We start from the raw sequence: 57,671 nt of genomic DNA on the forward strand, positions 1-57,671 counted from the left end.
AAAAACAATAGGTTATTCCAAATCCGAAGAGATGCATGACAAAGTGGTCGGGACGTTCATTGAGCGTGAATACTATATTTCATAAGAGATCTAACTATTGGAAGCATGACCGTAAATGTTGTCCTGAATGCCAATGTGGCCCTGTCCAATACCGACACATGTACCTGCTACCAACTGTCTCGAGCGCGCATAGAACTCGTCAAAGTTAACCCGCTCTCCCGACAAAGCATCCTGCATATCCCGCGATATCTTAGCTAACGCTTTGACTCGGCGCGCCTCATCAGGTCTGACACCATATTCCCTACATAGCTTGGAAAGCAGAAATTCTTTTGCTTCAGAGACCTTAGCTCCTGCATCCAAGCTAATACCGTACTCTGTGCTCAGCTTGGAACGGATTGAAAGATCGAGTTCTACTGAAATCTCTTTCAGTTCCTTTATGTCTTTTTTATCGCTTAAATCATTGATTTTATATAGCAATGTCTCAAGGTGGTCAATTTGTTTGAACAGCTTAAGCTCTGCCAACACAACACTAGAAATGAACTCTGGCTCCAAGCCAATGGCTTCACTCAAGGCTTCAACGCGATACTTACTTTCAGCGTTGAACAGTTCACGCTTCTCAGTAGTGATTGCGTTCGAATAGACATCTTTCAGCCCTGAAGAAACAGCCCCTTCGCGGTTACTAAATCTAACAACTTCCAGATCTGTATTCAGACGAGCACAATGCTTCCTGATCCGCTCAGCCGCTGTATTCACAGCCTCATGTGACTGGCTAACCAGCAAGATGCGTTGGGTGTTCTGCTTCTCAACCAAATAATGCACAAAGGCCGCAATAAACTCAGTTTTACCCGTCCCTGGAGGCCCCTGTAGCAAGGACAGAGGGCCATTGTTGACTAACTTGGCAAACGCCTCTCTTTGCTGGTCATTTAGGCTGATCTTGTTTCCGTGCTGATCTTCACGGTCATACCTGGCAAAGTCAGCATCACTTAACGAGATGCCGTAGTTGTGGGCAATTTTTTCGCAAGATGGGTCGAAGAGATCCATCAAGTCTGGTATCGCACATTCTCGATCAAGTAGTCGCTCCAAAGCTCGTTTACGCTTGCGATACGAAGCGCGATCCTGCTTAGTACGGAAGAAGACAATATCAGAGTCGGTCAACTTGTATGCTGCTGCGCGAGTTTTGAACAGCCGGACCTCCTTAAGCGCTGACTTCTTAAGTGACACCTCGCCAATAAACCGCTCTACCCCTTCTTGATCAACCAATAATGCTTCGACTTCATCACTGCTGCTGAAACCACCAAGAGGATCTACGTCAGCAGAGTAAGGGATCAGAAGTTCCCCACGCGCATCAGCAACAGGTAAAATCTCACCACTGACCTCAATGTTTGGATACGACTCGGTCTCAGTATCCAGAATTGCCCGCCACAGTTTCGCTGTCGGTATTTCCAGCGTCTTTGTCAACGCTGGCTCGACAGCTTGCTTATCTAGCCTTGAGAAGGCTTCCTTCAACTGAAGAGCTAGTGTGTCTTCTTGCTCCTGCTTTTCTTCCGGTGCTGTAGCCAGTTCAATCGCACGTGTAAAAGACTCATCTTCATTGAGCAGTTCAGTCAAAGCAGACATTTCTTGCGGCCAACCAGGAATAATCCTTATGCCAGTGCTAATTTCAAACTGGCTATCGTCAATATCCTGCTTGCGAATTGATGACCGCGGCCATGGTTTAAAGCCAACAAGTAGAGCTTGCTGCTGTTTGCAGAACATTGCAGAAAAGCTGCCGCCAATCCCAGTGAAAGTTACTCTCACTTCAGTTGGCTCTTTATGGTTCGGCTCAATTTTGACATACAGATGCCCGTTATCGGGTAGGATAGTGATAGCTTCATCTGCGTTGCCTGCCGTAATCTCAATCATGCTTTGCTCTGACGATGTATCACTGCTATCTATCGCCTTTTTAAAGCGGCCTAAATCCTTAAATCCAAATTGAGGATCTTCTAACTCAGCTCGAATCGCATCTGCCAGAGCTGGGTAAGTTTCAGACTTATGACCCCAAGACAAACCTAGCAACTCGCAGGACATCTTCATCACTGCAAAGTTGTCACGCTCAAAAGAGGTACAGCCATCGATATTTTCAGGACTATAACTGTGGTTTTTATGATCTTCCCTTGACGGTGAAAAGTCTGGAATATCGATTAGGTAAAGAGAGCGACTTTCCGTCTCCAGCATCACATTGTCGGGGTGGATATCGCCGTGAGAGACGCCAAGACCGTGTAAGTGCTCTACTGCTGCAACGAACTTTCCAATTAGCTCAATTTTCTCATCGTCTGCAATCAAGGCTTTGTCCCAAGTTGCTCCTTGCACTTGATCTGTAACCATGTACAGACTCGATGACTTAGAAGCAATGCCAAACGCACGAATTTCCGGTAGGTAAGTCGGCTTAACGGAGGAAAGCTTATCCAGCAGCTTCAAAAAGTTAAGAATCTGGAAGTTTGCTGTAGAGTCATCTCCTTGTCCGCCGGCATTCAACCAGGCTTTCACAATTCTTCCGCCTGAGACATAGACTTCTTTTTCAGCAGTCTCTACCAGAAAGTCATCATCTTCCCGATACTGACGCGAGTGGTTTATAGCATGACGGTAGGTATCAAGCTCAGCATCATCAAATGTTGGAATAGCCTCGCCTGCGGGTTCGGCTTTCTTCAACGCATCAAAGAACTCTGTAGCTGAAGCGAACTTTGCAGCAACAGCATCCAACAACACTTCTGAATACCATTGCTCACTGTTTAGCATGTCATCCTGCACTGTTTCCAGATTCTTAGGAGACATACGTTTGCCGCATAGCAAGTGCCAGGCAACAAGCCCCAAGGAATGAACATCCTGCTGAAAAGGCGTCAAATCTCGGGCATCTAGCATGTCTTGTGCTTCAACAGCACCCACTGACAGACTCTTGCGATAATCCCCGACCGTACCAATAGGTTGATGATAAGCCGAGATAAAATTTGAAAGTGCGACCTCTTTTGATGGCGATATCCAAAGACTGTGATCAGCGATATCCCTGTGAGCAATCTTCATCTCGTGCAAGTCACCAAACTTAGCAATTAGCAGCTTAGTGACATTCAAACGATCTAACTCCGAGAAAGCCTTGCCATACTTTCCAATAAACTCGTTAAACCGAACATGACCAGGGGGAAGCTCATATACCTCACTGTACTCTGCTGTCACCTCGTCTTTTTGAAAACTCGTCAGTGATCGCAAACAGTGGTTGTATAGGTCCCGATTCTGATGATTGATGAGTTCTAAGACTACACGCTCACGGGAGACAATCTCTGCTCGGCCCTCAGGAGTGTAGGCCTTATTACCTTTAACATTCTTGAATTGCCATACCCGCAGCAAAGCTTCAGTATTAGTCGAGATCTCAGACCTAGCGATATACTCTTTGTATACTTTCTTTGGGTGTTCGAAAATAATGTCTTTGGCCTCGTAGCCATCAACCCGTAAAGCCTTGGGAGCAGTTTGCGACCCTAAGAACAGTTCATCAAACAGAGGGAAGTCTTTGTTTAAGACTTGGGCAGTGGGGTGTGGTCTGAATCGAGCATTGAAGGTATTACGATCTGCAAAATTAAGAAAATCATCCAGCGATAGGGTATGAAGCAACTGATCTTCAGGCAGCTGGCTGAAATCCGCATCCCCAGTCATTACAACAAAGAAGTGTACGTGGGGTACATATCCTTTGTTAGTAAAGCGGTGAGTAAGCCTTGATAATTTCGTCTCCAGTGTCTGTTTCTTGACCCGAGTTGTGCTTACCGGGGAGCGTTTCATATTTTTGGTACCTTTGTACCAAGTATCTCTCTTTGCCGTTACTGGTTGGTGGTTCCAGTCTTTCAGCTCAACAATAATCACATTGCAGTGGGTAACAATAATTAAATCGAACTCACCATCATGTTTCTTGGAGTCAACAAATCGAAACCCAGCATAGCCTTTCCAAGGGAACATGCCGTTGTTGCTGTTGCCATAACTGCTTTGCAGCTGTTCTCGAAGAGAACCTCCACGAACGGATCTCTTAGGTTCAGTAGCTTTGCCGGAAAAGACTGTCTTTATTCTCTCTATCGCGGCTACTTCTTGCTCTTGTAAGCCACCATCCCAGATTTCTATCTCCAACTGAAGTCCTCTCGAATTTGCATGTTATTTATTTTTTTAGTTGTCTATTTGACGATAAGACACCCTTGCAGTCACATCAATGACATTGAGTTGTTTTTCATGACTAAGAGAGGGAATGTCCATTCTTCTGAAGGAGTTTACCACGTAGCATGAGAAAGAAGCTTGATTCATATTACATAGTTATCTATATGCGTGAATAGCCAGCGTCTTGATAGACGATCATTTAGTCATTTATTTGAGTCGCTGTATAGGTTATTTCGGATAGATATTAGTAAGCCAAAGTTGCATGGAGAGGTTGCGATCAAGTATTCGCTCAAACACACAATGGGGCATAAATGTGTTAGACCACACGGCCTGAACGGGTCACCGCGTATTGACAGACTCTCCCTGGCGCCCCAAAAACTCCGTCGTGCTCCTGACATTATTTTTTGTCCCGGGAAATGAATTACCCATTGACCGGATGATTTCTGTTGATTAGCGTAGTCAGACTTATCCATGATCCGGTCGCTTGTGAGGATCACCTTCGGGCAGCGACAGCAACACTCCCGTAGCCTGCAAGGGAGTACACCACGGTGTGGTACATCTGCGCCCCTTTGGAAGCAGATATCGTCAGTCTGATGACGATGAAGGTCTCTTAATCTCATCCATGATGGCCAACCGGCCAGTCACCCAACGGGGAACACATTTCCCATTGGGTCAGGTGTTCTCCGTTGTTTTATCAGGAGAATACCATGCAACAAAATACTACCCCGGCCACGGTACACACTGTGTCCCCGGCTGAACTATCCCCTTTTGCTGAAATTTTTCCGCACACCGGTTCACTGGAACTGATGCTGCTGGAGCACACATTCATTAAAGCTGCTGCCGGGCTGTGTGACGATGACCGGTGTGACCGATGGCAGTACCGGAAAGTGTCAGACCGCATCGTCTATATCGTGCCGATGCGGCCGGATTCCTCTGGGGTTAATGTGAGTACGACGGACTTTAAAGGTGAAGTCTCCGCCGATGCCTTTGGACTGATGGTGACCCTGAGCGTATTGGGTTACCTGACTGACCTGATGAAGCTGGACGGATATGCTGAGCGGTTTTGCGCCCTGCGTGAATATGCGCGGCAGCATCCTCAGGCTCAGTGTATCCGGGCGGCCCTGGGTTTAAAGGGAGAACGTGATGCCGGATAATGAACTGATGCTGCTGGACAGCCTGGCCCTGTCGGTCGTGTTTCCCGACAAAACGCCACTGGAACGGTTGTTTCTGGGATTCCTGCTGGCGAATACCGCCTCACAGTTGTGTGGTGAATATCGTCCTGAGCAATGGCGCAGCCGGAACGTGTCTGGATCCCTGACGTATATGATCCCCACCGCGGCAAAAACCTATTCGGTTTATCTGCCGGAGACGACATTGACGGCCACGCTGTCTGCGGATGCGTTTGGTCTGGCCGTCACCGCGATTGTGTTTGCCCGTATCGCTGAGTTGGATGAACCGAATGCGGATGCGTTCCGGTTCTGCGAACTGCACGAATACGCGCTGCACCACCCGGAAACCGGGCTGCTGCGTGCGGTACTGGCGATGCAGCCAAAAGAGGACATCATCAGCTCGTCACTTATCCATAATAACCCTCATCACCACTGACGTTATCAGCCCATGAGGTTGTTAACCCTTTTCTTTAGCGCCTGACCGGGGAGCCGACAACACCTTCCTGTATTGGGTTGGTGTTGTCTTTTATTGACGTCAAATCAAGGAGAGCCACACCATGAACCCGATTTTTTTACCTGCGCCGGAGAGCACGACACCGGCGTCGCAGGAAGCCATTTTTACCGTCCGGGTCACCGGCCTGATACAGCATCCCCAACGACCCCAATCGCTGCGGGAGGAAACGCTGACCGTGTGTGAGACCGACTCGGTCACCGAAGCGGTACAGCGGCTGAAAGTGATCCATCTTTTGGGGGACTGGCCGATACCGGAAATGCCCTCAGCTCAGTGCCGGCGGGCTTTTTTTCCACTGACGGTGATGATTTATGACGCCAAAGATAACAAGGTGCTCGGTGGCCGCTTTGATGACGAGATTGTCTGGGCACAGCCGGTCACCGTGACATCAGAGCGTTTATCACTGGCGCGGAAACAACAGCGCTTGTGTCAGTCGGCCACATTTGAGCTGAGCTGGCAGAATGCCGGGGCGGCGCGTGTCTTGTGGCATGAGGCGAATCTGTTGTCACTGCATATGATTTCACCCGATTACCACTATCATCACGAAGTGCAGGATATTCTCCGGCATAGCGCAACGGTCAGCGTTTGATGGTGTCACCCTGGAAGCCTGACGTTTAACCGTCTGGCAGGTGATTGCCGCCGAAACGTCATTCTGGCCTGAGCCTGAATGATACGGCATTGTGTGAAACCGAAACTGTCACCGAACTTATCGCCAGTGGCATCCGGCCGTTTGATGCCATCAATGAACGGGGGATAAATACGATTTAACCCGCATGAATGCGTCTGAAATATCAGGCAGTACACCGTATCTGGGGAGGCATGATGAACTGACGGTCATTGTCGACAGTCAGGTTGCCGGTATCTTCAGACGGGATTTCAACTGACACTTTTTTTCAATCACCCATCGGGGGAACTGACTCCCGTGGGGGGAACAGTTTCGCCGGTTTTTTAAACTTAAAAATCAAAGGAACTTAACCATGGCAGAATGGGTCACTAATCAACTGGAAGTTACGGGCAAATCCGTGTGTCTCGATGTGATGCAGCAATGGGTCTGCGGAGAAGAAGTCCCCCGTTACCGCCAGGCGGTATTACAGAGCCTGCGCCTGTTTCTGGCCGGCTGTGCGGGGATATTAAAACCCACCAAACCCCTCACTTACACACCGTATCCGGAACTGGTGCGGGGTACGGCAGCGCCGACCGCGCAGAATCTGGCGTTTGAGCAATGGTTGGTGTTGTTACAGGACAATGTGCCGTTAAACAGCGACAACATTAAACGTATCGATAACCTGTACCGTCAGTCGGGTCTCAGCCTGCTGCGCTGGGAGCATGTCCCGGTGCCGGCGCGTGACATCATTGCCCGCCTGCTGACCCGCCAGTATACCGACTGGTTTGGCATGGTGAGCTGGTCTGAGACGCCGGATATCAGCGTGTGCTGGGATAAACTGAATACGTACCCGGCAACGGCACAACCCTGCGATATGTTGATGATGATGCCGACCCGGCTGGCCTGTGAGATTAACGGTCACAGTGGCTTGCTGAAAGGCATCGCCAGTACCGTGCAGTTTTACGGCGAGCAATACGGCCTGGAGTGGCCGTTCGGTCATCATGTCCGCTGGGAACGATGCCATGTCAGCAGCTTAACCGTGCGTTTTGACACTCCGTGGGTACCGCCTTCGGCGGAACTGATGGGCGGGCTGTCCTCGGTGTTTGACTGTGAAATCCGCCACTGGTACAGCGAACCGTCAGGCCAGCTTAAAGGTTACGACTGCTATGACCAGGGCGAGCATGTGGACAGTCATAACGGGCAGGTAGGGCACGAAAACCGTCCGGCACTGTATCTGGTTAACGGCGATAAGCCCGAAACAGCACTGGCACTACCGGCGATGGCCGTCGGGCAGTAACTTTTTGTTCAACACAGTATCCACTTATCTTGACTTCAACCGAAAGGGGAAACACATTCTCCTTCCGGGGTGTGTTTTCCTTTTTTATCAGGAAAACACGCCATGGCTTCTTGTCCGGACTACCAAAAAGAGTTTATTTCGCTGTTTAAACAAACCGCCCGTTACCGTAACCGTTATCGGGTTTTTCAGGATTTTTGCAACTGTGCAATGGCGGCCATTCACAATAAATACTGTTTCAGTGAGGAACTCGAGCAGTTCTATCTGAAAACTATCAACAAGTATGAACGGGAAGATATTGACCGGATTGTGAAACTTTTTTCCTATACCGCGCTGGCCCTGGCAGAAGCCCCCGGTGATTTTCTCGGCAGCGTGTTTATGCAACTGGAGCTGGGGAATAAGGGACTTCAGCAGTTCTTTACCCCCTGGGGTGTCGCCAGAATGATGGCACAATTGCAGTTGCATGAGGTGTCTGATTTGTTGCAGACCCGACCCTTTGTCACCTTCCACGAACCTTGCTGTGGTGCGGCCTGTATGATGCTGGCCGCCGCGGAGGTATTAAGGGAGCAGGGACATGATCCGTTGTCCAGTATGTGGGTGTCTGCGATTGATATCGATCCGCTGGCAGCGGTGATGGCCTATATCCAGCTTTCCCTGACCGGTATTCCGGCGGCGGTCACGATCGGTGATGTGCTGAATGACCCCGGCAGCCAACGGACACGCTATACACCCGCCCATTATCTGGGCAACTGGTCGCAACGTTTGCAGGCCGATGAACAAGTAGCCTGATTTCTGTTTGCATCTTCTTTGTTCCACTACTGCGCCTTTCGGGGCGCTTTTTTACGTTTAAGGGTAAGTCATACAAACAATTTTCATTTTCGCAAAAAGAGTTTCGCCTTGTTTCAGCGTGGGATTGACCGACACTGAGCCAAATTTGACAAGGAGAAAAGTGATGTTTACACGTTTTAAATCGCATTTTACCCGCTCGCCAGCATTACAGAAAAAATCATCAGGGCAAAAAACGAGCGGGGCCTGTGATAACGGGGACTATTTCCGGCCACAATCAGTGGAGGCGTTGCTGGCAACCCCCTTGCGCCATCAGTGCCTGCAACAATTGTGGCAAAACAGTACGCTGCCTGAAGGGTTGTATCAGCGTTTTTATCTCGCCCCGATTAAACAACTGTTGGGCAGTGTTCAGCAGATACCTGCCTCTCCGGAAGGAAAATGGTCAGGCAGTGGCGGATTTGCTGACCTGACACTGCAATTTACCACTTGTGCCGTGCGGTTAGCGAAGGGACATTTGTTGCCGCCGGGTGTGGCACCGGAAACGCAGGCAGCACAGGGAGTTTTATGGCAGGCGGTGGTGTTCTGGGCGGCGTTGTTTTACCACCTGCCGTTGTTGCGGCAATTCGAAGGAGAACTGGAAGACGGGCAGGTCTGGCAACCGGGCATCGGTATTCCCGACAAACCGTTTCGTTTCCGTTTCCGCGCCCCGGAGAACATACCGCCGGCTCCGCAGGAAGTGTTGCTGGCCGCCTGTCTGTTACCGGAAAAAGCCATGATGTGGCTGGTGACGGTACCGGAGGTCTGGCACTGTCTGATGCAGCATCTTAACGGACGACCCTCCACTGTCCCATTGATAGAGACATTGCTTCAGGATGCGGCCGGACAGCTCCATTCCCCTTTGCAGGTGAAACCGGTGACGGAGACCGTGTTCTCTACTGAAGACAACCCTGTGCCGGAAACGACAGTGCGGACTCCCGCCAGTAACATAACGCCACCGCCCACCGCTCCCTCTGACGATACGCTGACATTATTGTCCTTATTTCAGTCACCGGATGCATCTTCACCACAAAATCAGGGGAAAAATCATCATCACGGTCCGAAACTGACCAAACAGCCGGGACGGGAGAAAGAAAGTATTGCCACTGACAGTTACCCACATTCATCATTTAAAGATAAATAATTTAAAGGGTTATTTGTATTTTATTGCCGTGAATTGTTTTTGGACAGGACACGGCAGGATGAACCGAGGAAAAAATAACATGTTGAATACAGCAGAAACGCTCAGTTGGGAAGAGCTATTAGAAGAGTACTTTTTTTCACATATCCTGCGCCCGGATACCGAATGGAGTTATCGCAAGGTCACACGGGGTTTTATCCGGTTTATGGGAGAAGCCGCATCACCGGCACAGGTTATTCACCGGGATGTGTTGCGATGGCGGCGCCACCTTCTGGTAGAGAAAAAGCAGTCGAGTCATACCTGGAATAATAAGGTGGCTCATCTGCGGGCGATTTTTAATTTCGGCATAGAGCGAAAACTGCTGCCTCACACCGAAAATCCGTTTAACAACGCCGTGGCTAAAAAAGAGAAGAAAAAGAAGAAGATTTTGAGCCAATCGCAGATAACCCGCATTAATCTGCTGATGGGCAAGTTTGCTGAGGAAGAAAGCATCGGGATAACTCCACGGGGAGGGCGGTGTGCCCTGTATCCGACCTGGTATTGGTCAACGGTGCTGGCGACATTGCGCTTTACAGGAATGCGTCAGAACCAGTTACTGCACCTGCGGCTGCGGGATATTAATCTGGACAGCAATTATATTGAACTGGGGCTGGAAGGCAGTAAAAACCACAGTGAATGGGAAATACCGATTATTCCGCCGCTTAAACGCCGGCTGGTAAAATTAGTAGAAAGGGCCATCGCTGCCGGTGCGAAAGCCCACGATCCGATTTTCGATCTCAGCCGCTTGAGTGTCCCGCACCCAAGCCGGCTTTCCCGTTACCAATACGATATCAACCGGGAAAAACAACAGCTTCGTTCTTTCTTTCGTCGGCTGTCCAAAGAGTGTGATTTTGCAGTCTCGCCTCACCGTTTTCGTCATACGTTGGCGACGACCCTGATGAAATCGCCGGATCGTAATCTGCCGCTGGTGAAACGCTTACTGGGGCACCGTAATGTGGCGACCACGATGGAATACATTGATCTTGATATGGAAGTGACGGGCAAAGCGCTGGAGCGGGAACTGGGGTTGTATACTGATTTTGTTGATGAGCATGCCGATGAGCATGAATAAAACGGCGTAAAAAAAGGACAGGGCAGGTCTCAGACAGGATTGAGGTGGAGGTGTGAGTGAACTGCCCTGCATCAATAGGGATGGTATGAAAAAATGGCTAATTTCGATCCCCTGTCCCGTAAAGTTTTTCCCTTACTTGACATCAGAATCAATTACTGAAATCATTACCTTAAACGAGAAAAGGGTAACTGTTAAAACAGCTACCCGGTTATCTTGTCTTAAATGTTCTTTTCAACTAAACAGTACAAATTGAGCTGATTAGGATTTAACATTTAATTAACGATTGATTCTTTTTTGCGCTTTTGTCAGGAAATTTAACAACCTAGGACAAACCCGCATGGAAATTTGGTGCCCGGACTCGGAATCGAACCAAGGACACGGGGATTTTCAATCCCCTGCTCTACCGACTGAGCTATCCGGGCTAACGGGGACGCATTAAACAGTATTCACTCCAATCCGTCAACGACTTTCTCTATAAATTTATTCAAGCGCTTTTAATTTGCACAATGGGTTGTAAATATAAACAAAAATGGAGAGATAAACACCTCTCCATCTCTTATTTGTGCCGATGATTTATCGGCGATAGCTTTTTTGCGCGTTATTCACTTTCATCAAATAACGGCGTGACTCAGCGGATGGATGTTTATTAGTCAGAACTTCATAAACATCACCCGGTGCCATTGTATTGATAATTTGAGCTGCTTTTTTCTTATCGCTGGAAAATACCCTTAAGACACTGCCCGCACCACCGTTATATGCGGTAATAACGGCATAGCGGCGAGAGGTTGCGTTCTGGATTTCGCCCAAATAAACGTTCTGTAAAATCGCCAGATAAGCCGTACCTGCATCTATGTTGTTTTCAGGGTCAAAAAGATAGTTACGGTCTGGCTGGCCCGATTTACCCTGCATCTTGAATACATCCCGTCCCGCAGTATGTTGCATTACCTGCATTAGTCCCAGAGCATCGGAACGACTGACTGCGTAAGGGTTAAAACTAGATTCTGTCTGCATAATGGCAAGGATCAGCGATTCATCAATACCATATTTAATCGCAGCTTTGCGGACAATAGGCAGATATTTATGAGCACGTTTATCCAAGTGATTAGGAACTAATTGCATCGTAACAGACCAAATCACATGCAATCCTGACTGACGGCGTTGTAATTTATTTTGAAGCAAGTAATCGGCAAAGTGGTTTGCGCGCCATTCCCAGCGAATTGGCTCGCCGGCATTATCCAGAACTTGCCCGTAAAGAAAGGGTTCTTTGCTTATTTGAATATCATTCGTGTCAGAGTAAAGATCGACAGAACCCGGGTCATCCCCCATCAATAAGGTGGTGATAATGGCCTTGCGTAAATGCTCATTTGGCTCAATAGGCGATATTGTTTCAATCGTAATGGTTCCAGCATCGAAATTAATATGGCTGCGGGTTTTATATTTATCTGTATATTTTACGTAATCTTTAGGGCCTGCAATTAAAACTTCACGTAATCCCCAGATATTTTCAATATCATGAGCGAATTGCCCCATTAAGATATCAAATCCGTTAGTGTCTTTTATGTATTCTTCTTTGTATTCAATATCTTTTTTGCTTGAGCAGGAAATCAGAAGTGGAGTGAGCAGGAGCAGTGCCAGCAGTTTTTTCATTTTATGATGCCGTTGGATATTAGGATAAATTCCCATTTATTGGGTGATTTTTAAATATCCTGATTCACCCAATAAATAGCAGATATTAAAAATTATTTTTCTGGTGGGGTATAACCGTCGATTTTAATATCTTTCCCTTCAAACAAGAATTTCACCATTTCCTGTTCGAGCAATTTGCGATCTTCCGGATTCATCGTATTCAGTTTCTTTTCGTTAATCAGCATAGTCTGCTTGCTCATCCATTTCTGCCAGGCTTCTTTAGAAATTTCATTGAAAATACGCTTACCCAGTTCTCCCGGATAGAACTGAAAATCCTGGCCTTCGGCTTCTTGTTGCAAAAAAGTACAAAAAATAGTTCTGCTCATGATAAATCCTCAAATGTCGTTATGGAGCAAAAAATAATGGCGCACAAAATATGGGTTAAGTTTATCCCAACTGCTGCAAAAGGTACTCAACGGGAGCTGCCAGTCCAATAGTTGCTGGCTGGCGTAAGTTATACCAAAGTCCTTTACTTTCATCCATGCAGGAATCAAAAGATAATATGTTGATTTTAATGGGTACGATATCCAGATGAAAATGACTGAAAGTGTGGCGAAATGAGTTTAGTTGCTCAGGTTGGCTGTGCGAGATCCCTGAATCTTCCAGCCACTGTTTGAGTGAGTTTTCATCAGTAAATTGCGGGAATGCAAATAATCCGCCCCAGATACCGGAAAGTGGGCGTTGTTCCAGCCAGACTGTATCGCCATGTTGCATCAATAAAAAATACGCGGTTTTTTCAGGGATGGTCTGTTTCGGTTTTTTACCCGGATAGTTGGCCCAGCTGTGATTAGCATACGCGATACAGCCTGTATTAAGCGGGCAAATCTCACATTTTGGTTTGCTGTGGGTACATACCATTGCACCCAAATCCATCATTGCCTGATTAAAATATTCAACACCTAGCGCAGGAGTAACGCGGGTACTGATGTCCCATAGTCGATTTTCTACGTCTTTTTTACCCGGCCAGCCATCAATAGCATAGCAGCGGGCCAGAACGCGTTTTACATTACCATCAAGGATTGGGAAATGCTTGCCCTGAGAGAGAGAAAGAATAGCGCCTGCGGTAGAGCGGCCTACGCCGGGTAAGGCGACTACTTCATCAAAGGTGGTCGGGAATTTTCCCCGATGTAATTCAACGACCTGCTGAGCGGCTTTGTGTAGATTACGGGCACGTGCGTAATAGCCCAGACCAGTCCACAGATGAAGAACTTCATCCAATGGAGCTGCCGCCAGTGAGGTGACATCAGGAAAGCGTGAAATAAACTTCTGGAAATAGGGTATGACTGTCGCAACCTGCGTCTGTTGCAGCATCACTTCTGAAAGCCAGACGTGATAGGATGTTTTTTCCAGCTGCCACGGCAGGGTTTTACGACCATAACGGTGATACCATTCAAGTACCGCCTGTGAAAATTGCTCGGCTTCCATCATTAGAATAATTGTCTTTATATCTGATAATCGTTTCGTGAACAGGATTGCAACATAGTGTAACCTCAGTGTAAACCCGAACTTTGTTTCGAAGCACCACACAATTTAACATTAAAGTTGTGCTTATGAGCACTGAACTTGATAAACTCAGCCATCTTTGCATAATTGCGCTCTCTTTAGGCAATCCTGCGGCACATAACGTCCCGGAAGCCAGAGCAAAAGCCTTTAAAACAGATAGAAAGTACCAATAGACAGCACCATGATAAATAACGTAATTTCACCGGAATATGATGAAAATGGCAGGGCTTTGCGCCGTGTCCGCAGTTTTGTGCGTCGGCAGGGGCGGTTAACGGCCCGTCAGCAACATGCACTGGATAATGTGTGGCCAAATATGGGTGTGGATTATCAGCCTGCACTGCAAGATATGGCAGAATTGTTTGGCCGTGACGCACCTGTTGTGCTGGAAATTGGTTTTGGCATGGGGACATCTCTGGTCACGATGGCAAGCCAGAATCCGGAGAAGAATTTTTTCGGAATTGAAGTCCATGCTCCGGGAGTGGGTGCATGTCTGGCTTCCGCTGAAGATGAAAATATCAGCAATTTGCGTGTGATGTGCCACGATGCGATTGAAGTACTGGAAAATATGATCCCTGAACAGGGGCTGGAAATGGTTCAGCTATTCTTCCCTGATCCATGGCATAAAGCGCGGCATAATAAGCGTCGGATTGTACAGCCTGCTTTTGCTCAGATGATCAGAAATAAACTGAAAATTGGTGGTGTATTCCATATGGCAACCGACTGGCAGCCATATGCTGAGTATATGTTGGAAGTGATGAGCGAAGCTGAAGGGTATCGCAATATTTCAGAAAGCAATGATTACGTACCACGTCCTGATTCACGTCCTGTCACAAAATTTGAGATGCGCGGTCATCGTTTGGGGCATGGCGTATGGGATCTAATGTTTGAGAGGGTAAAATAATGGCTAAAAACCGTAGTCGCCGTCTGCGTAAAAAATTGCGTATTGATGAATTTCAGGAATTAGGTTTTTCCGTCAAGTGGAACTTTCCGGCTGATACATCCGTCGAAGTCGTAGACAGCACGGTTGATGCTCTGATTGAGGAATTAATCGAGCCAAATGGCCTTGCACTGGATGCCAGCGGTTATTTGCAGTGGGAAGGTCTTGTCTGTTTACAGAAAATCGGTAAATGCACTGAAGAACACCGCCAGCTGATTGATAAATGGCTGAAAGATCGCGGTATGGAAGAAGTTGCCACATCTGAATTATTTGATATGTGGTGGGATTGATTCGCTGTTGAATTAAGAATTATGTAGGGGCTCATTGAGAGCCCTTTTTTGTCTGGAGAAAAAGTGGTGAAAGTAAGGTTCTCTAATGCGTTATTGGCAGATATCTTAGATGAAGTACGCCCTTTGATTGGCCAAGGAAAAGTAGCAGATTACATTCCTGCTCTGGCGGAAGTTCCGATAAATAATCTGGCAATGGCTATCTGTACGGTAGATGGTCAGGTCTTTAAAGCGGGAGATGCAGAAAAACGTTTCTCTATTCAGTCTGTTTCTAAGGTATTGAGCCTGACACTGGCAATGACACGCTATAAAGAAGAGGATATCTGGCAGCGAGTAGGCACAGAGCCTTCGGGGCAACCATTTAACTCATTGGTGCAGTTGGAACTGGAAAAAGGTATTCCCCGTAATCCCTTTATTAATGCCGGAGCACTGGTTATCTGTGATATGTTGCAATCACGCCTGAGTGCGCCTAAGCATAGGATGCTGGAGTTTGTACGTAGTCTCACAGGGCAAAAAGATATTGGTTATGATGAAGTTGTTGCCCGTTCAGAAATGGAACATTCTAGCCGTAATGCGGCCATTGCTTATCTGATGAAGTCATTCGGTAATTTTGAAAATGATGTGCTTACAGTACTGCAAACTTATTTCCAGTATTGTGCTCTGAAAATGAATTGTGTTGAATTATCTCAATGCTTTATTTACTTGGCTAATAAAGGGCGGATGATCGATTCCGGTCAGCAAATTTTAAGTCTCCGACAAACCCGCCAGATCAATGCGCTAATGTTGACGTGTGGCATGTATGATGGTTCAGGAGAATTTGCTTTCAGGATTGGAATGCCCGGGAAATCAGGCGTTGGTGGGGGAATTGTCTGTGTTGTGCCGGGAGAGTTTACTGTAACAGTATGGTCTCCGGAACTGGATCGTGCGGGTAACTCACTGGCTGGTTGTGCAGCATTGGAAAAATTAGCCGCCCGCATCGGACGTTCCATTTTTTAACTTGAAACATTAGCAGCTAATTGCAGTAGCTCTGAATAGAAGATAGAGGAGTGCAACGCTGAGGAGAAACAGGAGAAGGTATGTTACGAAAAATTGTGGTTGCGGCATCACTGGTATTTGCTGTTCAGGCACAGGCTGCTTCAGAGTGCCGGACGACACTCAAAGATGACATTATTGTCACGGCCGACTCAGTTCAGATGATTGGTGAACACAGGAGCCTGAAAATTATGCCAGATGGTTCTGTCTTTCGTAATGGTAAAGCACTATCGCTGAATGCCGATCAACGCAGTAAAGCAAAACAGTTTCAGCAACTTACCCGGCAGGATTTGCCATGGGTGAAAAAAGAGGCTTTAAACCATCTCACTGACGCCCGTCAGGCGTTGGATAAAGTTGTCACTGAAACGATGGGAAAGGATAGCAATATTCGCGTTCGTTTGACTAAGTTGGAATCTGGCCTGAATAAGCAAATTGATAAAGTATTGGAAACCCGTCCTGATGGTATTTTTTTCCATTACCAGGCCATCAAACAGATAGAAACGGAAGGGAAGGATCTCATTCAGCAGAGTTTGGGTGGAATATTGCAGGACAGTATTAACGAAATGAGCCGTAAAACAAGTAATCAAAATGGTGACGGCAAACAGATGTTAATGTCTCTTCTCGGCGGGCTGGGAGGTATGCAGAATGGCTTTGAGGCAGAATGGAAAAAGCAGGAAAAAGAGCTAAAACGCTTTAAAGGAGAAGTGTGCGATAAAGCCAATAAACTGGAACAATTGCGCACCCGCTTTTTGAATTCCATTAACTAAATCACAGTATTTCATATCAAATAAGAATCATGATGAAATCGATTCTTATTTGATTGACATCCTACATTGGGCATCTAGAATGCAAATCACTTTTTATACACATGATTACTTCAGGTGCCCTAATGAAAAAAATCCTGCCGATTATTTTAGCCTCATTATTTTCTGTTACTAGTCATTCCGCATTCAGCCAGCAATCTACAACATTTACGCCAAATTCAGTCATCACTCAGTCTGGGGATTATCTCACGGTAAAACATCATTCCGGAGAAACTAAGGTTAAGAAAAATCCTCAGCGAGTGGTTTTATTTGACTTCGGTACTTACGATTCAATGGCCAAATTAGGGCTATCTGAGCGTGTTATTGCACTGCCGAAAGAAAGTTTGCCTGAATATGTGAGTAGTCACGTATCTGAAAAGATGAATGATGCCGGCGGGATGAAATCTCCGGATTTAGAAAAACTGGCTGAAATAAAACCAGACTTAATTGTGATCACCGGGCGTCAGGGTGATTTTTATGATCGTTTATCCCAAATTGCACCTACAGTGGATTTAAGTACGGATAATAAAAATTACCTGCCATCTGTTGAAAATAATCTGAAGCTATTAGGTGAACTGTTCGATAAACAAGATGCAGTAAAAGCACAGCAGGCTGATTTAGAAAAAACGATAACGATTGCGCAGGAAAAAGCAAAATCTTCAAATAACAAGGTGCTGGTTTTATTACATAATGCTGGCGAGTTATACCCGAATAATCAAACCGTTGTTTACAATGTGGTGAAAGCGCAGCGTGCTGAATTACCACCGAAATCAGATAACGATAAGAGCCGTCTTGTCACTGCGGAAATGATTGCTCAGGCAAATCCTGATGTCATCTTTATTATTGATCGCAGTAAAGCGATTGGAGCAGGGGAGTTAACAAAAGCTCAGTTTGAAACCGTTCAGGTGAAGTCAACCAACGCTTATAAAAATGGCAAGATAGTCTATTTGCAACCGGATTTATGGTACCTGTCTGGTGGCGGGATAGAGAGCCTGACGCGTCAGGTGAATGCAATCGCTGATGCTTTATAATCACTCTGATTAAATGTGTTCATAAAATAAGGCTGCTCCTTGAGTTTCAAGGGCAGCCTTATTTTTGCAGAAGCTATTTTTACAGAAATAGCGCTATAAAAACCGTTCTACAAAAACATTTCTAATAACGAATTCAGGAATAATTTTCCGTGTTTCGTGATCTGCCAGTGTGTATCACTTTCAGTGATATAACCTTTTGCCAGCGCAGCATCGATTTGCTGTCGAATAGTGCTTTCCGGTAACCCAGTAAAATTACTGAAATCCTTTCGTGGCATTGCTTCCAGCAAACGAAAACGGTTCATGAAAAATTCAAATGGGCGATCATCGTGATCCACTTGATGTTGCTTATCTAAATAACGCCCTTGCATATAACCGCGCGGATGTTTGGTTTTCACTGTGCGCAGAATACGCCCGTCTTCAAACGATATTTTTCCGTGTGCTCCGCAACCAATTCCCAGATAATCACCAAACCGCCAGTAGTTCAGATTATGCTGACATTGATAATCCTGTTTGGCATAGGCTGAGGTTTCATACTGTTGATAGCCAGCTTCTGTCAATAACTTATGCCCTTGAGAGAAAATGTCCCATAGCGCATCATCATCTGGCAGGACTGGCGGGCGTGAGCCAAAACTGGTATTGGGTTCAATCGTCAGCTGATACCACGACAAATGAGGTGGTGAGAGTTCAATAGCCTGACGTAAATCGTTCAGAGCTTCATCCAGTGTCTGGTTAGGCAGGCCATGCATCAAATCAAGGTTGAAACTGCGCAGGCCAAGACCATCCGCCAGCCGTGCGGCTCGTTTCGCTTCTTCCGGGCCATGAATACGCCCTAAGCGGATAAGCTTATCTGAGCCAAAACTTTGTACACCGATTGAAATCCGGTTAATACCAGCCTGTTGATAGGCACTGAAACGGTCAGCTTCAACTGTTCCCGGATTCGCTTCCATGGTAATTTCTGCCTGTGGGGAGAGGGGCAGTAGCTCCCTGACACCATCAAGCAACCGTTGCATTCCTTCCGCACTGAGCAAACTGGGCGTACCTCCACCGATAAAGATAGTGGAGACTTCCCGCCCCTCAACCATTGGCAAATCATGACGTAAATCTGTCAGCAGATGTTCAACATATTCCTGATGTGGTACATCCCCCTTTAATGCATGTGAATTGAAATCACAATAAGGGCACTTTTGCACACACCAGGGAATATGAATATAAAGACTTAATGGTGGTAATTTAAGCATTACGCATGGCTTCCAACAGCATTTTTAAGGCTTGTCCACGATGTGAAACAGCACTTTTTTGTTCACGACTTAATTCTGCTGCTGTACAGCCAAATTCCGGTGCGTAGAAAACCGGATCATAACCAAAACCGCCATTACCGGCTGGCTCACGGGTAATGAAACCAGACCAGCGGCCGTGGAAGACTAGAGGAGTCGGATCTTCTGCATGGCGTAAATAAACCAGAACACAATTGAATTGTGCCTGACGTTGGTCATCAGGAACATCGCTCATGGCTTCCAGTAGTTTTTCCAGATTATCCTGATCGGAGGCATCGACTCCCGCATAACGAGCCGAATAAATACCGGGAGCACCACCGAGAGCATTGACTGATAGCCCTGAATCGTCAGCAATCGCAGGTAAACCGGTTACTGCCGCAGCATGACGGGCTTTAATGATGGCATTTTCAATAAAGGTCAAACCGGTTTCATCTGCGGAATCTACACCCAATTCAGTCTGAGCGACGATATCTAAACCAAAGTCAGCCAGTAAATCAGCCAGCTCCCGGACTTTGCCAGCATTTCCTGTGGCAAGAACAACTTTCTGCATTGTTTCTATCCAATTAACTTATTATTTATTAACCAATTAAGCTCGGAATTAACCACGCTAAAACATCGGCACGGAGAGCATTTAGCGCATACAGGATCAGAATCACAACCATAGCTGAAAAATCCAAACCTCCCATTGAAGGGATAATACGACGGATAGGTGCCATCAGTGGTTCTGTTAATTGGAGCAGAACGTAATCTACAGGGTTACGTCCCTGACTGATCCAGCTCAATAATGCGCGGGCAATCACAAGCCAGAATACCAGTTTTCCTGCGGCAGTCAGCAGTTCAATTATTCCAAGAGGGAATAGCTGGACAAGAAATTGCCCTGTTGCTAACCAGTAAGGCAACATCAGTTTGAGCATGACGAGAATGTAAGCTAAAACAACCGATGCTGTATCAATAGGGCCAATTGCGGGAAGAACCCTACGTAATGGGCGTACCACGGGTTGGGTGATTTTAACGATAAATTGTGAGAACGGATTGTAAAAATCACAACGTACCCATTGCATCCAGACTCGAAGCAGTAAAACTGCGGTATATAAATCCAGAACTGTAAAAAAGAGAAAGTTTAAGAATTGCATGTAGCAGCCCTGATCAAATTATATTGGTTGTTTAAAATAATTTTTCCATTTCCTGTGCCCGGCGTATTGCTCCCTGCATAGCTTGGGATACAACTTCCGGCAGATGGTTTTCATAAAAAACGCGTAATGCCTCGGCAGTTGTACCACCTTTAGATGTTACCTGTTCACGCAGGATAGCAAAAGGAAGTTCTGCCTGTGATTCAGCAAGTTTAGCTGAACCCATAGCCGTTTGCAGAACCAGTTCTCTGGCCGTTTGGCTGTCGAAGCCCAGACGCTCTGCTTCCTGTTGCATCGATTCCATAAACAGGAAGAAATAAGCAGGAGCACTCCCGGCAACGGCAATAATATCATTGATGCCATTTTCATCGTTTACCCAGCAGACTTTGCCGACGCTGTTCATTAATACTTCAGCAAACTGGCGATCAGATTGATTGACCTGTTCAGGTGCGAACATGCCGCTGATCCCTTGCCCGATAAGTGAGGGCGTATTTGGCATAATGCGGATAATATTAAGATTTTCCTGCAAAAATGAGTAAAAACGGGAAAGAGGAATACCGGCAGCAATAGAAAGAACAAGTTTTTGCTCGAAATTGACTTGCGGACGCAAGGAGCCACAAACTTCTTCCATCATTTGGGGCTTAACAGCCAAAACAATAACATCAGCTTCCTGAGCATAGCGAATATTGTCACTCTGACTGTTGATGCCATATTTTTCTGCCAGAACATCACGGCGAGTTGTATTGGGCGAGCAGACAGTGATTAGTTTGGCCGGATAGCCTTTTTTGATCAGCCCAGCGATGATGGCATGCGCCATATTCCCAGCGCCGATAAAGGTGATTTTTCTATTTTCCATGAAGAAATCGTCTCGAATATTAATGAGTTAATGTTGAGCTGTTAATTAACTTGCTGTAGACCCATACTCACGGGCACCAAAAATGGCGGTTCCTATGCGAACTAAGGTTGAGCCACAGGCGATAGCGGCTTCCATATCATCAGTCATCCCCATAGAAAGTGTATCTATCCGTGGGTATTGTGCCTTTAGTTTAATAAAAGCCTGTTCCATCCGACGAAAAATAGCGGTTTGCCGTTCATAATCTTCTTCTGGCGCAGGGATGGCCATCAGACCACGTAATACTAGATTAGGGAGTAAATCAACTGTTGCAGCCAGTTCCTCAAGTTCTTCCAGAAGAATACCTGATTTACTGTTTTCCCCACTGATATTAATCTGAATGAGGACATTGAGAGGGGCCATGCTTTCAGGGCGTTGTTCACTTAAACGCTGGGCGATTTTTAATCGGTCAATAGTATGGCACCAGTCGAAGTGTTCAGCCACTAAACGACTTTTATTAGACTGTAAAGGGCCGATAAAGTGCCACACTAAATCGTTGTGGTTAACGAACAGTTGAATTTTTTCAACTCCTTCCTGAACGTAATTCTCGCCAAATTCCCTCTGGCCTGTGGCTATCGCTTTTGCGATGGCTTCCGCAGGTTTGGTTTTACTGACTGCAAGTAACGTAATTTCTTCTGGAGAGCGCCCGCATTTCTGAGCTGCAAGGGCGATGTTGTTCCTGACATCGTGAAGATTTTGTTCGATATTGTGCATAAGAAACTCAGGAGATTAAAAAATGAATATGGAAAAGTTAGTGGCCCTTAGTGTAAAGCATAATGCCTCCGATCTGCATCTTTGTGTCGGGAAAGTACCAATTTTGCGCATCAATGATGTGTTATATCCACAGACACATCTGGCAGAGATTGATAATGACTTCATCAATACATGGAGCAACGGAATATTATCTGAAGAGCAACAGCGGCAATTGAGGATCTCTGGGCATGTTGATTTTGTCGTGGAAATGCCGAATAAAAGGCGGCTCAGAGGGAATTTATTCTATCAGCAGGAGTACCTTTCATTGGTATTACGGTTAATTGCTGACAAGTGCCCGACCCTGGAACAGCTACATGCACCAGATATTATTCAGCGCCTTGTTTTACCGGAGGAAAAGGGACTGGTAGAAAATGGGTTGATATTAGTAACAGGTGCAACCGGAAGCGGTAAATCAACAACATTATCAGCGATGATTAACACTCTGAATAATCATGTCAGAAAACATATCATTACACTGGAAGACCCGATAGAGTTTGTTCACCTAAGCCGGAATTGTCTGATACAGCAAAGGCAAATCGGGGAAAATGTGCCGGATTATCAGACCGCGCTGAAAGGGGCACTAAGGCAGGATCCTGATGTCATCCTGTTGGGTGAATTGCGTGATAAAGAAACGATCCGGCTGGCACTGACAGCCGCTGAAACGGGCCATTTGGTTTTATCAACATTACACACCCGTGGAGCAATTCAGGCAATAGACCGTCTGGTGGATGTGTTTCCCGCAGATGAGAAAGGATGGATATGTGCTCAGCTGGCAGGTAGTTTAAAAGCAGTTATTGCCCAGCAACTGCTTCCTTCTAAGGATGGAGGGAGAGTGGCTATTTATGAAATTCTAGTCGTCAATCAGGCTGTCAGCCATTTGATCAGAGAAGGGAAAAACCATCAGATAGCAACGTTAATGCAAACCGGAGCGGCCTGCGGAATGCAAACCTACGAGCAGAGCCGCCAACAACGCAGATTATCGGGATTGCTGGCGGAATAGCTGGCAAAATAGTGGAACAAATACCTATGATTATAACTTCACTGTATTGTTGGCTTACGATAATAACCCTTTAATTATAAATAACTTTTTATTATCAACAATGTTGCTCAAACCAGCTTTCCAAAATGACGACAGCAGAAGTGGAATCAACTTTGCCTTTATCAAGAGCACGATATCCGCCATGAGCAAACAGATGAGAGCGCGCTTCTACCGTTGTTAATCGTTCATCGTGCAGTTCAACCTGAACACCAAAGCGGCCATGTATACGATTAGCAAATTTTTTGGCCTGTGCAGTGACTGGCTGTTCTGTGCCATCCATATTGAGTGGCAGGCCAACAATGACTAAATCTGGCTGCCATTCTTTGAGGAGTTTCTCAATCAGATCCCAATTAGGAGAACCCTCTTTGGCTTTGAAAGAATCTAGTGCTCTGGCTGTGCCGGTTATTTCTTGTCCTATAGCAGCACCAATACTGCGGGTACCGAAATCGAATGCAATCACTGTGCGGTTTTTCATCAGGCATGTCCTGCTTGTAATGCGAGATTGTGGATATTAATTCCCAATAAGGATGCAGCTTCACGCCAGCGATCAGCAACGGGGGTATTGAAAATAATTGAGGGTTCAGCACTGACAGTAAGCCAGCTATTTTCCATAACTTCTTTTTCTAGCTGACCTTTTTCCCAGCCGGCATACCCCAGTGTCATTAAAATATTTTTCGGCTGACGTGGAGTGCCTAATGCTTCGAGCATATCTTTGGAGGTCGTTACCATCGTCTCATCAGAGATTTGTATACTCGAGCTAAATCCGGACAGTGGCGTATGTAGAATAAAACCATGTTCTTCAGATAACGGCCCACCTGCCATAACCGGGCTGTTCAGATTAATGTTATCGTCTCTGTCTTCGGGGGAAATTTCTAATTTCTTCAGGATCCCCTGAATAGAAACCTGAGCTATTGGCTTATTGATAATTAACCCCATCGCACCGTTTTGATCATGTTCGCAGATATAAACTACAGAACGGTTGAAATAAGGATCAGTGAGCGAAGGCATAGCAATAAGGAAATGGTGCTGTAAGTTCATGTTTTTTGATGATGATTTTTACGATAAATGAATAAAGTGGCCCACACAGCATGTGAGCCTATATAATAAATGGCAAACGCTACCAGGAAATGGAAGTTGTTTAGCCTATTATACCGTTTGTTTACCCAATCGTTTTTCAATTGCATTCATCAGCATACCCGTAACAGAGACCTCAGGGAAGGCCGCTTCTATTTCACGTGCACACGTTGGGCTAGTAACGTTGATTTCTGTCAGACGGTCACCAATGATATCAAGCCCGACAAAAATTAATCCTTTTTCTTTCAGTACCGGTGCGACAGAGCGCGCTATTGCCCAGTCACTTTCTGACAGAGGCCGGGCTTCACCGCGTCCGCCTGCTGCGAGGTTTCCTCGTGTCTCACCTTGTGCCGGAATACGGGCGAGACAATAAGGGACAGGTTCACCGTCCACAACCAGTACTCGCTTATCTCCGTCCTTAATAGCAGGCAGGAAATTTTGCGCCATACAGAAACGGCTGCCATGGTCTGTCAGCGTTTCAATAATCACACCAATATTCGGGTCATCCTGTTTCAGACGGAAAATAGAAGCGCCACCCATGCCATCTAATGGTTTAAAAATAACATCACCATGTTTTTGATGGAATTCACGCAGCGTGCTGGCGTTGCGTGTTACCAGCGTATCCGGCGTTAGTTCAGGGAACCATGCAGTAAACAGTTTTTCATTACAGTCACGCAGGCTTTGTGGCTTGTTGACGATCAGGCTTCCTTTAATTTCAGCCCGTTCCAGAATATAAGTCGCGTAGATGAATTCAGTATCAAAAGGCGGGTCTTTGCGCATCAGGATAACATTCAGTGTATCAAGGGCAATATCCTGTTCACTACCAAACTGATACCACTGCTGAGGGTTTTCTTCCACGGTCAGCAAACGGGTGCGCGCACGGCCTTCCCCCTGATGCAGATAGAGATCATTCATCTCCATGTAATGGATTTCCCATCCACGTTTCTGTGCTTCCAGCAGCATGGCAAAACTAGTATCTTTCTTAATATTGATGGATGAAATTGGATCCATCACTATACCGAGCTTGATCATTCTTTCTCCTTAACCCAGATCACCAAAACGAACTTGTAATGCTGTAATTGCAGTGAGTGCCGTAGTTTCTGTCCGCAGGACACGAGGACCTAACAGGATATCAGTAAATTGGTGATTTGCCGTCATTTCTATTTCTTCGGCGGATAATCCCCCTTCCGGGCCAATCAGCAGGCGTACCTTTTCCACTGGCAACGGTAGAGTATTGATACTTTGGCTGGCACGAGGGTGCAGATTTAATTTTAGACTGTTATCGTTTTCTGCACACCACGCTTCAAGTGACATAACCGGTCGGATCTCAGGGATCTGATTACGTCCACATTGCTCACAGGCAGAAATTGCTATTTTTTTCCACTGTTGCAGTTTTTTTTCCAGCCTTTCCGCATCCAGTTTTACACCACAGCGTTCAGAAAGGAGTGGCGTGATTGTGTTAACACCCAGCTCCACCGATTTTTGGATAGTGAATTCCATTTTTTCACCGCGGGACATAACCTGCCCCAGATGCAGATCTAATGGTGATTCGTGATCAGCCAACTCCCCTGCATGGATATATACTTTGACCGTTTTTTTACTGGCTTCTGTAATTTCTGCATTAAAAACCTGATTGCTTCCATCAAAGAGCTGCAACCGTTGCCCGTTACTCATTCTAAGTACACGGCCAACATGGTTGGCGGCATCATCACTAAGGCTAATTTCAGCTCCTACAGTGAGAGGAGCAGGGTGATAGATGCGGGGAATTCGCATATTTTTCTTTCCTTTTTTCTCCGGATAACCCCGGTATGGCATATGCTGCCATGATAAAGGAGCGCTGGTAGCCTAATCAAGTTGTCTATCAGGCAAAAAGACCTTGCGAGCTGGCTCGCATATTTATTTCATAATGGCAGTTTTAATGGATTTTTCATTGCTAATGATCTGTGGGAAAATTTAATATTCACCGTGTTCTGATTAACGTCAGGAAATAAATAAGGGATATCATTACAGGGATGTTATTTATGGAAGCTGTATTGAGCATTTTCATGGATGGAAAAGGTCAGTGGTTCAATAATCCAGTTAATCTGAATGATATAATAATTTCATTTTTTTGCATTACTTTAGTTTTCTTAGCCATTATTGATATAAAGACTTATCAATTACCAGATGTTTTCACTCAGCCTTTATTATGGTTCGGATTGGTGTTTAATAGTGGTGATAATTTAATTCCGATCAAGAGTGCGATATATGGCGCCATATCAGGGTATTTATTTTTGTGGGTATTATATTGGTTATGTCGGTGTATTTTTAAGAAAGAGGGGGTTGGCTATGGTGATTTAAAGCTAGCTGCTGCAATAGGGACATGGATTGGTATGGAGATGATCCCTGTGTTGATGCTTCTGTCTTCAATCTCCGGGCTGTTAGGGTTTGCGATTATTTGGCTGAAAAGGAAAAGTTATCCAGAGTTTATTGCTTTTGGGCCTTATCTTTGTTTTTCTGCCATACTTTTGATGTTTTTTTATCTATCTGGGATTAATATTATCGTTATTGCTCAAGTTTAGATAATTCAGCATATTGGATATAGCCAGAAAACGATAGAAATATCACAGCCTAAAAGAGTGCACTATGACACTAAAAATAACAGCATTATTGGAAAATCAGGTTGTTGCACCCTACAAAGGAAGCTTAATCAATAAGCAAGGTTTAAGTTTATTAATTCAGGATCAGGAAAATACAATTCTTTTTGATACTGGGCCTGATGGTAGTTTTATCGATAACGCAAAGAAATTAAATATAGATTTATCGAAGGTTTCTACTGTTATTATTTCTCACGGTCATTTTGATCACTGTGGTGGCCTGCCTTTTTTCTCTACGAATGCCAAAGTGGTTTGTCATCCAGAGGTGATAAACAAAAGATATTATGGATGGTTAATAACGGAAAACAAGGCTGTGAAATTTAAAAAATTATCCAGACAGGTTAATTATGATAATTTCGACACCTTTTTTTCAAAAGATGAAACTCACATTAATGATAACTTCATTTATTCAGGAGAGATTAAAAAAGAAGAAAGTAAAAGTTATGGTGTGATTGTAGGTGAGAGTTACTCTCCTGATTTTGTCAAGGATGAAGGAGCTTTAATTTATAAATCCCGCCACGGATTAATTATTTTTATTGGCTGCGGGCATCGTGGTGTTATCGATATGGTTGAGTTTTGTAAATCTATAACGGGTATCGATAAGGTCTATGCCATTATTGGTGGCTTACATTTACGTTATGCTTCTCCCTTTAAACTATTGCGTATCAGGCGATATATTAAAAAAGAAAATATACAGCATATTTATGCTTGTCACTGTAGTGGTAGATGGGGAAGGTTATGGTTACCGAATGCGAAGAATCTTTCTACTGGGCAATCTATTGAACTTGGTTAATGTTAATTGGGAAATAAATGCGAGAATTGAAAAATATGGGAGAGAGCAGGATTAGAGCCTATAGTACACATTAATTACATGGTAGATGTTAAAAGCATCTAATGTATCGGGCTACTTTCTGCATACAATAGATGTTAAAAGCATCTAGTAGGCTGGGTAGCTCCTGTATACGCTAGACGTTGGAAGCATCTAGCTGGTTTAGGCTGTTCATCCTGCTTGCGCTAGACGTTGGAAGCATCTAGTTGGCTTTAAGCTGCCTACCTTACATAACCTAGACGTTAGAAGCATCTAATTATCTTAGGTTGGCTTGCTTATCTCTCCGTTGAAACCAAATCTAAATAAAGTGAGTTTTTTATTCAAGTTGATTTATTGCAGTATGGCTCATTGGTCACAACTTCAGTTTATTAATGAGTTATAAAAATAAAAAAATGATTAATGTCACTTAATTTAGGAATTATTTGTGTTTAATTGGTGAGTTTGTGTTTTTATATTTTGGTTATAAGTTTTATTCTCATTTAAATATAAAGTATTAAAGGGGTTTTGGAAATGATAATTTCATTTTTTGTTATGATGTTTTTTTTTGGGGAATGACTATTTGAATAAAATAAGGGTGCTACTATTCGTAACACCCTTGATAATTTTAATTTATTGAGGCCACGTCATTTCGCCTTTCAGAACTTTTGCACTTAATTCAAGGCTGGATTCTTCCGCAAGATTTGGATAATGTTTTTTCATAACTGAGATTAATGCTGCGGAATCTTTTGCTTTTGGTAATTCTTTCTCCAGTGTAGCCAGATAATTTTGAGTAAAATTCACTGACTCCAGTGTCATGGCTGTATGACCGACATAATGACCTGGTACCACAGTTTCAGGTTTCAGGTTTTTAATTTGGTCTAATGTTTGCATCCAGTTCTGACGGGATGATTTAGTCTGAGTGTCGGCAATCCATACATGAATATTCTCAGATACAGTAACACCGCCAACAACTGCTTTTAATTTAGGAACCCATACGAAAGTACGATCTGCTGCCGGACCATTCAAACCTTCAACAATCAATTTCTCACCGTCTACAGTGAAAGTATTTCCTTTCAATGGCTCAGGGACAATAATTTTTTTCGGAGCCTGATCTTGCAGAACACCACCCCAGTACGCCAGTTTACCGTCTTTGGTCTCATTGATAGCTTTAATCGTTTCTGGTGAAGCGATCACTTTGGCTTCAGGGAAGGCTTCAGTGATCACATCAAGACCAAAGTAATAATCTGGATCAGATTGGCTGATGTAGATCGTTGTCAGTTTTTTCCCCGTCTTCTGGATCATTTTGACCAGTTCCTGAGCATCGCTTTTTCTGAACTGAGCATCAATCAGCACAACTTCATGCTCACCACTGATAACTTCAGAAGAGACCGGAAAAATGCTTTCTTCACCCGGATTGTAAATATCCATTTTAAGTTCAACGGCCTGAGCGAATGTCCCCATTCCTAATGAAAGAGCTGTGGCCAGTGCGGTATTTAATATTGTTTTATGTACTGTAGTCTTGTTAGCCATCATTGAATTCCTAAATGCTTATCTGCTTGAATGGCGCATATAATAGATTGCATACTCCGATTGAAAAATCCCATAATTGGCAACTGTTTGTTGCATAAATCAATCGAATCAGCGTGGGGATACAGAAACATAGATGGACAGGATCACAGCAGCACAGGTTTTTGTCACAATTGTTGAACAGGGTAGTTTGAGTGCAGCGGCAGAACGGCTTGATATGTCACGGGCAATGGTGTCACGTTATTTGTCTGAAATGGAAAGATGGTCAGAAATTCGTCTTTTACATCGTACAACTCGCCAAATCAGCCTGACATCAGCGGGAGAACAGGCTTATCAGCGAAGCCTCAAGCTGATAGAACTGGCGGAAGCAATGCCAGTTCAACAATCGACAGAAGCTAAAACTCTGAAAGGGCAGCTGAGAGTAAGCTGTTGTCAGGCATTGGGAATTAGTGCACTGTCTGTGGCTATCCCTGAGTTTATGTGCAAGTACCCGCAAATTGGGGTTAGTCTGGAAATCAGTAATAAAGTGACTAAGTTGGTTGAAGAGCGTATTGATTTAGCCATTCGTATTACCAATAATCTGGGATTGAATTTAATCGCCCGTCCGCTATCGATTTGCCGTTCTGTTATTTGTGCCGCACCTTCTTATTTAGCCGGAAAAAGACTTCCCCAGAAACCCGATGATTTGGTGATACATAATTGCCTGACTTATAACCTTTTTGACAAAAATTTATGGTTATTTGAAAAACAGGATGAACAATATTCGGTTCCTGTCAGCGGCACGTTAAGTGCTAATGAATCAACGGTTCTGATGGAAGCGGCTTTACAAGGAGCGGGTATTTCTATGCAGCCTTATTATTCCGTCTCACCCTATTTAAAATCCGGGCAATTAATTGAATTATTACCTGATTATCAGCCTCAGACGATGGGGATTTATGGTATTTATGTCAGCCGTCAAAATATGCCCGCAACCTTACGGGCCTTATTGGATTTTCTGGTGGAGTGGTTTGATTCATCCTCTCACTGGCAGCAATTAACGCTGAAAAGCTGATGCTAATTTCTGAGGGAATAGCTTAGTCTGTTGTTTTAAATGGCTAATAAATATTTCAACCGGCTCGGAAGATGGGCGATGGAGCGGCTTAATTAAGCTAACGATAAAAGGAATTTCTATACTGAAAGGCCGAATACATAATCCCGTATTTTTATGCTGTGCTTTTTTATACAGATAGTCGAGAGCGGTCAGAGGATTGACAATCGATACTCCGATACCTTCACTAACCATGGCACATACTGATGATGCACTGTGGGTCTCCATGATCATCCTGCGTGAAATCTGACGTTCGTTAAATATCGCATCGATAATCTTTCTGTAGCTGTCAGTAATAGAAAGGCTGATAAAGGGTTGATCATGAAAATCTTCAGGCATCAGTTGTGATTTTTGTGCAAGTGGGTGGCTCTCCGGCAGAACACAGACTTCATTCAATGTCAGTAAAGTTTCACGTTCAGTTCCGGCCGGTGTCTGCATATGTTCGGTTAAACCGATATCGTGGCGTTGTGCCGAAAGCCATTCTTCCAGTAGCGGAGATTCCTGTGGAATGATTGTCAGTTGTGCATCAGGATAGGATTGGATGAAACTGCGGCAGACTGAAGGTAATAAAGATTGTGAGAATACTGGCAAGCAGGCGATAGATAATTGCGCATACTCAAATTGGCGAATACTGTCCGCTGCATTGAGAATCCTTTCCAGTCCGTAATAGGATCGCTGGACTTCTTCAAATAACCTCAGCCCTTGCGCGGTCGGGAATAAACGTCCTTTGATCCGGTCAAACAATTTAAATTTCAACAACTGTTCTAGACGTGCCAGTTCACGGCTTACTGTTGGTTGTGAGGTTTTCAGTAAAACCGCAGCATCAGTCAGGTTCCTTGTGGTCATTACGGCATGAAAAATCTCTATATGTCGCCATGAGCAGGCGTGCATAGTGTTCTCCTTTAGATTTCACTTCGAGACTGTTTCACGAAGAAAAATGCCTGTTAGTGTATACCATATAACGATGTGTTTAAAAATAAAGCAAAACAATATCAAAAATGAATAGCCTTTAGCAAAATAGATATTTTTCTTCCTGCCTTTTTGCTGACAATAATGAAGTATCTGCTGATTTTGTGAGAATGCTTCAATGACAATACCCGCTATGACTGTTAATTCAGGTACTGCTAATTCAGGCAATAGTTTTACGCCAGAAAACCTTCTTGCTTTGCCCGCGGTTTATGGAACGCCATTATGGGTTTATGACAGCAATATTATTAGCAGACAAATTGGGAAACTAAAGCAGTTTGATGTTATCCGGTTTGCACAGAAAGCCTGTTCTAATACTCATATTCTACGCTTAATGAGAGAGCAGGGTATTAAAGTGGATTCGGTATCACTGGGCGAAATTGAACGTGCTCTTCATGCCGGGTTTCAGCCCGGACGTGATAAATCTGAAATTGTATTCACCGCCGATCTTATTGATGAAGAGACACTGGAGCGTGTCATTGAGCTAGATATTCCTGTCAATGCCGGTTCCATTGATATGCTGGGCCAGATTGGTCAGCGTCAGCCAGCACATCCGGTTTGGCTGAGGATTAACCCCGGATTCGGGCATGGTCATAGCCAGAAGACCAATACGGGTGGTGAAAATAGCAAACATGGGATCTGGTTTCAGGATTTGCCTTTAGCTCTTGAGAAAATTCATCAATACAACCTGCATCTGGTTGGTTTGCATATGCATATTGGTTCCGGTGTTGACTACCAGCATCTTGCTAATGTTTGTAATGCGATGGTGGAACAGGTTGTATCGTGTGGAGTAGATATTCAGGCAATTTCAGCAGGCGGAGGGTTATCCATTCCCTATAAAAACGGTGAGGAAGCCGTGGATACTTGCCATTATTACAATTTATGGCATGAAGCCCGTCAGCGTATTGAACAGCACTTGGGGCATCATATTAAGCTGGAGATTGAGCCCGGTCGTTTTCTGGTTGCTGAAGCAGGTATTTTGATGGCAGAAGTGAGAGCGGTAAAGTCAATGGGAAGCCGTCATTATGTGCTGGCAGATGCCGGTTTTAATGATTTGATGCGTCCGGCAATGTACGGCAGTTATCATCATATTTCTGTTTTGCACGATGATCACCACGTAACATACAGTGATATTGGGAAAAGCAACAGTCATTCTGGCTTGAGAGAAACATTGGTAGCAGGGCCATTGTGCGAATCAGGCGATGTTTTTACCCAATTAGAAGGAGGGGAAGTCATCCCGCGTATGCTGCCTGATATTTCTGTTGGTGATTATCTGATTTTTCATGATACCGGTGCTTATGGTGCATCGATGTCTTCAAACTATAATAGCCGCCCTTTGATCCCGGAAATATTGCTTGTTGAGGGACAGCCTCGTTTAATTCGTCGTCGACAGACAATACAGGAATTGTTATCACTGGAAGAAGTGTAAAAAAAACGGGGCTGTGATGTGCCCCGCTTTGTTTACTATTTACTTATCACTTGTATCAGCATTAAGCCGCTTTGATTTGCTTATTCGCTTTTTTTGTTGCGTTAGGTACAGAGAGTGCGTCTGCTTCAAATTCATCAACATTGATTGAGCGCAGTCTGCTGGCTTCCGCTCGTTTCAGAATATCAGCTTCTTCTTTGGTGATCTTATTATCAGATAATGCTTTTTCAGCTAACTGATCCAGACGTGTAAAGCCCAGATTTTTGCCTGCTTCACGGCTCAGGCGGGCATGAATAGGCTCTGCGGCAATAACGTCATGCAGGGCTTCTTCCAGTAATCCATGAGGATTATGCTCGCTTGGTGTCAGATACTGACCACGACCAATCCGATCACGGGTTGCAGAAGGAGTCTGTAATATCTGAGCCAGTTTGTGATCCAGTTTATCCGCTGGAGCAGTGCGTGAACGACCCAGAGGGAAGACAATTCCTCGCATTAAACCAGCTACCAGACGGTTAGGGAAGTTACGCAGTAAATCATGCAGAGCCAGTTCCGCCTGATACAGAGCATCTTCTACTGCCCATTGTACCAATGGTAAGTCTTCTTTCTGGCGTCCTTCATCTTCATAGCGTTTTAAAGTGGCACTTGCCAGGAAGATTTGACTCAGAATATCGCCCAGACGGGCTGAGATACGTTCACGGCGTTTCAGGCTGCCACCCAATACTCCCATGGAGACATCAGACATCAGGGCAAGGTTGGCACTCAGGCGATTGATGAGCTGATAGTAACGGCGGGTTGCATCATTAACCGGTGTGCTGCTCGTTCTGCCATTAGTAATACCTAACCAGAGGCTGCGCAGGGTATTGCTGGCAACATGTCCGAGGTGACCAAACAGCGCTTTATCAAATGCTTTGACATCATTTTTTTCAGCCGCAGCTATTTCAGCCAGTACATAAGGATGGCAGCGAATGGCGCCCTGACCAAAGATAATCATGCTACGGGTCAGGATATTCGCACCTTCTACAGTAATGGCGATAGGTGCACCCTGATAAGAACGGGCCAAAAAGTTAGATGGGCCAAGGCAGATACCTTTACCACCAGCGATATCCATTGCATCAATGACTGCACGCTGACCTCTGTGGGTACAGTGATATTTCACGATAGCCGACAGAACGGCAGGTTTTTCACCCAGCATAATGCCGCTTGTGATCATCGTTGCTGCTGCATCCATCAGGTAAGAGTTACCGGCAATGCGGGCCAGTGGTTCTTCAATACCTTCCATTTTGCCGATAGGCAGTTTGAACTGACGGCGAATGTAAGAGTAAGCACCGATAGCCATAGCGATACTTTTCAGCCCGCCAGTTGCGTTGGACGGCAGAGTGATACCACGGCCAACTGATAAACACTCAACCAGCATACGCCAGCCTTGCCCAGCCATTTTCGGCCCACCAATAATGTAATCGATAGGAACGAAAATATCCTGACCACGGGTTGGCCCGTTCTGGAATGGAATATTCAGCGGGAAGTGGCGATGACCGATTTCAACACCCGGGGTATTGGTTGGGATAAGAGCACAGGTAATGCCCAGAGATTCAGTCTCACCCAGTAAATGGTCCGGGTCATACAATTTGAATGCCAGCCCCAGTACAGTCGCGATAGGTGCAAGAGTGATATAGCGTTTATTCCAGTTCAGGCGCATACCAAGAACTTGTTCACCCTGCCATTCGCCCATACAGACGACACCAGTATCCGGAATTGCACCTGCATCAGAACCGGCTTCCGGGCTGGTCAGAGCAAAACAGGGAATTTCTTCGCCACGGGCAAGACCGGGCAGGTAATGTTTTTTCTGCTCATCGGTACCATAGTGCTGCAATAATTCACCCGGGCCTAACGAGTTAGGTACGCCGACAGTGATTGCCAGAATACCGGAGACACCAGACAGTTTTTGTAGCACTTGTGATTGAGCGTAAGCTGAGAATTCCAGACCGCCATATTCTTTCTTGATGATCATCGCAAAGAAGCGATGTTTTTTCAGGTAAGCCCACAGTTCCGGAGGCAAGTCAGCTAATTCGTGGCTGATTTGGAAATCATTTGCCATACGGCAGGCTTCTTCCACAGGGCCATCAATGAATGCCTGTTCTTCAGCAGTGAGTTGCGGTTTAGGGTAATTGTGCAATTTTTTCCAGTCAGGATTGCCACGGAACAAATCACCTTCCCACCATGTTGTACCTGCATCAATAGCTTCTTTCTCTGTTCTGGACATGCTTGGCATAACTTTACGGAATGCTTTCAGGCCGGGAGCGGAGAATAAAGAGATTCGGGTCGGGGTGAAAACAAGAGGGAACAGAATAATAGCGAGTGGCAGCAGTAGCCAGTAGCTCCATAAGCCGGTAACACCCATAATGAATGTATAGGCAATAAGCAGCAGGCTGCTAACAGTCAGGCTGACTTTGCGGTAACAAAGCCCGCCAATTAAGGCTAAAAATAAGATGATACTGAGGACGGTCATAGTAAAACTCCTGTAAATCTCAGGTTGAGTTGTCAGAGGTCTGACCTGTTGTGTTGTTCTTCTTTTTTAGATGAGGAAAAGGCTTTTATCAATATATTTACATCTTAATTACAATCTAGCTCACAAAGTGATTGCTGTTTTTGCTGTGATAGTTTCGTCGGGGTGTAATGAAATCTTCTTTCAGGAGGGGGAATCCGTTACACTCAATAACTGTTATTATTAATCCCGAAGACATTTCCTTTCAGGAGTATGAGCCCCATGTATCAAGATCTGATCCGCAGTGAATTATCTGAAGCCGTAGAGACACTGACCAACTTTCTCAACGATAATGCCAATATTGATGCTATTCAAAAAGCGGCGGTTTTGTTGGCAGATTCATTCAAAGCGGGAGGAAAAGTACTTTCTTGCGGCAATGGTGGTTCACATTGTGATGCCATGCATTTTGCGGAAGAGTTGACAGGCCGTTATCGTGAAAACCGTCCGGGATACCCGGGTATCGCTATTTCTGATCCCAGCCACCTGTCCTGCGTGAGTAATGATTTTGGCTATGATTATGTGTTTTCCCGCTATATCGAAGCTGTTGGCCAGCAAGGTGATGTTCTGCTCGGAATTTCAACCTCAGGTAATTCCGGTAATATTATTAAGGCAATTGAAGCTGCCCGTGCGAAAGGGATGAAGGTGATCACCCTGACCGGTAAAGATGGCGGCAAAATGGCCGGGACAGCGGATGTTGAAATTCGTGTGCCTCATTTCGGTTACGCGGATCGTATTCAGGAAATTCATATCAAAGTTATCCATATTTTGATTCAGTTAATCGAAAAAGAGATGGTAAAAGCCTGATTGCAGCGTGTTAATAGAAACCAGTGTTAACAGAAACCAGCGTTAACAAGGTATCAGGTTCAGGTTAGAGGTAGGCAATGTGTGAATTACTTGGCATGAGTGCCAATGTGCCAACGGATATCATTTTCAGTTTGAGCGGTCTGATCCAGCGGGGCGGGAATACGGGCCCTCACAGGGACGGCTGGGGAATTACTTTCTATGAAGGTCTTGGATATCGAACCTTCAAAGATCACCAGCCCTGTTATCATTCTCCTGTTGCCCGTTTTATTCAGGGCTATCCGATCAAATCAGAGGCTATTATTGCCCATATTCGTCAGGCTAACCGCGGCAATGTATCCCTTGTGAATACTCATCCGTTTACCCGTGAATTATGGGGAAGATACTGGACTTATGCCCATAACGGTCAATTGAAAGGGCATCGTAACCTGAAAACGGGAAATTATCGTCCGGTTGGTGAAACTGACAGTGAGTGGGCATTTTGCTGGATACTACATCAGTTGTCGGTGAAATATCCTAAACGGCCTTCTAACTGGCCAGCGGTATTCCGTTTCATCGCATCACTGGCAGATGAACTTCGGGAAAAAGGCGTGTTCAATATGCTGCTATCGGACGGGCGATTTATGCTGGCTTATTGCTCGACACAATTGCACTGGATTACCCGTCGTTCACCTTTCGGTAAAGCAAAATTGCTTGATCAGGATATTGAAATTGATTTTCAGGAACATACGCAGCCTGATGATGTGGTATCCGTGATTGCAACTTTACCTTTAACGCATAACGAAGACTGGCATAAAATTGAGCCGGGAAGTTATGCATTATTTCACCTTGGTGAACGCATAGTCTGATGGAGTTTGGTTGTCTGGCTGAGCTACCTGATTTAAAACATATTGTCCTCTGATGACTTTAACAGTTGCAGGTGTGCTATGTTGAACGAAATATTCATAAGCTGGCTGCAACTGTTCCCAAAATGGGTAATTGACGTTATTGTGATGGCGCTTCATATTTGATGGCGTCATCCTGAAGGGGTAAATGTCAATTTTAATTTCTCGTTGCCCACGATGAAGCGCACTTTCTGCATATCGGTATATTTCATCCATATAAAGATTGGTCATGGCATAGCAGCCAATAGATTTACATGCACCATGGATCATTAAATTCTTGCCGGAATAACCCCGGTATTTATCGAATTGATTGGGAAAGCCTATATTAATGGCCCGGTAGTAGCTGCTGTCGGGTTTTAACTGTTTAAGGCTGACGTGGTAAAAACCTTCCGGGCTTTTTAAGTCCCCTTTCAGGGTCTTAGGTCCAAGCCCTCCGGAGTAATTACAGATAGGATATTGCCGGGTTAATTGATAATGGCCTGTGCTGTTTTTGGTGTAGAGTTCAAGTACTTTTTCTTCTTTGAATATTTGAATGAAGATATCAGAACCGAGCTGTTTTAATGGTGATTTTTCACTTAATTGTTTACTGCCTGATAACCAGCCCTGAGCCTGAGTAAATGCTGGTACACTAACGAGAAACCAGCTAAGCGAAAAATAAAGAATATTTTTTTTCATAATATAACCACCTAAGAAGGTAATAACTTAATGACATCCTGCGATTGAGGTTATCATGTCGTGGCAATATGCTGAGTAAATATAACAACAATATTTTGTACCCATAAAAAGACAGTCTGGTTAAAAAGCCCTCCGTAGTAGGGAAAAGTGATGATTGTGCTCGGCTTTATCGAGTAGTTAACGGTTCAGCAGAGAAATTATTCTTATTTGCTTGAGCTAAATCACTCGATTAGTCAGACAGCGTTTGGGGGAAATGTTAGAATCGTTGCCGGCGAAACTTAAGAGAATATTGTAACGATTATCGGCATGAATAACTTGAGATATATGCCGCTCAAGCTGTTTTTTATTACTGAAGTCGCTGCATCATCCTGCGGAAATACCACAGGGTGAGCTGTAGCATATGATTTAACTGATAAACTTGTGCAAATCTTATGATTAAAATTAAAAAAGGACTCGACCTCCCGATAGCAGGAGCGCCTGCCCAAGTTATAGAAGATGGTCCGACAATTCGCCATGTCGCCTTATTAGGCGAAGAATATGTTGGAATGCGTCCTTCTATGCTGGTTAAGGAAGGTGAGCATGTTAAAAAAGGGCAAATTCTTTTTGAAGATAAAAAGAATCCAGGGGTAGTATTTACCAGTCCCGCAAGTGGGAAAGTTGTAACCATTGGACGTGGAGAGCGCCGTGTACTGCAATCTGTTGTGATTGAGGTTAATGGCGACGAAAAAATAGCGTTTGATCGTTATGAGCGTACAGAACTTGCAGGGCTGACTCGTGAACAGGTAGAAAAAAACCTGCTTTCATCAGGAATGTGGACGGCATTACGTACACGTCCTTTCAGTCGTTCTCCTGCTCCAGGCTCCACACCAAAGGCAATCTTTGTTACGGCAATTGATACTCAGCCACTGGCGGCTGATCCGTCCGTTGTTATTGCAACACAAGAAGAGGCTTTTGTTGATGGTCTGAATGTTCTGTCAAAACTGACGGAAGGAAAAATCCACGTTTGTCACGGCGCGGGGAAAATTCCGGCATCGGGGAACAACCCACAAATTACTTACAGCCAGTTTGCCGGTCCGCATCCTGCTGGGTTGGTTGGAACACATATTCATTTCATTGAACCGGTCAGTGCTCAGAAAGCAGTATGGCATCTCGGATATCAGGATGTTATTGCTATCGGTAAGCTATTCACAACCGGTGAATTGTATACTGATCGCGTCATTTCTCTGGCAGGGCCGCAGGTTAAAACACCGCGTCTGGTTCGTTCCCGTCTGGGTGCTGACTTGCTGGAAGTGACTCACGGTCAGCTGAAAGAGGGTGAAAACCGTATTATTTCCGGTTCAGTACTGTGTGGCGCTAAATCAGATGAAGCTCATCATTATCTGGGCCGTTTCCACACTCTGGTATCTGTTCTGTCTGAAGGCCGTGAGAAAGAGTTGTTTGGCTGGATAGCTCCCGGTACGAATAAATTCTCCATTACCCGCACCACCATCGGCCATTTCCTGAAAAAGAAGCGGTTTGCTTTCTCAACTTCCACAAATGGCGGAGATCGCTCCATGGTGCCAATCGGCAACTACGAGCGAGTAATGCCACTGGATATCATGGCTACTCACTTGCTTCGTGATCTGCTGGCTGGGGACACTGATGGTTCTCAGGCTCTGGGTTGTCTGGAGTTAGATGAAGAAGATTTGGCACTGTGTACTTATGTTTGCCCGGGTAAATATGAGTATGGTCCGGTACTGCGTGAAGTGCTGACTAAGATTGAGCAGGAAGGGTAATTCATGGGCCTGAAAAATTATTTTGAAAAAGTAGAACATCACTTTGAGGCCGGTGGCAAGCTGGAAAAATATTATCCTCTCTATGAGGCAGTGAGCACCGTCTTTTACACGCCGGGCACGGTGACAAAAGGGAAAACTCACGTTCGTGATGCCATCGATCTCAAGCGTATGATGATTCTGGTATGGATGTCTGTTTTTCCGGCGATGTTCTGGGGAATGTATAACGTCGGGAATCAGGCGATACCAGCCCTGACTCATCTATACAGCGGGGAGGCATTACAGCAGGTTCTGTCTTCAGACTGGCATTACATGCTGGCTCAGTATCTTGGTGCATCACTGACACCGGATGCAGGGTGGGCCAGCAAAATGCTGTTGGGCGCAACCTATTTCCTGCCAATTTATGCGGTTGTTTTTATCGTTGGTGGCTTCTGGGAAGTTTTATTTGCCATTATCCGCAAACATGAAATCAACGAAGGCTTTTTTGTCAGCTCAATTCTGTTCGCACTGATTGTCCCGCCAACGCTGCCGTTATGGCAGGCGGCACTGGGTATTACGTTTGGTGTTGTGGTCGCAAAAGAAATCTTTGGCGGAACCGGGCGTAACTTCCTTAACCCAGCACTGGCAGGCCGTGCTTTCCTGTTCTTTGCTTATCCTGCGCAAATTTCAGGTGATCTGGTCTGGACCGCGGCTGATGGATTTTCTGGTGCAACTCCGCTATCTCAGTGGGCGAATGCAGGCCAGCACGCTCTGATGAACACCATTTCAGGCCAGCCTGTAACATGGATGGATGCTTTCCTTGGTAACATTCCGGGTTCAGTAGGTGAAGTTTCCACTCTGATGATTTTCATCGGTGGTGCCATCATTTTGTTTGCCCGTATCGCTTCATGGCGCATCGTTGCTGGTGTCATGGTCGGTATGGTTGCCATGTCCTATCTGTTTAATGCCATTGGTTCAGATACTAACCCGATGTTTGCTATGCCTTGGTACTGGCACATGGTTCTGGGTGGTTTCGCATTTGGCATGATCTTTATGGCTACAGACCCGGTATCCGCTGCATTTACGGATAAAGGTAAGTGGGCATACGGTATTCTGATCGGGGTCATGTGTATTCTGATCCGGGTTGTGAACCCAGCTTACCCAGAAGGGATGATGTTGGCGATTCTGTTCGCTAACCTGTTCGCGCCACTGTTCGATTATCTGGTCGTGCAGGCCAATATTAAGCGGAGAAAAGCCCGTGGCTAATGATAAACCAAAAAATAATGACAGCATCGGCAGAACGTTTCTCGTTGTTTTTGTGCTGTGCCTTGTATGTTCGATTGTCGTTGCTGGTTCAGCCGTAGGTTTGAAAGCGCAGCAGCAGGAACAGAAACTGCTGGATAAGCAGCGTAATATTCTGGATGTTGCCGGTTTGCTCAAGCCAGATATGACAACAGCAGAAATTAAAGAAGTTTATGACAGTCGTATTCAGCCTGAATTACTCAATTTGAAAACGGCAGCACTTGAAAAAAGTGATGGTAAGTTTGACCTGAATAATGCTCTGCGCAGTGATGAAACTAGTATCGCTTTATCATCGAAACAGGATTTGGCAAAAATCCGCCGTCGCGCTGATATGGCAGAAATCTATCTGGTAAAAGATGATCACGGAAAAACAACTGAGCTGGTATTGCCAGTCTACGGTTCAGGTTTGTGGTCAATGATGTATGCGTTTATTTCTATTGATGTGGATGGCGTAACATCTCGCGGCATTACTTACTATTCTCACGGCGAAACTCCGGGTCTGGGTGGTGAAGTTGATAACCCACAATGGCGTAAGCAATGGGTTGGTAAAAAACTGTATAACCCGGAAGGTGCTCCGGCGATTAAGATCGTTCGTGGTGGAGCCGGTGATAATCCTTACGGTGTAGATGGTTTGTCCGGAGCGACTCTGACTTCCAACGGTGTTCAGCATATGTTTGATTTCTGGTTGGGTGATAACGGTTTTGGTCCGTTCCTGAAAAAAGTACGCGAGGGAGCCCTGAAAGATGGCTGATAGCAAAGAGATAAAACGCGTCCTGCTTGGGCCGTTATTTGATAATAACCCGATAGCATTGCAGGTTTTGGGAGTATGTTCAGCATTGGCTGTAACAACCAAACTGGAAACTGCTCTGGTAATGACGATTGCTGTAACACTGGTAACAGCATTCTCTAACTTCTTTATTTCATTGATTCGTAACTACATTCCTGGCAGCGTGCGAATCATCGTACAGATGGCGATCATCGCATCGCTGGTTATTGTGGTAGACCAGATTTTACAGGCGTATGCCTATGAAATCTCAAAACAGTTATCTGTGTTTGTTGGCCTTATCATCACTAACTGTATCGTAATGGGCCGCGCAGAAGCCTACGCCATGAAAGCACCACCGGTGGAAAGCTTTATGGATGGTATCGGTAACGGCTTGGGCTACGGTGTCATTCTGTTGCTGGTGGGTTTTTTGCGCGAGCTGTTTGGCTCAGGAAAACTGTTGGGCATTACAGTGATGGAATCCATCAAGAATGGCGGTTGGTATCAGCCTAATGGCTTATTCCTGCTGGCACCAAGTGCATTCTTCATCATTGGTATGCTGATTTGGGGTCTGCGGACTCTGAAGCCTGAGCAGGTTGATAAGGAGTAACAGGCAACATGGAACATTATATTAGTTTGTTTGTCCGTGCCGTCTTTATCGAGAATATGGCGTTATCCTTCTTTCTCGGTATGTGTACTTTTCTGGCGGTATCCAAAAACGTAAAAACCGCTTTTGGTTTGGGCGTTGCCGTAACGGTTGTTTTAGGGATTTCGGTTCCTGCCAACAACCTTGTTTACAATCTGGTACTCCGTGATGGCGCTCTGATTGATGGCGTTGACTTGAGCTTCCTGAACTTCATTACCTTTATCGGTGTGATTGCCGCACTGGTACAGATACTGGAAATGATCCTCGACCGCTACGTTCCCGCCCTTTACAACGCATTGGGGATTTTCCTGCCGTTGATTACGGTAAACTGTGCGATTTTTGGTGGTGTTTCTTTCATGGCCCAGCGCGACTATAACTTCAGCGAATCCATCGTATATGGTTTCGGTTCAGGTATGGGCTGGATGCTGGCAATTGTTCTGATGGCCGCAATCCGTGAAAAAATGAAATATGCGGATGTTCCGGCAGGTTTGAAAGGACTGGGGATCACCTTTATTACCACCGGGCTGATGGCATTGGGCTTTATGTCCTTCTCCGGCGTGCAGCTCTAAAGGCGGGAAGAATTCATGGATATAATCATTCTAGGCGTAGTAATGTTTACCCTGATTGTGTTGGCACTGACAGCAATGATTTTGTTCGCAAAATCGAAGCTGGTGAACACCGGGGATATTAAAGTTGAAGTCAACGGCGATGAGGATAAAAGCTTTACTGCTCCTGCCGGTGACAAATTATTGGGAATGCTGGCTAATCAGGGGATTTTCGTTTCCTCTGCTTGTGGCGGCGGCGGTTCTTGTGGTCAGTGCCGTGTAAAAATCAAGGACGGTGGTGGTGACATCCTGCCTACTGAACTGTCTCACATTAACAAGCGCGAAGCGAAAGAAGGCTGCCGTCTGGCATGTCAGGTTAATGTTAAGCAGGACCTGAAAATTGAATTGCCGGAAGAAATATTCGGCGTTAAAAAGTGGGAATGTGAAGTTATCTCTAACGATAATAAAGCAACTTTCATTAAGGAACTGAAACTGAAAATTCCTGACGGAGAAGTTGTACCATTCCGCGCGGGTGGTTACATTCAGATAGAATGTCCTCCACATGTTGCCCGTTATTCCGATTTTGATGTACCGGATGAGTACCGCGAAGACTGGGATAAATTTAACCTGTTCCGCTATGTATCCGAAGTCAGTGAGCCGACTGTTCGTGCCTATTCTATGGCGAACTACCCGGAAGAACACGGCATCATTATGCTGAACGTGCGTATTGCAACACCGCCGCCAAGAAATCCTGACGTGACACCGGGTATCATGTCTTCTTATATCTGGTCACTGAAAGCGGGTGATAAAGTCACTATTTCCGGCCCATTCGGTGAGTTCTTTGCGAAAGATACTGATGCAGAGATGGTCTTTATCGGTGGTGGCGCAGGTATGGCACCAATGCGTTCGCATATCTTTGATCAGCTGAGAAGACTGAGCTCCAAGCGTAAGATCACTTTCTGGTATGGTGCTCGTTCTAAGCGCGAAATGTTCTATACCGAAGATTTTGATCAGCTGGCGGCAGAAAATGAGAACTTTACATGGCACGTGGCATTGTCTGATGCGCTGCCGGAAGATAACTGGGATGGTTACACTGGCTTTATTCACAATGTCCTGTATGAAAACTATCTGAAAGACCATCCGGCACCGGAAGATTGTGAGTTCTACATGTGTGGGCCTCCGGTGATGAACGCAGCAGTCATTAAGATGCTGAAAGATCTTGGTGTAGAAGATGAAAACATCCTGCTGGATGATTTCGGTGGCTGATAATTTGAATCAGGCCATGATATATATCCCCCACAATGGCAGTAAATTGTGCGGATATATAACACTTTGATTTAACGATAAGCGCCCACATTTTGTGGGCGCTGACGATTCAGAAAGAGTAAGTTATGTTGAATAAAAAAATTATCAACTGGGGTGTAATGCTACTGGCGGCTATGCTGTTGTCAGCATGTGGTGGCCCTGAACAGCAGAATCTGAGTGGGCAAACGATGGGGACTTATTACTCCGTCAAATATGTTGCTGATTCATCAGTCCCCTCTCCGGAAAACATGCAAAAAGAGATTGATCGTTTACTGGAGGAAGTAAACGACCAGATGTCCACTTACCGACCAAATTCTGAATTGAGTCGTTTTAATCAAAGCCGTGAAGTGAATACGCCTTTTCCGGTATCGGCAGCCACCGCTAAGGTTGTTAAAGAAGCCATCCGCATTAATAAGCTGACGGATGGTGCGCTGGATGTCACTGTCGGGCCATTAGTAAATCTGTGGGGTTTCGGGCCGGAAGGGCGCGTAACGAAAGCACCAACAGAGGACGAACTGGCAACACGTCGCGCATGGATTGGCATCGATAAGCTATCTGTTGAAGGCAATAGCCTGATTAAATCCATTCCTGAGTTGTATGTTGATCTTTCTTCCATTGCTAAGGGCTATGGCGTTGATGTTGTGGCGGAATATCTGGCTTCTCAGAATATCGGTAATTACATGGTTGATATTGGGGGGGAAGTTCGCACGGCAGGTAATAATGGAAAAGGAACACCTTGGAGAATTGCGATTGAAAAACCCTCCGATAGCGGAATGACGCAAAGTGCTCAGGAAATTATTGCGCCGGGTAATATGGCTGTAGCAACATCAGGTGATTATCGTAACTACTTTGAACAGAACGGCGTGCGTTATTCACACACGATTAATCCTAAAACAGGCCGACCTATCGCCCACAATCTGGTTTCAATCACGGTTATTGCTCCAAGCTGTATGAGTGCTGATGGTTTTTCTACCGGGATAGATGTTCTGGGGCCGGAAAAGGGTATGGAAATGGCTGAGAAGCTGAACATTCCGGTCTTTATGATTGTCAAAACTAAAGATGGTTTTGAAGAACGTTATAGCCCGGCCTTTAAGCACTATTTACAACAGAAGAAATAAGAGGGAAGGTTATGGAAGTCTTTATCGCAGCCTTTATCTTTTTCCTGCTGGCCTTTGCGGGAATGGCGTTAGGTTATATTTTTAAGCGCAAAAGCATTCAGGGAAGTTGCGGCGGTTTGGGAAGCATCGGTGTTGAGAAAGTTTGTGATTGCCCTGAACCCTGCGATGCTCGTAAAAAGCGTGAAGCAAGAGAAGCTTCTCGCCTTGCTCAGTTAGAGAAAAACCGCATTATCTGATGTATTTTCGTTTTTCAAATCAATTGAGAAATGGGATTTGAAGTAATTTGAAATAGCCCGCTGTCAGAAAAAGCAGCGGGTTTTATTTTTTATAGTGTATTAAAAGGGTGGCACCTTTTATGCGCCTGTTGTAAGTAATTTTTTACCGAACTCATGGAGATCCCAAGATCTTCTGCGACTTCTTTATAGCGCATCCCTTGCAGCTGAGTCAGCAGAAATGCTTGTCTGACTTTTATTGGTAGCTTATCAAGCGTGCTATCTATCCTTTCTAATTGCTCCAGCAGCACAAGCTGATGTTCTGTTGGATAGGACGTGTTTTTCGGCACTGCACTGATATAGTCCAAATAATTCTCTTCGAGCTTTTTTCGGCGGTAATAATTAGCGATGGTTCTGCGAGCGATGGTAATTAAAAACGCTTTGGGATAACGGATCTCAGCCATATCCGGATATTGCATCAATTTGATAAACACATCATGGGTGAGGTCTTCTGCATGGTTGAGACTGGCACAGTTCTGTTTGATCCAGCTCAGCAGCCATTCGTGATATTCGTTATAAAGCTGACGGGCTATTTCATTGTGTCCGAATGTGCTTTTTTGCACAGCCATGTGATATTGCCTGAATGAATAAATTTGATAATGATTATTATTTTTATTTATTTATGGAAGTCAATAGTAGATTATAGTGATAACCCTCTTAAAAATTAAGAGGGTATATTGCATTGGATGTTTAATGGCAGTCAGAACTGCTGTGAAATGCTGAGTTTATAGTTGCGGCCAATGCCTGCACTAGCTTCCCCTAAGTATGGGTAATAATCTCGATTGAACAGGTTATCGACGGTGATACGAGCTTCAAGACCTTGTATAAAAGGTGGTTGCCAGCTTGCAAACAGGCCGTGCAGGGCATAACCTTTGGTTTTTGGTAGATCCCAACTTTTTGCCATTGGATCACTATCAGATGCTGAACGGTCTTGTTTACGAATAAATTCACCTTTCCACCCCATTGCCATGTGCCACTGTGGAACTTTAATGCCGAGCATCGCATGTGCAGATCTTGGAGGAATTTCAGTAATCCAGGTTTTATGCCCTATCCACGGATCACGCATGGAAGCATCACGTTGGCCGCGAATGGTGGAAAAGGAAAATTTTCCGAACAGTACCCTGCTATCATAGAAAGTCTCTATTTCCAATCCTTCTATGGTATAACCCGGCAGATTTCGATAATTGGAAAGTGGTTTTTCACAATTTGTATACGAAATACCATCTAACTGGGCTTTACAGTATATTCCACGCCTTTTGAAAATTTCGTTTTTGCCACGGTTGCGGAATAAAGTGGTACGGATTTGCAGGCTGTCACCTTCAAGCATTAAATCATCGAAATCAAGAATTGCACCGAGGCGAATGCCTGTCATTCTCTCAACATCAAGATTACGGCTGGATCCTGGTAGGCTGGTTTTTGCTGACTGAACTTCATATTGTTCATCAACAACGGGGGCACGCCATGTGCGGCTGATATCAGCGAAAAGTGATAGGTTTTTGTGTGCCTGCCATATTGTACCTAAATGGGGAGACCAACCTGCGTAAGTTACGCTGCTGTAGTCATGATTAATTTCAGGTGACATATTGTTATAAGCAGATGCTTTGTTTTTTTCTCCGGTGTTTTTGATGTGATCATAACGAGCTCCTAGTGTTACGGTAACGCTGTCTATTTTCAGAGAGTCCTGAGTAAATAGGCTATAAGTTTGCTGAACTCCGGCTGGCATATAACCGGGCTGATAATAGCCATAATTAAATGTAGGATCTTTCTTTTTATTTTTATCAAACATTAGGACATCACGATCATTTTTATGCCAGCGGGCACCAACTAATAATTCATGCTCTATAAGATTGGTAGAGAATACGCTTTTATTACTGATATCAACCATGGTATCAGTATACTTAATCCAGCTTTTTTGCCCCATAAGTGATGCGGATGTGGGTTTTACATCCTTTATCTCAGGGCGTCGATCATTTTGTCTGGTATTTGAATAGGCTGAGGTTATGGTTAAATTTAACCAAGGGTTATCTTCTGGTGCGATATTCCATTTAGCTGAATAGTTTTGATCTATTTGATCTCGAAATACCAAAAGTTTTCGCCATGCATCATTCCAGCCATATTTTTCTATGTCGCTTTCAGTTGGTACATTCATTTTATCCCGTTTAGCAGCCCACGGTTGCCAGCCATCTGACTCTGAACGCATAGCAGATAAGCTGACAGTATGCGTGTCATTAGGATAGAAATTGGTTTTCAATAAATAGGAAGTTTGATTATTTTGTGAAAACTCAAAACGTGTCCCATCGGGGCGCTTGATATTATGACCATCTCGTTTGCTGAAATACAGCAAGCCATCCGCGTAGCCATTCGGATCTCGGCCATATAACGCAGCGCTGTTGATCCATTGCCTGTCATTGGTATGGAAGCTCTGCTTAATAAATCCACCCCAATCCTCGTCAGGGCGTAATAAGTCATTGGCATCTTTAGTCACAACTTTAACAGAACCACCAAATCCACCATTACCATTCAAAATATTATGCGGCCCTTTATCGACATCAATACGTTTGATTAATTCCGGCTCAATGAAGATAGATCCCTGACGGTATTTCTCAAACCCTTTTGGGGCATCATCCAGTGTCACTTTGACATCTTCTTGCTCTCCCATTCCCCAGATATTTAATGTCTGCCCACCGGGACGTGGTGAACCAGCCATCGAAACCCCGGGAAGCTGTCCGAGCAGCTCAGCAATATTATCCGCCTGAGTCCGGTCAATATCTTCCTTTTTGAGTGCTGAACTACCTGCACTGGTACTGTTACGAGTGCTTCCCAGAACAGAAAGCGTTGATAGCCGCATCACCTCATTTTTCTTTTCTGGCTTTTGGTCAGAAAGATTTTCAGTAGCCGAAACTGAACTGGAAAATGCTGTTCCCAGCACCAGAGTGCCAGAAAATGTTCCGTTTAAAATTTTTCGGATAAAAGTTGCGATTGGGCGTTTTCCTAAATTTTGACTATTATTTGCCATAAATTTCCCGAAATATGTCTGTATGAAATATTGCATTGCTATAAGTCACCTAAGAGAACAAATCGGGCAGATAAAAATGAGAATTATTTTTATCAGCAAGGTTTACGACAAAGAGCTTATGGATGTTATGGCATAGAAAGCCAGGACACCCATTTGCAAGGTTATTTCCGTAAGTGCAAGGGGTTAGTCAATGAAGAAGATTCTTAGTGCTCTATTTCTGGTTGGAATTGTGGCATTCATTGCGGGCTGTGATGATGCAGCCAAAAAAGCGGAAGACTCAACCAAACCGGTTGAAGATAGTGCAACGCAAATGAAGAAGGATTCAGAGCAGAACAACTTGGATACAAAGGAAAAGCCACAGGGAACGCAAGACAATGCTAATCATGAAGACCAGAAAGCGGTAGATAATTCGAAGGAAGGCCAGAGTAGTACGGGGAGTTCGACTGAGAAAACCATAAGCCAACTGCCATCCAAAACGGAAGATTTAAAGAATGACATCACTAAATCTGTCAATGATGCGGCTGATCAGCTGAAAAATAAAACTGGGGAAATACAGCAGCAGGCTACGGATAAAATTAATCAGCTTACAGATGATGCAAAATCGAAATCGAAAGAAATAAAATCCGAGGCCGATAAAAAAACGGATGATTTAATTAATAAACTTAAAGGTGATGATGGTAAGAAAGAAGAAGGATAATACCTTTCCTCTCTTTAGGTTCTTCTAGAAATCCATTGGATATAGTTTGTTAGTTGAAATCAGAAGGGCGCTCTGGCAAAGAGTGCCCTTGTTTTTTTACATTCTTGTCACTATTTTTACTATTCCATTCTTCTGTACGTCATTATTTTTAGGATATAACAATGAAAATAAAACACAGTTTAGGAAGACAAGACCCTGAATTAATTCAGCATGCTTTCAATGTCCGCAAGTACGTTTTCACGGATGAGCAAGGGTTTGCTGATGAAATTGATATTGATGAATATGATGATATTGCCCTGCATGTCGTGGTATTTGATGCTGAAAATCCTATTGCCGTCTTAAGAGCTGTTCCACAGCACAACGATATGCTTAAAGTGGGGCGTGTTGCTGTTTTGAAAGCCTATCGGGGTCAAGGAATCGGCCGTCTGGTGATGGAGTTTGTTGAGAATTATGCCCGCAAAAATGGGGTGGCAACGATTGGTTTATCCTCACAATGTCATGCTCAGCCATTTTATGAAAGCCTTGGTTATCAAACAAAAGGTGAAATCTATATGGAAGACGGAGCAGAGCATATTTTTATGGAATTAGATTTATTGTAAACATTATATGTAATACGGGAAAAGTAGCTAAAAATGACTTTGCTATTTCCCGTATTTTCAATATACCCGTCGTCTTTCAAGCTGCCTCTTTGTTGGCTACGCTCACACCCCCCAGTCACATAGTTTCTATGCTCCCGGGGATGAGTTCCCTCGCCGCCGCGATGCAACTCGAAATCCATAGGGTATAAGTATTAATTTGTAGACGAATTGCTTAGCCCTGATTTTCGGGCGGGAGCGCCATTGGCGACATAGTATTTTGCCTGACTGCGGGGCAGAGGTGCATTCCCCCGAATTTTATCCGCAATTTTCTCTGCTATCATAATCGTTGTGGCGTTCAGATTACCGGTAATGATTTCCGGCATAATAGAGGCGTCAATAACCCGTAAATTCTCAACGCCATGTACACGCCCCTGACCATCAACCACCGCCATTTCATCAAGCCCCATTTTGCAGCTACAGGATGGGTGAAAAGCGGTTTCAGCACGTTCACGAATAAAAGCGTCCAGTTGATCATCTGTCTGGATATCCGCTCCGGGGCTTATCTCCCGACCACAATAGGGAGCGAGAGCAGGCTGGGCCATTATCTCTCTCGTGATACGGATAGCATCGCGGAACTCTTGCCAGTCTTGTTCGGTAGACATGTAGTTAAACAAAATACTCGGGTGCTGGCGTGGGTCACGTGATTTGATTTTCACGTGACCGCGGCTCGGGGAACGCATCGAACCAACATGAGCCTGAAAACCATGCTCGTTGACTGCGTTGCTGCCATTGTAATTGATGGCTACCGGCAAGAAATGAAACTGAATATTGGGCCAGTCAAATTTTTCACTGGTACGGATAAAGCCACCGGCTTCAAACTGATTGCTGGCACCCACTCCCGTCCCCTTAAATAACCATTCTGCGCCAATCATGGGCTGGTTGTACCATTTGAGGGAAGGATAGAGCGAAACAGGTTTGAGGCATTCGTATTGCAGATACATCTCAAGGTGATCCTGAAGATTTTGCCCGACTCCCGGCAGGATATGCACAGCAGGAATCGATGATTCTTGCAGAACTTCCTCAGGGCCAACCCCTGAACGCTGTAAAATCTGGGGGGAAGCTATTGCTCCGGCACAAAGTAACACTTCTTTTTGTGCAGTGGCCTGCGTTAGTGTGGAATTATTACCCTGATAAAAAGTAACGCCAACCGCGGTTTTACCTTCAAATGTGATTGTATCCGTTAAGGCATGGGTGATGATGGTCAGGTTAGCCCTCTGTCTGGCCTGATCCAGATAACCACGGGCAGTGCTGGAACGACGGCCTTTGGGCGTAACTGTGCGATCCATTGGGCCAAAGCCTTCCTGCTGGTAACCATTCAGATCATCCGTAGCCGGATAACCCGCCTGAATACCCGCTTCCACCATTGCATGGAAAAGCTCATTATTACCGGCTTTTGGCGTTGTCACGCTGACGGGACCATTTCCGCCATGATAATCGTTCTGGCCGATATCCCGTGATTCTGCCTTGCGGAAATAAGGCAGGCAATCAAGGTATGACCAGTCTTCCAGACCCGGCTGTTTTGCCCAGTGGTCAAAATCCAGCGCATTACCACGGATATAACACATGCCGTTGATCAGTGATGATCCTCCTAACCCTTTGCCTCGTCCGCATTCCATACGGCGGTTATTCATATAGGGTTCAGGATCGGTTTCATACGCCCAGTTATAACGGGTTCCCTGCAAGGGATATGCCAGCGCTGCTGGCATTTGAGTGCGAAAGTCAAATCGATAATCAGGCCCGCCAGCTTCCAGCAGTAGGACAGTGATATTCGGATCTTCCGTTAAACGAGTTGCAAGCACATTACCCGCTGAACCAGCACCGATAATAATGTAGTCAAATACCATTGTTATCTCCTCTGTTTCAGTCATTGTTTAAAATAGCGATTCAAAATTACCCAGTTCAACCTGTACAGATTTAGTCTGTGTGTAATGTTGCAGTGTGACCAATCCGTTTTCACGACCGACCCCGGAATGTTTATAGCCGCCGACAGGCATAACAGCTGGTGATTCTCCCCAAGTGTTGATCCAGCAGATCCCTGCTTCCAGCTGGTGGATTACGCGATGGGCGCGGGAGAGATCGTTTGTCACCACTCCGGCGGCGAGGCCGTAATCCGTATTGTTCGCACGGGCGATGACTTCATCTTCTGTTTCATAGGCCAAAATAGACATCACCGGGCCGAAAATTTCTTCCTGTGCAATAAGCATGTCATCTGTGCAGTCTGTGAAGACGGTTGGTGCAACAAATGCCCCTTTCGCCAGTTCACCGTCCATAAGGCGTTTACCACCATACAGCAATCGAGCGCCCGCATTTTTGCCGCTTTCTATATAGCGCAGCACTGATTCCATATGGGGGAAACTCACCAGAGGGCCGAAATTGGTATTCAGATCGAGAGGTGAACCAACGCGGATCCGTTTAACGCGTTCCATTATTTTATTTTCAAAATCAGGAAGCAGTGCTTTCGGGACAAAAACACGTGTGCCGTTGGTACAAACCTGACCTGAGCTGAAATAGTTTGCCATCATGGCAATATCGGCCGCCCGATCCAGATTGGCATCCTCAAAAATAATCAGCGGAGATTTTCCACCCAGTTCCATCGTGACTTCTTTCAGTGTTGAACCGGATGCATTAGCCATCACTTTTTTACCGGTGGTGATTCCGCCGGTAAAAGACATTTTGGCAATTTTCGGATGGACAGCCAGATAATGGCCCGCTTCATGCCCCATGCCTGTCAGTACGTTAAATACACCATCAGGCAAACCTGCTTCGGTATAAATTTCAGCCAGTTTCAGGGCGGTGAGGGATGTCACTTCACTGGGTTTGAAAATCATGGCATTACCCGCTGCCAGTGCAGGGGCTGATTTCCACAGAGCAATCTGGATTGGGTAGTTCCATGCCCCAATGCCTGCGACGATACCCAGCGGTTCTCGCCGTGTATAGACAAAGGAGGATTCGCGCAATGGCATTTGCTGGCCTTCGAGTGCCGGGATCAGGCCTGCATAATATTCCAGAACATCGGCACCGGTAACGATGTCAACTTGCTGGGTTTCAGAGAGGGGTTTACCGGTGTCCAGCGTTTCCAGTTCAGCCAGTTCATTATTGCGTTCACGCAGAATATCTACGGCTTTAAGCAGGATCCGGGAACGTTCTGTCGCTGTCATTGCTGCCCAGATTTTCTGTCCTTTTTGCGCACTTTCCACTGCTAGCTGGACATCCTGTTCAGTTGCAGATTGTAGCTGTGCAATGATTTCACCATTAGCCGGATTGACAGCATCAAAAATATTTTTATCAGGGTGGGTGCTGTCAACATAAGCACCGTGGATATAAAGTTTCTGTAAACCAAAACGGGTCATGGGTTCTCCTTAGGCCAGAATTCAGGAAGAGTGGTCATCTGAGTTTCTGCTCGATGTAATCGAAAGTAATAGTGAATGCACTTTCTACGTCAAAAGGTTTGCTACTTAAGGCACTTCTCAGCCAGATGCCGTCAATCAGAGCTGCCAGCCCCTGCGCTGCAAGCTGTGCTTCTCTTCTGGGCAAAGCCCTGCTGAATTCGACACAGATATTGGAATATAGCCGACGTTCGTTGACTTGCTGTAAGCGGTATAAACTGGGTTGATGCATACTGCTTGCCCAAAAAGCCAGCCAGGTTTTCATGGCTGCACTATTAATCTGGCTGGTGTCAAAATTTCCTTCAATGATGGCTTTTAGCCTGTGAAGAGGGGTTGCGTTGTCGAGCAGCCTTAATCGTCGCGCCACCGCCATCTGGAGTTGATGCAATAAGTGCCGCATGGCGGCTTCAAGTAACTTGTTCTTATCTTTGAAGTAATGGCTGATGATACCGTTAGAAACGCCAGCTTTTTTGGCTATTTGCGCAATACTTGCTTCCTGCATTCCAACTTCATTGATGACAGCTAATGTAGCATCAATAAGTTGCTGTTTTCTTATTGACTGTATTCCAACTTTGGGCATGACTTTACGCTCAGCAATCAATGATTCGATGGCTATTAAACTTTTTTTTGATTGAACATTCAATCAAAATTAAATATGTTTTATTACAATATTTTTACAAAAATAAGTTGAGGTTATTGAAGATGATTTAGTTTTTATTATGTTATTCAACATATTATGGATATTACTCTTTTTTGTTTTTTCTTTTTCACTTACTTCAGGAACTGCCTATGAATACCGGAGACAGTCCAAAAAACACTCAGAAGGATTCACTAAACTCTGTCGTTTTTTTTACCTCAGCTGCATTAATTATTCTCTTTTCGCTTTTCACACTCTTTTTTACGGATGCAACAAGCATCTGGATAAAAAACACCCTGAACTGGGTTTCGAAAACATTTGGTTGGTACTACTTGCTGGCAGCCACGCTTTACATTGTCTTTGTCATTTTTGTGGCAGCTTCCCGCTTTGGCGCTATTAAGCTCGGCCCGGAACAATCCAAACCTGAGTTCAGTCTGCTCAGTTGGGCTGCAATGTTGTTTGCGGCTGGCATAGGCATTGATTTGATGTTTTTCTCCGTGGCTGAGCCGATTACTCAATATATGCGTCCGCCAACGGGTGAAGGAGAAACAATTGAAGCAGCTCGTCAGGCGATGGTGTGGACACTGTTTCACTATGGCCTGACGGGCTGGTCTATGTATGCTTTGATGGGGATTGCACTGGGCTATTTCAGTTATCGTTACAATCTGCCGTTAACTATCCGTTCGGCGCTTTACCCTATTTTCGGGAATCATATCAAAGGGCCGATTGGTCATACCGTGGATATTGCCGCAGTGATAGGGACGATTTTCGGCATCGCGACAACACTTGGGATCGGGGTTGTACAGTTAAACTACGGGCTAAAGGTGTTGTTTGGATTGCCGCAGGGGTTGGGAGTTCAGGGCGGGTTAATATTGCTGTCGGTTATCGTGGCAACAATATCTGTAACCTCTGGTGTCAACAAAGGTATTCGGTTTCTGTCTGAGCTGAATGTACTGTTAGCGTTAGGATTAGTGCTGTTTATTCTGTTTGTGGGAGATACAGAATTTCTGCTTAATGGGCTGGTACAGAATGTGGGTGATTACATCAGCCGGTTTATGGGGATGACTCTCAATAGCTTCGCATTTGAGCGCCCGACGGAATGGATGAATAGCTGGACTCTGTTCTTCTGGGCGTGGTGGGTTGCCTGGTCACCGTTTGTCGGGTTATTTCTTGCCCGTATTTCCCGAGGTCGCACGATCCGCCAGTTTGTGATGGGTACGCTGATTATTCCATTTGTGTTTACCCTGATTTGGCTGTCTGTTTTTGGCAATAGCGCGTTATATGAAATTATTCACGGCAACCACGAATTAGCGGAAACGGTGTTAGTTCATCCTGAGCGGGGGTTTTATAACCTGCTGGCACTTTATCCGGCTTTCACATTGAGTGCCTCTGTTGCCACAATTACAGGGCTGCTGTTCTATGTTACGTCGGCAGATTCTGGCTCACTGGTTTTAGGTAATTTTACGTCTAATCTCAGTGACATTAATAACGATGCACCGAACTGGTTGCGGATATTCTGGTCTGTGGCGATTGGTGTACTGACGCTGGGTATTTTGATGACTGACGGTATCTCAGCGTTACAGAATATGACGGTAATTATGGGGCTGCCTTTTAGTTTTGTGATCTTTTTTATCATGGCGGGATTGTATAAGTCGTTACGGGTTGAGGATTTTCGCAAAGCCAGCGCATTGCAGAATACATCTCCGACATTGGTGCATGATAATGGATCGCTGAACTGGAAACAGCGCCTGAGCCGTATGATGCATTTTCCGGGTACGAAAAGTACTCAGCGTATGCTGGATATGGTGTGTCGTCCTGCGATGCAGGAAGTTGCAAAAGAGCTGGAGTTACGTGGTGCAAGTGTGCAGTTTAATATGCTGCCGTCAGAAGAAGATAAACGTCTTACTCCAATTGAGTTGATTGTCGATCTGGGAGATGAACAGAATTTTATCTATCAGATTTGGCCCCAGCGTTATTCTGTTCCGGGATTCACTTATCGTGCAAGATTAGGCAAATCTTATTATTTCCGGCTGGAAACTTTCTTAATAGAAGGAACTCAGGGTAATGATTTGATGGGGTATACAAAAGAACAGATTATCAGTGATATTCTCGACCATTATGAGAAGCATCTGAATTTTATTCACCTGAATCGTGAATCTCCGGGGCAGACGTTAATTTTCCCAAATGGGGTATAAATAAATCAGAGGTGGCCTGCAAGAGTATTGCAGGCCAATTTAATAATTTATTTTTTAGTATAAAATGCCTCAGGATAGATTTTTTCGTAGTATCCATTTAACTGGCTTTCTGACATTTTTGATATCTCAATATATCTCGGTGAAGAGAGAACCAATAACGAGATTAATGCCATGAAGAAAGAAAAACCGAGTAATAATACTTTAATATCATAACTCTCAATAATATAAGTGGCTGTCAGCATACCCAGAGGAATGGATGCCATACAAATAGCAGTAAATTTAGATTCCATTGAATTACGATAATTTTCTGGTGTTGCAAGGCAACGAATGGAGGTGGTATTTATATTGTAAATTACTAACCCTATTCCACAGATCAACATGTAACAGCATAATTCAGTAAAAGAATCGGCATGAGATATACCGGCAATACAGAGCGCCATAGTCAATGCAGCAATAAAAGCAGTATGAGCCTTACAAAAAATTTTGTTTACCTGATTGATGATAACAAGGCTGCCTAGCATCATGCCAATCCCAAAGGTTGCCTCAGCAATGCCAACATGCAAGGCACTTAGTTTAAATTGATTTAAAATGATAATAGGCAGGATGTACATGATTAATGGCGTAATCGCAAAATTAAAAAAAGCTGCAACAAATGAGAGTCTTATCTCTGTTGAATTTTTGGTAATGATTCTAATACTTTTTTGCCCGCGATGTCCGGCTTTCTCTGGCGTTTTTTCTGAATTTGTTTTGATAAAATAAAACCCAATCAGTGGCAGTAATGACATTACGGCGATAAAAATCAGTGAGCCATCAATATTAAAGTAATGAATAATTAATCCGGAAATCGCCGGGCCAAGCATGGTATTAATAGAGTTTACCAGACCTCGATATTTAAATGCCTTGTCTAGTTTTTTGTTATCCATTATTTCAGGAATAATACTTATTCCTATAGGCTGAATGATAGCCGTGGCAACTGATGTTGCAATATATATCAGGCCTAATGATAAATAAAAATTACTGTCTAATAGATTAGAGATAACAAAAAGAATAAAAGAAGGGATAGTACAGTACAGCACAACACTTCTCTTATTTATTTTGTCACCTATTTCTCCAAATTTAATTAAGAATAAAATCTGAAATAGCCAACAAAAAAAGATAAACCAGCCGAGTTTTAATTCTAGCTTTAGTATTTCAATCATCCACCAGGAAAATAGCATACCAAATGCTCTTGTTGACGAAGTAAACAGAATATCAGATATCTGATATAAATAAAAAGAACGATTATTGCTCATCAGAGTCCTTACTTTGGAGTCAAATTTAACAGGATTTGAGAATGTTAGGGTGATATTTGTGCAAGAGGTTTTTCATTTTGTGTGATTTGTAATAGTTTATTGTTTGCTGTTAGTTTTAGTTAAATCTGTCTGCCATGAATTGCACAAAACTGCAGTTTATTTTTTATGTTAATAAAAATAAATAATAAATTTTGATAGTTTTATTATTTTAAATGTTACGAGACCAATTAATAAATTATCGTGAGGTGATAATTTTCATCTTTACCTAATGAGTGAGCGCAGCCAACAAAGAGGCAACTTGAAAGACGAAAGGTATTAATAAAGATGAAATGTTATTCAGATAGTGAGAGACGATAGTAAAATGAAAGTTGCGCAGTAACAGATTAAAAAAAGTAGCATATCATGAACTTATTCTGTATATTTATACAGTATTTTTGTCGTGGAGAGTTCAGATGCGCAAAATTATTCATATCGATATGGACTGCTTTTTTGCTGC

At 44.7% G+C, this 57,671-nt stretch carries 59 protein-coding genes and 1 tRNA gene (1 of these 60 running past the window's edge); 36 read left to right on the forward strand and 24 right to left on the reverse strand.

What is annotated here, in order from left to right:
* Positions 1-85: IS1 family transposase (locus tag AACX68_RS01475; protein ID WP_228858329.1), on the forward strand; the 85-nt coding region annotated here is incomplete at its 5' end.
* Positions 86-90: 5 nt separating this feature from the next.
* On the opposite strand, the gene AACX68_RS01480 is transcribed toward AACX68_RS01475, so the two are convergent.
* The gene (locus tag AACX68_RS01480; protein WP_228858277.1) at positions 91-4,143 is read right to left on the reverse strand and encodes an AAA domain-containing protein; all 4,053 of its coding nucleotides are present in this window, start codon (positions 4,141-4,143) and stop codon (positions 91-93) included.
* A 574-nt stretch (positions 4,144-4,717) separates the two neighbouring features.
* On the opposite strand from AACX68_RS01480, the gene AACX68_RS01485 reads away from it, so the two are divergent.
* The 10 genes from AACX68_RS01485 to AACX68_RS01530 all read left to right on the forward strand — a co-directional run bounded on the left by AACX68_RS01485 (position 4,718) and on the right by AACX68_RS01530 (position 10,819).
* The gene (locus tag AACX68_RS01485) at positions 4,718-4,924 is read left to right on the forward strand and encodes a hypothetical protein (RefSeq protein ID WP_228858278.1); all 207 of its coding nucleotides are present in this window, start codon (positions 4,718-4,720) and stop codon (positions 4,922-4,924) included.
* Positions 4,875-5,321, forward strand: a complete 447-nt coding sequence (locus tag AACX68_RS01490; protein ID WP_228858279.1) for an antirestriction protein — start codon at positions 4,875-4,877, stop codon at positions 5,319-5,321. The genes AACX68_RS01485 and AACX68_RS01490 overlap by 50 nt, the downstream gene beginning before the upstream one ends.
* Positions 5,311-5,772, forward strand: a complete 462-nt coding sequence (locus AACX68_RS01495; RefSeq protein ID WP_228858280.1) for an antirestriction protein — start codon at positions 5,311-5,313, stop codon at positions 5,770-5,772. Before AACX68_RS01490 ends, AACX68_RS01495 begins: the two co-directional genes overlap by 11 nt.
* 93 nt (positions 5,773-5,865) lie before the next feature.
* Entirely contained in the window at positions 5,866-6,033 is a 168-nt protein-coding gene (locus tag AACX68_RS01500; protein ID WP_228858281.1) for a hypothetical protein, read from the forward strand.
* Positions 6,026-6,436: a hypothetical protein gene (locus AACX68_RS01505; RefSeq protein ID WP_228858282.1), complete on the forward strand. Its 411-nt coding sequence runs from the start codon at positions 6,026-6,028 to the stop codon at positions 6,434-6,436. The genes AACX68_RS01500 and AACX68_RS01505 overlap by 8 nt, the downstream gene beginning before the upstream one ends.
* 44 nt (positions 6,437-6,480) lie before the next feature.
* Positions 6,481-6,615, forward strand: a complete 135-nt coding sequence (locus tag AACX68_RS01510) for a hypothetical protein (RefSeq protein ID WP_255705209.1) — start codon at positions 6,481-6,483, stop codon at positions 6,613-6,615.
* Between the two features lie 209 nt (positions 6,616-6,824).
* On the forward strand, positions 6,825-7,748 hold the full coding sequence (locus AACX68_RS01515; protein WP_228858283.1) for a DUF1281 domain-containing protein: 924 nt from the start codon (positions 6,825-6,827) through the stop codon (positions 7,746-7,748).
* Between the two features lie 102 nt (positions 7,749-7,850).
* The gene (locus tag AACX68_RS01520) at positions 7,851-8,534 is read left to right on the forward strand and encodes an N-6 DNA methylase (RefSeq protein ID WP_228858284.1); all 684 of its coding nucleotides are present in this window, start codon (positions 7,851-7,853) and stop codon (positions 8,532-8,534) included.
* A gap of 163 nt (positions 8,535-8,697) precedes the next feature.
* Positions 8,698-9,711, forward strand: coding sequence for a TraI domain-containing protein (locus AACX68_RS01525; protein WP_228858285.1), 1,014 nt, complete (start codon positions 8,698-8,700; stop codon positions 9,709-9,711).
* 79 nt (positions 9,712-9,790) lie between these two features.
* Positions 9,791-10,819, forward strand: a complete 1,029-nt coding sequence (locus AACX68_RS01530; RefSeq protein WP_228858286.1) for a tyrosine-type recombinase/integrase — start codon at positions 9,791-9,793, stop codon at positions 10,817-10,819.
* 346 nt (positions 10,820-11,165) lie between these two features.
* Here AACX68_RS01530 and AACX68_RS01535 read toward each other — a convergent pair.
* From AACX68_RS01535 to mutY, 4 genes are all read right to left on the reverse strand, one after another.
* A tRNA-Phe gene (locus tag AACX68_RS01535) sits at positions 11,166-11,241 on the reverse strand.
* Positions 11,242-11,392: 151 nt separating this feature from the next.
* A complete protein-coding gene (mltC, locus tag AACX68_RS01540; protein ID WP_228858287.1) occupies positions 11,393-12,466 on the reverse strand; it encodes a membrane-bound lytic murein transglycosylase MltC in 1,074 nt (357 codons plus the stop codon).
* A gap of 92 nt (positions 12,467-12,558) precedes the next feature.
* Complete coding sequence (locus AACX68_RS01545) at positions 12,559-12,831, reverse strand: oxidative damage protection protein (RefSeq protein ID WP_099119861.1); 273 nt, start codon at positions 12,829-12,831, stop codon at positions 12,559-12,561.
* Between the two features lie 61 nt (positions 12,832-12,892).
* Positions 12,893-13,930 carry an A/G-specific adenine glycosylase gene (gene mutY, locus AACX68_RS01550; RefSeq protein WP_228858330.1) on the reverse strand — a complete coding sequence of 346 codons (1,038 nt, stop codon included), beginning with the start codon at positions 13,928-13,930 and terminating at the stop codon, positions 12,893-12,895.
* A 125-nt stretch (positions 13,931-14,055) separates the two neighbouring features.
* Here mutY and AACX68_RS01555 point away from each other — a divergent pair, with 125 nt between their 5' ends.
* The 6 genes from AACX68_RS01555 (at position 14,056) to AACX68_RS01580 (ending at position 18,098) form a co-directional block, all read left to right on the forward strand.
* Positions 14,056-14,181 carry a hypothetical protein gene (locus tag AACX68_RS01555; RefSeq protein ID WP_255398519.1) on the forward strand — a complete coding sequence of 42 codons (126 nt, stop codon included), beginning with the start codon at positions 14,056-14,058 and terminating at the stop codon, positions 14,179-14,181.
* A gap of 8 nt (positions 14,182-14,189) precedes the next feature.
* A complete protein-coding gene (trmB, locus tag AACX68_RS01560) occupies positions 14,190-14,909 on the forward strand; it encodes a tRNA (guanosine(46)-N7)-methyltransferase TrmB (protein ID WP_228858288.1) in 720 nt (239 codons plus the stop codon).
* On the forward strand, positions 14,909-15,235 hold the full coding sequence (locus tag AACX68_RS01565) for a YggL family protein (RefSeq protein WP_099110798.1): 327 nt from the start codon (positions 14,909-14,911) through the stop codon (positions 15,233-15,235). The genes trmB and AACX68_RS01565 overlap by 1 nt, the downstream gene beginning before the upstream one ends.
* Before the next feature lie 66 nt (positions 15,236-15,301).
* Positions 15,302-16,228, forward strand: a complete 927-nt coding sequence (gene glsB, locus AACX68_RS01570) for a glutaminase B (protein WP_099110808.1) — start codon at positions 15,302-15,304, stop codon at positions 16,226-16,228.
* A gap of 80 nt (positions 16,229-16,308) precedes the next feature.
* Entirely contained in the window at positions 16,309-17,031 is a 723-nt protein-coding gene (locus tag AACX68_RS01575) for a DUF2884 family protein (RefSeq protein WP_228858289.1), read from the forward strand.
* Between the two features lie 122 nt (positions 17,032-17,153).
* Entirely contained in the window at positions 17,154-18,098 is a 945-nt protein-coding gene (locus tag AACX68_RS01580) for a siderophore ABC transporter substrate-binding protein (protein WP_228858290.1), read from the forward strand.
* 107 nt (positions 18,099-18,205) lie between these two features.
* Here AACX68_RS01580 and hemW read toward each other — a convergent pair whose 3' ends face one another.
* The 5 genes from hemW to AACX68_RS01605 are packed head-to-tail and all read right to left on the reverse strand — an operon-like array spanning position 18,206 to position 22,108.
* Entirely contained in the window at positions 18,206-19,336 is a 1,131-nt protein-coding gene (gene hemW / locus AACX68_RS01585; RefSeq protein WP_228858291.1) for a radical SAM family heme chaperone HemW, read from the reverse strand.
* Positions 19,329-19,922, reverse strand: a complete 594-nt coding sequence (locus AACX68_RS01590; protein ID WP_228858292.1) for an XTP/dITP diphosphatase — start codon at positions 19,920-19,922, stop codon at positions 19,329-19,331. Before AACX68_RS01590 ends, hemW begins: the two co-directional genes overlap by 8 nt.
* Positions 19,923-19,950: 28 nt before the next feature.
* Positions 19,951-20,505 (reverse strand): YggT family protein, encoded by a 555-nt coding sequence (locus tag AACX68_RS01595; protein WP_228858293.1) that lies wholly within the window; start codon positions 20,503-20,505, stop codon positions 19,951-19,953.
* A gap of 31 nt (positions 20,506-20,536) precedes the next feature.
* On the reverse strand, positions 20,537-21,358 hold the full coding sequence (proC, locus tag AACX68_RS01600; RefSeq protein ID WP_228858294.1) for a pyrroline-5-carboxylate reductase: 822 nt from the start codon (positions 21,356-21,358) through the stop codon (positions 20,537-20,539).
* Between the two features lie 45 nt (positions 21,359-21,403).
* The gene (locus AACX68_RS01605) at positions 21,404-22,108 is read right to left on the reverse strand and encodes a YggS family pyridoxal phosphate-dependent enzyme (RefSeq protein WP_228858295.1); all 705 of its coding nucleotides are present in this window, start codon (positions 22,106-22,108) and stop codon (positions 21,404-21,406) included.
* A 22-nt stretch (positions 22,109-22,130) separates the two neighbouring features.
* On the opposite strand from AACX68_RS01605, the gene AACX68_RS01610 reads away from it, so the two are divergent.
* Positions 22,131-23,147 (forward strand): type IV pilus twitching motility protein PilT, encoded by a 1,017-nt coding sequence (locus AACX68_RS01610; protein ID WP_228858296.1) that lies wholly within the window; start codon positions 22,131-22,133, stop codon positions 23,145-23,147.
* Positions 23,148-23,241: 94 nt separating this feature from the next.
* Here AACX68_RS01610 and ruvX read toward each other — a convergent pair whose 3' ends face one another.
* The 4 genes from ruvX to rsmE all read right to left on the reverse strand — a co-directional run bounded on the left by ruvX (position 23,242) and on the right by rsmE (position 26,033).
* Positions 23,242-23,661 (reverse strand): Holliday junction resolvase RuvX, encoded by a 420-nt coding sequence (gene ruvX, locus AACX68_RS01615; RefSeq protein ID WP_228858297.1) that lies wholly within the window; start codon positions 23,659-23,661, stop codon positions 23,242-23,244.
* Positions 23,661-24,224: a YqgE/AlgH family protein gene (locus AACX68_RS01620; RefSeq protein ID WP_228858298.1), complete on the reverse strand. Its 564-nt coding sequence runs from the start codon at positions 24,222-24,224 to the stop codon at positions 23,661-23,663. The genes ruvX and AACX68_RS01620 overlap by 1 nt, the downstream gene beginning before the upstream one ends.
* 108 nt (positions 24,225-24,332) lie before the next feature.
* Positions 24,333-25,292: a glutathione synthase gene (gene gshB, locus AACX68_RS01625; protein WP_228858299.1), complete on the reverse strand. Its 960-nt coding sequence runs from the start codon at positions 25,290-25,292 to the stop codon at positions 24,333-24,335.
* 9 nt (positions 25,293-25,301) lie between these two features.
* A complete protein-coding gene (rsmE, locus tag AACX68_RS01630) occupies positions 25,302-26,033 on the reverse strand; it encodes a 16S rRNA (uracil(1498)-N(3))-methyltransferase (protein ID WP_228858300.1) in 732 nt (243 codons plus the stop codon).
* 248 nt (positions 26,034-26,281) lie between these two features.
* Between rsmE and AACX68_RS01635 the strand changes: the two genes are divergently transcribed.
* Together AACX68_RS01635 and AACX68_RS01640 are read left to right on the forward strand one after the other, a co-directional pair.
* Positions 26,282-26,821: a prepilin peptidase gene (locus AACX68_RS01635; protein WP_228858301.1), complete on the forward strand. Its 540-nt coding sequence runs from the start codon at positions 26,282-26,284 to the stop codon at positions 26,819-26,821.
* A 64-nt stretch (positions 26,822-26,885) separates the two neighbouring features.
* The gene (locus tag AACX68_RS01640; protein WP_228858302.1) at positions 26,886-27,689 is read left to right on the forward strand and encodes an MBL fold metallo-hydrolase; all 804 of its coding nucleotides are present in this window, start codon (positions 26,886-26,888) and stop codon (positions 27,687-27,689) included.
* A gap of 645 nt (positions 27,690-28,334) precedes the next feature.
* On the opposite strand, the gene AACX68_RS01645 is transcribed toward AACX68_RS01640, so the two are convergent.
* Positions 28,335-29,234: an MBL fold metallo-hydrolase gene (locus tag AACX68_RS01645; RefSeq protein WP_370630273.1), complete on the reverse strand. Its 900-nt coding sequence runs from the start codon at positions 29,232-29,234 to the stop codon at positions 28,335-28,337.
* A gap of 133 nt (positions 29,235-29,367) precedes the next feature.
* Here AACX68_RS01645 and AACX68_RS01650 point away from each other — a divergent pair, with 133 nt between their 5' ends.
* Positions 29,368-30,282: a LysR family transcriptional regulator gene (locus tag AACX68_RS01650; protein ID WP_228858303.1), complete on the forward strand. Its 915-nt coding sequence runs from the start codon at positions 29,368-29,370 to the stop codon at positions 30,280-30,282.
* On the opposite strand, the gene AACX68_RS01655 is transcribed toward AACX68_RS01650, so the two are convergent.
* Positions 30,265-31,209 carry a LysR family transcriptional regulator gene (locus AACX68_RS01655; RefSeq protein ID WP_228858304.1) on the reverse strand — a complete coding sequence of 315 codons (945 nt, stop codon included), beginning with the start codon at positions 31,207-31,209 and terminating at the stop codon, positions 30,265-30,267. The two genes, AACX68_RS01650 and AACX68_RS01655, sit on opposite strands and share 18 nt — an antisense overlap.
* A 211-nt stretch (positions 31,210-31,420) precedes the next feature.
* Here AACX68_RS01655 and lysA point away from each other — a divergent pair, with 211 nt between their 5' ends.
* Complete coding sequence (gene lysA / locus AACX68_RS01660) at positions 31,421-32,713, forward strand: diaminopimelate decarboxylase (protein WP_228858332.1); 1,293 nt, start codon at positions 31,421-31,423, stop codon at positions 32,711-32,713.
* Between the two features lie 61 nt (positions 32,714-32,774).
* Here the strand turns inward: lysA and fadE are convergent, their stop codons facing one another.
* Entirely contained in the window at positions 32,775-35,216 is a 2,442-nt protein-coding gene (gene fadE / locus AACX68_RS01665; RefSeq protein ID WP_228858305.1) for an acyl-CoA dehydrogenase FadE, read from the reverse strand.
* Between the two features lie 258 nt (positions 35,217-35,474).
* Here fadE and lpcA point away from each other — a divergent pair, with 258 nt between their 5' ends.
* A complete protein-coding gene (gene lpcA, locus AACX68_RS01670; protein ID WP_099119882.1) occupies positions 35,475-36,056 on the forward strand; it encodes a D-sedoheptulose 7-phosphate isomerase in 582 nt (193 codons plus the stop codon).
* A 77-nt stretch (positions 36,057-36,133) separates the two neighbouring features.
* Complete coding sequence (locus AACX68_RS01675) at positions 36,134-36,901, forward strand: class II glutamine amidotransferase (RefSeq protein ID WP_228858306.1); 768 nt, start codon at positions 36,134-36,136, stop codon at positions 36,899-36,901.
* Here AACX68_RS01675 and AACX68_RS01680 read toward each other — a convergent pair.
* Positions 36,872-37,612, reverse strand: coding sequence for a L,D-transpeptidase family protein (locus AACX68_RS01680; protein ID WP_228858307.1), 741 nt, complete (start codon positions 37,610-37,612; stop codon positions 36,872-36,874). The genes AACX68_RS01675 and AACX68_RS01680 overlap by 30 nt on opposite strands.
* A 431-nt stretch (positions 37,613-38,043) precedes the next feature.
* On the opposite strand from AACX68_RS01680, the gene AACX68_RS01685 reads away from it, so the two are divergent.
* From AACX68_RS01685 to nqrM, 8 genes are all read left to right on the forward strand, one after another.
* The gene (locus AACX68_RS01685; RefSeq protein ID WP_228858308.1) at positions 38,044-39,387 is read left to right on the forward strand and encodes a Na(+)-translocating NADH-quinone reductase subunit A; all 1,344 of its coding nucleotides are present in this window, start codon (positions 38,044-38,046) and stop codon (positions 39,385-39,387) included.
* A gap of 3 nt (positions 39,388-39,390) precedes the next feature.
* Positions 39,391-40,629 (forward strand): NADH:ubiquinone reductase (Na(+)-transporting) subunit B, encoded by a 1,239-nt coding sequence (locus AACX68_RS01690; RefSeq protein WP_228858309.1) that lies wholly within the window; start codon positions 39,391-39,393, stop codon positions 40,627-40,629.
* A complete protein-coding gene (locus tag AACX68_RS01695; RefSeq protein WP_228858310.1) occupies positions 40,622-41,416 on the forward strand; it encodes a Na(+)-translocating NADH-quinone reductase subunit C in 795 nt (264 codons plus the stop codon). Before AACX68_RS01690 ends, AACX68_RS01695 begins: the two co-directional genes overlap by 8 nt.
* Positions 41,409-42,038 (forward strand): NADH:ubiquinone reductase (Na(+)-transporting) subunit D, encoded by a 630-nt coding sequence (locus AACX68_RS01700; protein ID WP_099110775.1) that lies wholly within the window; start codon positions 41,409-41,411, stop codon positions 42,036-42,038. Before AACX68_RS01695 ends, AACX68_RS01700 begins: the two co-directional genes overlap by 8 nt.
* A gap of 8 nt (positions 42,039-42,046) precedes the next feature.
* Positions 42,047-42,643, forward strand: coding sequence for an NADH:ubiquinone reductase (Na(+)-transporting) subunit E (nqrE, locus tag AACX68_RS01705; RefSeq protein WP_099110774.1), 597 nt, complete (start codon positions 42,047-42,049; stop codon positions 42,641-42,643).
* A 15-nt stretch (positions 42,644-42,658) separates the two neighbouring features.
* Entirely contained in the window at positions 42,659-43,885 is a 1,227-nt protein-coding gene (nqrF, locus tag AACX68_RS01710) for an NADH:ubiquinone reductase (Na(+)-transporting) subunit F (RefSeq protein ID WP_228858311.1), read from the forward strand.
* A 125-nt stretch (positions 43,886-44,010) separates the two neighbouring features.
* Positions 44,011-45,042 (forward strand): FAD:protein FMN transferase, encoded by a 1,032-nt coding sequence (locus tag AACX68_RS01715; protein WP_228858312.1) that lies wholly within the window; start codon positions 44,011-44,013, stop codon positions 45,040-45,042.
* Positions 45,043-45,053: 11 nt separating this feature from the next.
* A complete protein-coding gene (gene nqrM, locus AACX68_RS01720; RefSeq protein ID WP_228858313.1) occupies positions 45,054-45,278 on the forward strand; it encodes a (Na+)-NQR maturation NqrM in 225 nt (74 codons plus the stop codon).
* A gap of 89 nt (positions 45,279-45,367) precedes the next feature.
* Here nqrM and AACX68_RS01725 read toward each other — a convergent pair whose 3' ends face one another.
* Positions 45,368-45,883, reverse strand: coding sequence for a sigma-70 family RNA polymerase sigma factor (locus tag AACX68_RS01725; protein ID WP_228858314.1), 516 nt, complete (start codon positions 45,881-45,883; stop codon positions 45,368-45,370).
* Positions 45,884-46,014: 131 nt separating this feature from the next.
* Positions 46,015-48,330 carry a TonB-dependent hemoglobin/transferrin/lactoferrin family receptor gene (locus AACX68_RS01730; protein ID WP_228858315.1) on the reverse strand — a complete coding sequence of 772 codons (2,316 nt, stop codon included), beginning with the start codon at positions 48,328-48,330 and terminating at the stop codon, positions 46,015-46,017.
* Positions 48,331-48,520: 190 nt separating this feature from the next.
* Here AACX68_RS01730 and AACX68_RS01735 point away from each other — a divergent pair, with 190 nt between their 5' ends.
* Both AACX68_RS01735 and AACX68_RS01740 read left to right on the forward strand, forming a co-directional pair.
* Positions 48,521-49,027 carry an apolipoprotein A1/A4/E family protein gene (locus AACX68_RS01735; RefSeq protein ID WP_228858316.1) on the forward strand — a complete coding sequence of 169 codons (507 nt, stop codon included), beginning with the start codon at positions 48,521-48,523 and terminating at the stop codon, positions 49,025-49,027.
* Between the two features lie 161 nt (positions 49,028-49,188).
* On the forward strand, positions 49,189-49,626 hold the full coding sequence (locus AACX68_RS01740) for a GNAT family N-acetyltransferase (protein ID WP_228858317.1): 438 nt from the start codon (positions 49,189-49,191) through the stop codon (positions 49,624-49,626).
* Positions 49,627-49,817: 191 nt separating this feature from the next.
* Here AACX68_RS01740 and betA read toward each other — a convergent pair whose 3' ends face one another.
* From betA to betI, 3 genes are read right to left on the reverse strand one after another with little or no spacing between them, the layout of a single operon-like run.
* Positions 49,818-51,509: a choline dehydrogenase gene (gene betA, locus AACX68_RS01745; RefSeq protein WP_228858318.1), complete on the reverse strand. Its 1,692-nt coding sequence runs from the start codon at positions 51,507-51,509 to the stop codon at positions 49,818-49,820.
* A 27-nt stretch (positions 51,510-51,536) separates the two neighbouring features.
* Complete coding sequence (gene betB / locus AACX68_RS01750) at positions 51,537-53,015, reverse strand: betaine-aldehyde dehydrogenase (protein WP_228858319.1); 1,479 nt, start codon at positions 53,013-53,015, stop codon at positions 51,537-51,539.
* Positions 53,016-53,049: 34 nt separating this feature from the next.
* Positions 53,050-53,631: a transcriptional regulator BetI gene (betI, locus tag AACX68_RS01755; protein WP_099110763.1), complete on the reverse strand. Its 582-nt coding sequence runs from the start codon at positions 53,629-53,631 to the stop codon at positions 53,050-53,052.
* Positions 53,632-53,840: 209 nt separating this feature from the next.
* Between betI and AACX68_RS01760 the strand changes: the two genes are divergently transcribed.
* A complete protein-coding gene (locus tag AACX68_RS01760) occupies positions 53,841-55,883 on the forward strand; it encodes a choline transporter (RefSeq protein WP_228858320.1) in 2,043 nt (680 codons plus the stop codon).
* Positions 55,884-55,930: 47 nt separating this feature from the next.
* Here the strand turns inward: AACX68_RS01760 and AACX68_RS01765 are convergent, their stop codons facing one another.
* On the reverse strand, positions 55,931-57,175 hold the full coding sequence (locus AACX68_RS01765; protein WP_228858321.1) for an MFS transporter: 1,245 nt from the start codon (positions 57,173-57,175) through the stop codon (positions 55,931-55,933).
* Positions 57,176-57,627: 452 nt separating this feature from the next.
* Between AACX68_RS01765 and dinB the strand changes: the two genes are divergently transcribed.
* Positions 57,628-57,671 carry the beginning of a DNA polymerase IV gene (dinB, locus tag AACX68_RS01770; protein ID WP_228858322.1) on the forward strand. The gene runs 1,012 nt beyond the window's last position, so only the first 44 of its 1,056 coding nucleotides appear in the window; its start codon is at positions 57,628-57,630; its stop codon lies beyond the right edge, outside the window.

The sequence above is a fragment of the Xenorhabdus sp. PB61.4 genome (assembly GCF_963894935.1).
Classification (GTDB): Bacteria; Pseudomonadota; Gammaproteobacteria; order Enterobacterales; family Enterobacteriaceae; genus Xenorhabdus; species Xenorhabdus stockiae.

Bases quoted from the DNA above. Each gene is read 5' to 3' on its own strand.
- AACX68_RS01490 (WP_228858279.1), top strand. From the start codon at position 4,875: ATGCAACAAAATACTACCCCGGCCACGGTACACACTGTGTCCCCGGCT.
- AACX68_RS01495 (WP_228858280.1), top strand. From the start codon at position 5,311: ATGCCGGATAATGAACTGATGCTGCTGGACAGCCTGGCCCTGTCGGTC.
- AACX68_RS01515 (WP_228858283.1), top strand. From the start codon at position 6,825: ATGGCAGAATGGGTCACTAATCAACTGGAAGTTACGGGCAAATCCGTG.
- AACX68_RS01520 (WP_228858284.1), top strand. From the start codon at position 7,851: ATGGCTTCTTGTCCGGACTACCAAAAAGAGTTTATTTCGCTGTTTAAA.
- AACX68_RS01525 (WP_228858285.1), top strand. From the start codon at position 8,698: ATGTTTACACGTTTTAAATCGCATTTTACCCGCTCGCCAGCATTACAG.
- AACX68_RS01530 (WP_228858286.1), top strand. From the start codon at position 9,791: ATGTTGAATACAGCAGAAACGCTCAGTTGGGAAGAGCTATTAGAAGAG.
- mltC (WP_228858287.1), bottom strand. From the start codon at position 12,466: ATGAAAAAACTGCTGGCACTGCTCCTGCTCACTCCACTTCTGATTTCC.
- AACX68_RS01545 (WP_099119861.1), bottom strand. From the start codon at position 12,831: ATGAGCAGAACTATTTTTTGTACTTTTTTGCAACAAGAAGCCGAAGGC.
- mutY (WP_228858330.1), bottom strand. From the start codon at position 13,930: ATGGAAGCCGAGCAATTTTCACAGGCGGTACTTGAATGGTATCACCGT.
- AACX68_RS01555 (WP_255398519.1), top strand. From the start codon at position 14,056: ATGAGCACTGAACTTGATAAACTCAGCCATCTTTGCATAATTGCGCTC.
- trmB (WP_228858288.1), top strand. From the start codon at position 14,190: ATGATAAATAACGTAATTTCACCGGAATATGATGAAAATGGCAGGGCT.
- AACX68_RS01565 (WP_099110798.1), top strand. From the start codon at position 14,909: ATGGCTAAAAACCGTAGTCGCCGTCTGCGTAAAAAATTGCGTATTGAT.
- AACX68_RS01575 (WP_228858289.1), top strand. From the start codon at position 16,309: ATGTTACGAAAAATTGTGGTTGCGGCATCACTGGTATTTGCTGTTCAG.
- AACX68_RS01580 (WP_228858290.1), top strand. From the start codon at position 17,154: ATGAAAAAAATCCTGCCGATTATTTTAGCCTCATTATTTTCTGTTACT.
- hemW (WP_228858291.1), bottom strand. From the start codon at position 19,336: ATGCTTAAATTACCACCATTAAGTCTTTATATTCATATTCCCTGGTGT.
- AACX68_RS01590 (WP_228858292.1), bottom strand. From the start codon at position 19,922: ATGCAGAAAGTTGTTCTTGCCACAGGAAATGCTGGCAAAGTCCGGGAG.
- AACX68_RS01595 (WP_228858293.1), bottom strand. From the start codon at position 20,505: ATGCAATTCTTAAACTTTCTCTTTTTTACAGTTCTGGATTTATATACC.
- proC (WP_228858294.1), bottom strand. From the start codon at position 21,358: ATGGAAAATAGAAAAATCACCTTTATCGGCGCTGGGAATATGGCGCAT.
- AACX68_RS01605 (WP_228858295.1), bottom strand. From the start codon at position 22,108: ATGCACAATATCGAACAAAATCTTCACGATGTCAGGAACAACATCGCC.
- AACX68_RS01610 (WP_228858296.1), top strand. From the start codon at position 22,131: ATGAATATGGAAAAGTTAGTGGCCCTTAGTGTAAAGCATAATGCCTCC.
- ruvX (WP_228858297.1), bottom strand. From the start codon at position 23,661: ATGAAAAACCGCACAGTGATTGCATTCGATTTCGGTACCCGCAGTATT.
- AACX68_RS01620 (WP_228858298.1), bottom strand. From the start codon at position 24,224: ATGAACTTACAGCACCATTTCCTTATTGCTATGCCTTCGCTCACTGAT.
- gshB (WP_228858299.1), bottom strand. From the start codon at position 25,292: ATGATCAAGCTCGGTATAGTGATGGATCCAATTTCATCCATCAATATT.
- rsmE (WP_228858300.1), bottom strand. From the start codon at position 26,033: ATGCGAATTCCCCGCATCTATCACCCTGCTCCTCTCACTGTAGGAGCT.
- AACX68_RS01635 (WP_228858301.1), top strand. From the start codon at position 26,282: ATGGAAGCTGTATTGAGCATTTTCATGGATGGAAAAGGTCAGTGGTTC.
- AACX68_RS01640 (WP_228858302.1), top strand. From the start codon at position 26,886: ATGACACTAAAAATAACAGCATTATTGGAAAATCAGGTTGTTGCACCC.
- AACX68_RS01645 (WP_370630273.1), bottom strand. From the start codon at position 29,234: ATGGCTAACAAGACTACAGTACATAAAACAATATTAAATACCGCACTG.
- AACX68_RS01650 (WP_228858303.1), top strand. From the start codon at position 29,368: ATGGACAGGATCACAGCAGCACAGGTTTTTGTCACAATTGTTGAACAG.
- AACX68_RS01655 (WP_228858304.1), bottom strand. From the start codon at position 31,209: ATGCACGCCTGCTCATGGCGACATATAGAGATTTTTCATGCCGTAATG.
- lysA (WP_228858332.1), top strand. From the start codon at position 31,421: ATGACTGTTAATTCAGGTACTGCTAATTCAGGCAATAGTTTTACGCCA.
- fadE (WP_228858305.1), bottom strand. From the start codon at position 35,216: ATGACCGTCCTCAGTATCATCTTATTTTTAGCCTTAATTGGCGGGCTT.
- lpcA (WP_099119882.1), top strand. From the start codon at position 35,475: ATGTATCAAGATCTGATCCGCAGTGAATTATCTGAAGCCGTAGAGACA.
- AACX68_RS01675 (WP_228858306.1), top strand. From the start codon at position 36,134: ATGTGTGAATTACTTGGCATGAGTGCCAATGTGCCAACGGATATCATT.
- AACX68_RS01680 (WP_228858307.1), bottom strand. From the start codon at position 37,612: ATGAAAAAAAATATTCTTTATTTTTCGCTTAGCTGGTTTCTCGTTAGT.
- AACX68_RS01685 (WP_228858308.1), top strand. From the start codon at position 38,044: ATGATTAAAATTAAAAAAGGACTCGACCTCCCGATAGCAGGAGCGCCT.
- AACX68_RS01690 (WP_228858309.1), top strand. From the start codon at position 39,391: ATGGGCCTGAAAAATTATTTTGAAAAAGTAGAACATCACTTTGAGGCC.
- AACX68_RS01700 (WP_099110775.1), top strand. From the start codon at position 41,409: ATGGCTGATAGCAAAGAGATAAAACGCGTCCTGCTTGGGCCGTTATTT.
- nqrE (WP_099110774.1), top strand. From the start codon at position 42,047: ATGGAACATTATATTAGTTTGTTTGTCCGTGCCGTCTTTATCGAGAAT.
- nqrF (WP_228858311.1), top strand. From the start codon at position 42,659: ATGGATATAATCATTCTAGGCGTAGTAATGTTTACCCTGATTGTGTTG.
- AACX68_RS01715 (WP_228858312.1), top strand. From the start codon at position 44,011: ATGTTGAATAAAAAAATTATCAACTGGGGTGTAATGCTACTGGCGGCT.
- nqrM (WP_228858313.1), top strand. From the start codon at position 45,054: ATGGAAGTCTTTATCGCAGCCTTTATCTTTTTCCTGCTGGCCTTTGCG.
- AACX68_RS01725 (WP_228858314.1), bottom strand. From the start codon at position 45,883: ATGGCTGTGCAAAAAAGCACATTCGGACACAATGAAATAGCCCGTCAG.
- AACX68_RS01730 (WP_228858315.1), bottom strand. From the start codon at position 48,330: ATGGCAAATAATAGTCAAAATTTAGGAAAACGCCCAATCGCAACTTTT.
- AACX68_RS01735 (WP_228858316.1), top strand. From the start codon at position 48,521: ATGAAGAAGATTCTTAGTGCTCTATTTCTGGTTGGAATTGTGGCATTC.
- AACX68_RS01740 (WP_228858317.1), top strand. From the start codon at position 49,189: ATGAAAATAAAACACAGTTTAGGAAGACAAGACCCTGAATTAATTCAG.
- betA (WP_228858318.1), bottom strand. From the start codon at position 51,509: ATGGTATTTGACTACATTATTATCGGTGCTGGTTCAGCGGGTAATGTG.
- betB (WP_228858319.1), bottom strand. From the start codon at position 53,015: ATGACCCGTTTTGGTTTACAGAAACTTTATATCCACGGTGCTTATGTT.
- betI (WP_099110763.1), bottom strand. From the start codon at position 53,631: ATGCCCAAAGTTGGAATACAGTCAATAAGAAAACAGCAACTTATTGAT.
- AACX68_RS01760 (WP_228858320.1), top strand. From the start codon at position 53,841: ATGAATACCGGAGACAGTCCAAAAAACACTCAGAAGGATTCACTAAAC.
- AACX68_RS01765 (WP_228858321.1), bottom strand. From the start codon at position 57,175: ATGAGCAATAATCGTTCTTTTTATTTATATCAGATATCTGATATTCTG.